50 protein-coding genes and 4 tRNA genes are annotated in these 47,844 nt (G+C 61.0%); 34 read left to right on the forward strand and 20 right to left on the reverse strand.

The features are described from left to right. Positions 1–180: 180 nt before the first annotated feature. Entirely contained in the window at positions 181–1,746 is a 1,566-nt protein-coding gene (murJ, locus tag Q1W40_RS09310; RefSeq protein ID WP_300711200.1) for a murein biosynthesis integral membrane protein MurJ, read from the forward strand. A gap of 19 nt (positions 1,747–1,765) precedes the next feature. Beyond that, complete coding sequence (locus tag Q1W40_RS09315) at positions 1,766–2,635, forward strand: tetratricopeptide repeat protein (protein ID WP_300711202.1); 870 nt, start codon at positions 1,766–1,768, stop codon at positions 2,633–2,635. Here Q1W40_RS09315 and purM read toward each other — a convergent pair whose 3' ends face one another. Beyond that, complete coding sequence (gene purM, locus Q1W40_RS09320) at positions 2,636–3,667, reverse strand: phosphoribosylformylglycinamidine cyclo-ligase (protein ID WP_300711204.1); 1,032 nt, start codon at positions 3,665–3,667, stop codon at positions 2,636–2,638. Between the two features lie 156 nt (positions 3,668–3,823). Here purM and Q1W40_RS09325 point away from each other — a divergent pair, with 156 nt between their 5' ends. The 8 genes from Q1W40_RS09325 (at position 3,824) to Q1W40_RS09360 (ending at position 10,452) form a co-directional block, all read left to right on the forward strand. After that, positions 3,824–4,915 carry an AI-2E family transporter gene (locus tag Q1W40_RS09325; protein WP_300711207.1) on the forward strand — a complete coding sequence of 364 codons (1,092 nt, stop codon included), beginning with the start codon at positions 3,824–3,826 and terminating at the stop codon, positions 4,913–4,915. Continuing rightward, positions 4,912–5,598: a DnaA regulatory inactivator Hda gene (gene hda / locus Q1W40_RS09330; RefSeq protein ID WP_300711209.1), complete on the forward strand. Its 687-nt coding sequence runs from the start codon at positions 4,912–4,914 to the stop codon at positions 5,596–5,598. The genes Q1W40_RS09325 and hda overlap by 4 nt, the downstream gene beginning before the upstream one ends. Beyond that, the gene (locus tag Q1W40_RS09335) at positions 5,595–6,263 is read left to right on the forward strand and encodes an HAD family phosphatase (RefSeq protein ID WP_300711211.1); all 669 of its coding nucleotides are present in this window, start codon (positions 5,595–5,597) and stop codon (positions 6,261–6,263) included. The genes hda and Q1W40_RS09335 overlap by 4 nt, the downstream gene beginning before the upstream one ends. Continuing rightward, entirely contained in the window at positions 6,260–7,819 is a 1,560-nt protein-coding gene (gene pcnB, locus Q1W40_RS09340; protein WP_300711213.1) for a polynucleotide adenylyltransferase PcnB, read from the forward strand. The genes Q1W40_RS09335 and pcnB overlap by 4 nt, the downstream gene beginning before the upstream one ends. Positions 7,820–7,829: 10 nt before the next feature. After that, complete coding sequence (gene folK, locus Q1W40_RS09345) at positions 7,830–8,318, forward strand: 2-amino-4-hydroxy-6-hydroxymethyldihydropteridine diphosphokinase (RefSeq protein ID WP_300711215.1); 489 nt, start codon at positions 7,830–7,832, stop codon at positions 8,316–8,318. Next, on the forward strand, positions 8,315–8,677 hold the full coding sequence (locus Q1W40_RS09350) for a DMT family protein (RefSeq protein ID WP_300711217.1): 363 nt from the start codon (positions 8,315–8,317) through the stop codon (positions 8,675–8,677). The genes folK and Q1W40_RS09350 overlap by 4 nt, the downstream gene beginning before the upstream one ends. A 92-nt stretch (positions 8,678–8,769) precedes the next feature. Next, positions 8,770–9,417 (forward strand): DUF47 domain-containing protein, encoded by a 648-nt coding sequence (locus Q1W40_RS09355; protein WP_300711219.1) that lies wholly within the window; start codon positions 8,770–8,772, stop codon positions 9,415–9,417. A gap of 21 nt (positions 9,418–9,438) precedes the next feature. Next, positions 9,439–10,452 carry an inorganic phosphate transporter gene (locus tag Q1W40_RS09360; RefSeq protein ID WP_300711221.1) on the forward strand — a complete coding sequence of 338 codons (1,014 nt, stop codon included), beginning with the start codon at positions 9,439–9,441 and terminating at the stop codon, positions 10,450–10,452. Between the two features lie 50 nt (positions 10,453–10,502). Here Q1W40_RS09360 and Q1W40_RS09365 read toward each other — a convergent pair whose 3' ends face one another. Continuing rightward, complete coding sequence (locus tag Q1W40_RS09365; RefSeq protein ID WP_300711223.1) at positions 10,503–10,949, reverse strand: hypothetical protein; 447 nt, start codon at positions 10,947–10,949, stop codon at positions 10,503–10,505. 8 nt (positions 10,950–10,957) lie between these two features. After that, complete coding sequence (locus Q1W40_RS09370; protein WP_300711225.1) at positions 10,958–11,479, reverse strand: GNAT family N-acetyltransferase; 522 nt, start codon at positions 11,477–11,479, stop codon at positions 10,958–10,960. 135 nt (positions 11,480–11,614) lie between these two features. Between Q1W40_RS09370 and rpsP the strand changes: the two genes are divergently transcribed. From rpsP to rplS, 4 genes are all read left to right on the forward strand, one after another. After that, the gene (gene rpsP, locus Q1W40_RS09375; protein WP_090045429.1) at positions 11,615–11,866 is read left to right on the forward strand and encodes a 30S ribosomal protein S16; all 252 of its coding nucleotides are present in this window, start codon (positions 11,615–11,617) and stop codon (positions 11,864–11,866) included. A 16-nt stretch (positions 11,867–11,882) separates the two neighbouring features. After that, on the forward strand, positions 11,883–12,500 hold the full coding sequence (gene rimM, locus Q1W40_RS09380; protein WP_108322999.1) for a ribosome maturation factor RimM: 618 nt from the start codon (positions 11,883–11,885) through the stop codon (positions 12,498–12,500). Between the two features lie 28 nt (positions 12,501–12,528). Beyond that, positions 12,529–13,281, forward strand: coding sequence for a tRNA (guanosine(37)-N1)-methyltransferase TrmD (gene trmD / locus Q1W40_RS09385; protein ID WP_300711232.1), 753 nt, complete (start codon positions 12,529–12,531; stop codon positions 13,279–13,281). Positions 13,282–13,401: 120 nt separating this feature from the next. Beyond that, on the forward strand, positions 13,402–13,785 hold the full coding sequence (gene rplS, locus Q1W40_RS09390; protein ID WP_300711234.1) for a 50S ribosomal protein L19: 384 nt from the start codon (positions 13,402–13,404) through the stop codon (positions 13,783–13,785). Positions 13,786–13,946: 161 nt separating this feature from the next. On the opposite strand, the gene Q1W40_RS09395 is transcribed toward rplS, so the two are convergent. Both Q1W40_RS09395 and orn read right to left on the reverse strand, forming a co-directional pair. Next, a complete protein-coding gene (locus Q1W40_RS09395; RefSeq protein ID WP_300711236.1) occupies positions 13,947–15,974 on the reverse strand; it encodes a DEAD/DEAH box helicase in 2,028 nt (675 codons plus the stop codon). A 265-nt stretch (positions 15,975–16,239) separates the two neighbouring features. Further along, positions 16,240–16,827, reverse strand: coding sequence for an oligoribonuclease (gene orn / locus Q1W40_RS09400; protein WP_300711237.1), 588 nt, complete (start codon positions 16,825–16,827; stop codon positions 16,240–16,242). Between the two features lie 87 nt (positions 16,828–16,914). Between orn and Q1W40_RS09405 the strand changes: the two genes are divergently transcribed. The 3 genes from Q1W40_RS09405 to rsgA are packed head-to-tail and all read left to right on the forward strand — an operon-like array spanning position 16,915 to position 19,453. Further along, entirely contained in the window at positions 16,915–18,174 is a 1,260-nt protein-coding gene (locus tag Q1W40_RS09405) for a M48 family metallopeptidase (protein ID WP_300711239.1), read from the forward strand. Further along, entirely contained in the window at positions 18,171–18,482 is a 312-nt protein-coding gene (locus Q1W40_RS09410; protein WP_300711241.1) for a 4a-hydroxytetrahydrobiopterin dehydratase, read from the forward strand. Before Q1W40_RS09405 ends, Q1W40_RS09410 begins: the two co-directional genes overlap by 4 nt. Then, complete coding sequence (gene rsgA / locus Q1W40_RS09415; RefSeq protein ID WP_300711243.1) at positions 18,479–19,453, forward strand: ribosome small subunit-dependent GTPase A; 975 nt, start codon at positions 18,479–18,481, stop codon at positions 19,451–19,453. Before Q1W40_RS09410 ends, rsgA begins: the two co-directional genes overlap by 4 nt. A gap of 12 nt (positions 19,454–19,465) precedes the next feature. Here the strand turns inward: rsgA and Q1W40_RS09420 are convergent, their stop codons facing one another. Together Q1W40_RS09420 and Q1W40_RS09425 are read right to left on the reverse strand one after the other, a co-directional pair. Further along, positions 19,466–20,428, reverse strand: coding sequence for a CobD/CbiB family protein (locus Q1W40_RS09420; RefSeq protein ID WP_300711244.1), 963 nt, complete (start codon positions 20,426–20,428; stop codon positions 19,466–19,468). Positions 20,429–20,436: 8 nt separating this feature from the next. Further along, complete coding sequence (locus tag Q1W40_RS09425; protein WP_300711246.1) at positions 20,437–21,162, reverse strand: CoA pyrophosphatase; 726 nt, start codon at positions 21,160–21,162, stop codon at positions 20,437–20,439. 79 nt (positions 21,163–21,241) lie between these two features. Between Q1W40_RS09425 and Q1W40_RS09430 the strand changes: the two genes are divergently transcribed. The 3 genes from Q1W40_RS09430 to Q1W40_RS09440 all read left to right on the forward strand — a co-directional run bounded on the left by Q1W40_RS09430 (position 21,242) and on the right by Q1W40_RS09440 (position 23,624). Continuing rightward, positions 21,242–21,982, forward strand: a complete 741-nt coding sequence (locus Q1W40_RS09430) for a MipA/OmpV family protein (RefSeq protein WP_300711248.1) — start codon at positions 21,242–21,244, stop codon at positions 21,980–21,982. A gap of 118 nt (positions 21,983–22,100) precedes the next feature. After that, positions 22,101–22,991 carry a hypothetical protein gene (locus Q1W40_RS09435; RefSeq protein ID WP_300711250.1) on the forward strand — a complete coding sequence of 297 codons (891 nt, stop codon included), beginning with the start codon at positions 22,101–22,103 and terminating at the stop codon, positions 22,989–22,991. A 150-nt stretch (positions 22,992–23,141) separates the two neighbouring features. Continuing rightward, positions 23,142–23,624 (forward strand): DUF4148 domain-containing protein, encoded by a 483-nt coding sequence (locus tag Q1W40_RS09440; protein WP_300711252.1) that lies wholly within the window; start codon positions 23,142–23,144, stop codon positions 23,622–23,624. Between the two features lie 103 nt (positions 23,625–23,727). Here Q1W40_RS09440 and Q1W40_RS09445 read toward each other — a convergent pair whose 3' ends face one another. The 7 genes from Q1W40_RS09445 to Q1W40_RS09475 all read right to left on the reverse strand — a co-directional run bounded on the left by Q1W40_RS09445 (position 23,728) and on the right by Q1W40_RS09475 (position 30,780). Continuing rightward, entirely contained in the window at positions 23,728–24,129 is a 402-nt protein-coding gene (locus Q1W40_RS09445; RefSeq protein ID WP_300711254.1) for a 5-fold beta-flower protein, read from the reverse strand. A gap of 96 nt (positions 24,130–24,225) precedes the next feature. Next, positions 24,226–24,301 (reverse strand) — tRNA-Thr (locus tag Q1W40_RS09450). 13 nt (positions 24,302–24,314) lie between these two features. Next, entirely contained in the window at positions 24,315–25,322 is a 1,008-nt protein-coding gene (locus tag Q1W40_RS09455; RefSeq protein ID WP_300711256.1) for a class 1 fructose-bisphosphatase, read from the reverse strand. A gap of 15 nt (positions 25,323–25,337) precedes the next feature. Then, positions 25,338–28,055 (reverse strand): aminopeptidase N, encoded by a 2,718-nt coding sequence (pepN, locus tag Q1W40_RS09460; protein WP_300711258.1) that lies wholly within the window; start codon positions 28,053–28,055, stop codon positions 25,338–25,340. Between the two features lie 33 nt (positions 28,056–28,088). After that, positions 28,089–29,193 (reverse strand): peptide chain release factor 2 gene (gene prfB / locus Q1W40_RS09465; RefSeq protein ID WP_300711260.1). Its coding sequence is split into 2 segments (ribosomal slippage): positions 28,089–29,111 and positions 29,113–29,193, totalling 1,104 coding nucleotides; the frame shifts between segments, so codons are not numbered across the junction. A 71-nt stretch (positions 29,194–29,264) separates the two neighbouring features. Next, a complete protein-coding gene (locus Q1W40_RS09470; RefSeq protein WP_300711262.1) occupies positions 29,265–29,795 on the reverse strand; it encodes a hypothetical protein in 531 nt (176 codons plus the stop codon). A gap of 67 nt (positions 29,796–29,862) precedes the next feature. Next, positions 29,863–30,780: an alpha/beta hydrolase gene (locus Q1W40_RS09475; protein ID WP_300711264.1), complete on the reverse strand. Its 918-nt coding sequence runs from the start codon at positions 30,778–30,780 to the stop codon at positions 29,863–29,865. 25 nt (positions 30,781–30,805) lie between these two features. Between Q1W40_RS09475 and Q1W40_RS09480 the strand changes: the two genes are divergently transcribed. The 4 genes from Q1W40_RS09480 to plsY all read left to right on the forward strand — a co-directional run bounded on the left by Q1W40_RS09480 (position 30,806) and on the right by plsY (position 34,869). Beyond that, complete coding sequence (locus tag Q1W40_RS09480) at positions 30,806–32,563, forward strand: AMP-binding protein (RefSeq protein WP_300711266.1); 1,758 nt, start codon at positions 30,806–30,808, stop codon at positions 32,561–32,563. Positions 32,564–32,647: 84 nt separating this feature from the next. Continuing rightward, positions 32,648–33,709, forward strand: a complete 1,062-nt coding sequence (locus Q1W40_RS09485) for an aldo/keto reductase (protein ID WP_300711268.1) — start codon at positions 32,648–32,650, stop codon at positions 33,707–33,709. Between the two features lie 9 nt (positions 33,710–33,718). Further along, entirely contained in the window at positions 33,719–34,210 is a 492-nt protein-coding gene (locus Q1W40_RS09490) for an aminoacyl-tRNA deacylase (protein ID WP_300711270.1), read from the forward strand. A 29-nt stretch (positions 34,211–34,239) separates the two neighbouring features. Beyond that, positions 34,240–34,869 carry a glycerol-3-phosphate 1-O-acyltransferase PlsY gene (gene plsY / locus Q1W40_RS09495; RefSeq protein WP_300711272.1) on the forward strand — a complete coding sequence of 210 codons (630 nt, stop codon included), beginning with the start codon at positions 34,240–34,242 and terminating at the stop codon, positions 34,867–34,869. A gap of 60 nt (positions 34,870–34,929) precedes the next feature. Here the strand turns inward: plsY and Q1W40_RS09500 are convergent, their stop codons facing one another. Beyond that, entirely contained in the window at positions 34,930–35,415 is a 486-nt protein-coding gene (locus Q1W40_RS09500) for a YajQ family cyclic di-GMP-binding protein (protein ID WP_300711274.1), read from the reverse strand. A gap of 40 nt (positions 35,416–35,455) precedes the next feature. Here Q1W40_RS09500 and murB point away from each other — a divergent pair, with 40 nt between their 5' ends. Next, complete coding sequence (gene murB, locus Q1W40_RS09505; RefSeq protein WP_300711276.1) at positions 35,456–36,508, forward strand: UDP-N-acetylmuramate dehydrogenase; 1,053 nt, start codon at positions 35,456–35,458, stop codon at positions 36,506–36,508. A gap of 179 nt (positions 36,509–36,687) precedes the next feature. Here the strand turns inward: murB and Q1W40_RS09510 are convergent, their stop codons facing one another. From Q1W40_RS09510 to Q1W40_RS09530, 5 genes are all read right to left on the reverse strand, one after another. Further along, complete coding sequence (locus Q1W40_RS09510; protein WP_300711278.1) at positions 36,688–37,404, reverse strand: hypothetical protein; 717 nt, start codon at positions 37,402–37,404, stop codon at positions 36,688–36,690. A gap of 236 nt (positions 37,405–37,640) precedes the next feature. After that, positions 37,641–38,981 (reverse strand): argininosuccinate synthase, encoded by a 1,341-nt coding sequence (gene argG / locus Q1W40_RS09515; protein WP_300711280.1) that lies wholly within the window; start codon positions 38,979–38,981, stop codon positions 37,641–37,643. A gap of 7 nt (positions 38,982–38,988) precedes the next feature. Next, the gene (locus tag Q1W40_RS09520) at positions 38,989–39,306 is read right to left on the reverse strand and encodes a pyrimidine/purine nucleoside phosphorylase (protein ID WP_300711282.1); all 318 of its coding nucleotides are present in this window, start codon (positions 39,304–39,306) and stop codon (positions 38,989–38,991) included. Between the two features lie 124 nt (positions 39,307–39,430). Further along, positions 39,431–40,072 (reverse strand): glycine zipper 2TM domain-containing protein, encoded by a 642-nt coding sequence (locus Q1W40_RS09525; RefSeq protein WP_300711284.1) that lies wholly within the window; start codon positions 40,070–40,072, stop codon positions 39,431–39,433. Positions 40,073–40,170: 98 nt separating this feature from the next. After that, positions 40,171–40,515: a Spx/MgsR family RNA polymerase-binding regulatory protein gene (locus Q1W40_RS09530; RefSeq protein WP_300711285.1), complete on the reverse strand. Its 345-nt coding sequence runs from the start codon at positions 40,513–40,515 to the stop codon at positions 40,171–40,173. A gap of 50 nt (positions 40,516–40,565) precedes the next feature. Between Q1W40_RS09530 and folC the strand changes: the two genes are divergently transcribed. From folC to Q1W40_RS09575, 9 genes are all read left to right on the forward strand, one after another. Then, on the forward strand, positions 40,566–41,855 hold the full coding sequence (gene folC / locus Q1W40_RS09535; protein ID WP_300711287.1) for a bifunctional tetrahydrofolate synthase/dihydrofolate synthase: 1,290 nt from the start codon (positions 40,566–40,568) through the stop codon (positions 41,853–41,855). Positions 41,856–41,864: 9 nt separating this feature from the next. Continuing rightward, positions 41,865–42,647, forward strand: coding sequence for an SPOR domain-containing protein (locus tag Q1W40_RS09540; RefSeq protein ID WP_300711289.1), 783 nt, complete (start codon positions 41,865–41,867; stop codon positions 42,645–42,647). A gap of 1 nt (position 42,648) precedes the next feature. Next, positions 42,649–43,143: a CvpA family protein gene (locus Q1W40_RS09545; protein ID WP_108322166.1), complete on the forward strand. Its 495-nt coding sequence runs from the start codon at positions 42,649–42,651 to the stop codon at positions 43,141–43,143. Between the two features lie 38 nt (positions 43,144–43,181). Beyond that, a complete protein-coding gene (purF, locus tag Q1W40_RS09550; protein ID WP_300711291.1) occupies positions 43,182–44,702 on the forward strand; it encodes an amidophosphoribosyltransferase in 1,521 nt (506 codons plus the stop codon). An 8-nt stretch (positions 44,703–44,710) separates the two neighbouring features. After that, positions 44,711–45,922, forward strand: a complete 1,212-nt coding sequence (locus Q1W40_RS09555) for an O-succinylhomoserine sulfhydrylase (RefSeq protein ID WP_300711293.1) — start codon at positions 44,711–44,713, stop codon at positions 45,920–45,922. A 43-nt stretch (positions 45,923–45,965) separates the two neighbouring features. Further along, positions 45,966–47,378 carry a glutamate--tRNA ligase gene (gltX, locus tag Q1W40_RS09560; protein ID WP_300711295.1) on the forward strand — a complete coding sequence of 471 codons (1,413 nt, stop codon included), beginning with the start codon at positions 45,966–45,968 and terminating at the stop codon, positions 47,376–47,378. Between the two features lie 74 nt (positions 47,379–47,452). Then, a tRNA-Ala gene (locus tag Q1W40_RS09565) sits at positions 47,453–47,528 on the forward strand. Between the two features lie 45 nt (positions 47,529–47,573). After that, positions 47,574–47,649: transfer RNA gene (locus Q1W40_RS09570), tRNA-Glu, on the forward strand. 56 nt (positions 47,650–47,705) lie between these two features. Next, positions 47,706–47,782: transfer RNA gene (locus Q1W40_RS09575), tRNA-Asp, on the forward strand. Positions 47,783–47,844: the final 62 nt, after the last annotated feature.

Genomic DNA, 47,844 nt, shown 5'->3' on the forward strand with positions numbered 1-47,844 from the left:
GCAAGACGGGGGTTCTTTTTCTTTGGCTTAGCTGATGCCATGATGATTTCCTTTGTGGTCTGAGGATGTTGTCGGCGAACCCAGCATTCTAGCAGAATGAATCGGCCCATTCTCCCCCTGCGGGCCAAGCGGCCATGACAGGGGCAAGAGGTGGCCCATCGGCCGCTACACTCCTAGCCTGTGAGCCTCCTACGTTCTGCCTCTGTCGTTTCCATTTTCACGCTGGCCTCCCGGGTGACGGGGCTGGTGCGCGAGCTGTTGATCGCCTCGGCCTTCGGGGCCAGCGCCCTGACCGACGCCTTCAATGTGGCCTTTCGCATTCCCAACCTGTTTCGCCGCTTGTTTGCGGAAGGCGCTTTCAGCCAGGCCTTTGTCCCGGTGCTGGCGGCCAACCGGGCCCAGCATGGCGATGAGGCGACCAAAGACGCGATCGACAGCGTGGCCACCGCGCTGGCTTGGTCGGTGCTGGCCTTGTCTGTGATTGGGGTGCTGGCCGCGCCTTGGCTGGTCTGGGCTTTGGCCAGCGGCTTGCAACAAGACCCCAAGGGCTACCAGTCGGCTGTGCAAATGACCCGCTGGATGTTTCCTTACATCGCCTTCATGTCGATGGTGGCGCTGTCCGCGGGCATTTTGAACACCTGGAAGCGCTTTGCCGTGCCTGCGGCCACGCCGGTGCTGCTCAATGTGAGCGTGATCGCGGCGGCCCTGGGTTTGTCGCCCTGGCTGGCTGCGCGCGGCATTGAAGCCGTTTATGCCTTGCCTGCAGGCGTCATGCTCGGCGGTGTTTTGCAGTTACTGGTGCAGATCCCGGCGCTCAAGCGATTGGGCTTGTTGCCGCGCATGGGCATCAGGCCATCGGCCATTCGACGGGCTTGGACCAATCCGGCCACCCGCAACATCTTGCGCCTGATGGCCCCGGCTTTGCTGGGCGTGGGCGTGGCCCAAATTTCTTTGCTCATCAACACCCAGATTGCCTCGCACCTGGCGCCCGGCAGTGTGAGCTGGCTCAGTTATGCGGACCGATTGATGGAGTTCCCCACCGCCATGTTGGGCGTGGCGCTGGGTGCGGTTTTGATGCCGCAGCTGGCGGCGGCCAAAGCCACGGGCGATGCAGACCGTTATGCCGCCATGCTCGACTGGGGCTTGCGCCTGGTCTTGCTGCTGGCCTTGCCCTGTGCGGCGGCACTGCTGGTGTTTTCCGAGCCCTTGGTGGCGGTGCTCTACCACTACGGGGCCTTCACCGACCGCGATGTGCAGCAAACCACCTTGTCGCTCACCGGCTACGGCATTGGCCTCATGGGTTTGGTGGCCATCAAGGTGCTGGCTCCGGGTTATTACGCCAGCCAGGACATCCGCACGCCGGTCAAGATCGCGGTGGTGGTGCTGGTGATCACCCAATTGTTCAACCTCTTGTTCGTGCCTTGGCTGCAGCATGCCGGGCTGGCTCTGTCCATTGGCTTGGGCGCCTTGGTCAATGCCCTGTGGTTGTTGATCGGCTTGCTGCGTCGAGGCAGTTACAAGCCCCAGCCGGGCTGGGCGCGGTTTGCTATGCAGGTGCTGGTGGCCACGGGCTTGCTGGCGGCCTTGTTGTGGGTGGCCGCGCACCAATTGCAATGGGTCAGTTTGCGCCAGACGCCCTGGCTGCGCATCGGCTGGATGGTGGTGGTCTTGCTGGCATCGGCCTTGTTGTACTTTGGCGCCTTGTGGGCCACAGGCGTGCGCCTGAAGGCCTTCCTCAAGCGTTGAAAAAGCGCAGGTCTGAGCCATGGATTTGAAATTTGAACCCGTCTCGCCGCTAGACTACTTTGCCAGCCTGGTGCAAAGCGATGAGCACTTTCCATTGCTGGAAGCGGCAGCCAGTTTGGCGCAAGACGAAGAGCCCGATCTGGATGTGCAGCATGTGCTGGACGACGTGGAGCGCTTGTTGAAAAAAGTCAAAGCCCGTTTGCCCGAGGATGCCGACGAGCTGACCCGACTGGCGATCCTGGCGCAGGTGTTTTACAAAGACATGGGTTTTGGCGTCAATGCCAATGATTTTTATGCGCCGGAGAACAGCTACTTGCAAGAGGTGCTGCGCACCCGCCGGGGCTTGCCCATTGCATTGGCGGTGATTTGGTTGGAGCTGGCGCAGGGCTTGGGCTTGCACGCGCAAGGCATTTCGTTTCCGGGACACTTTCTGGTCAAAGTTGCACTCGAAGGCGGTCTGGTGGTGCTGGACCCGCTGACCGGCGAGTCGCTCGGCTTGGACAACCTGGCCGAACGCCTGGGGCCTTACCGCGACGATGTGGACTGGGCTGCCGGCGCCGACCTGGACAGCGGCGAAACGCCTCTGGGCTTGTATTTGCAGGCGTGCCCGCCGCGCGACTTGTTGGCCCGCATGCTGCGCAATCTCAAAGAAGTGTTCCGTGCGCAAGAAGACTGGCCTCGCATGCTGGCGGTGCTGGACCGCTTGGTGGTGTTGCTTCCAGAAGTGTGGACCGAGCGGCGCGACCGCGGCTTGGTGCACGCCGAGCTGGGCCACATGCAGGATGCCTTGCACGACTTGCAGGTGTATTTGGGCGCCGAGCCATCGGCGCCCGATCAAGCGGCGCTGAAAGTCCGCTTGCGCGAACTGTCAGGCGACGCGCCCGCCTGATCAGGCCACGACGACCTGTTCGCCGCTGCCTTGGGCGGCAATCACACCGATGGTGTAAACCTGCTCACCCGCGGCACGCAAGGTGGCCGCGCAGCTTTCGGCTTCGGCCGCGTCAATCACCACCACCATGCCGATGCCGTTGTTGAAGGTGCGGTTCATCTCGATGTCGTCGATGCCGGCGGTTTTTTGCAGCCAGGCAAACAGCTCGGTCTGGGGCCAGCTGCCTTTTTGCAGGTGCGCGGCCAGGCCTTCGGGCAGCACGCGGGGGATGTTCTCCAGCAAGCCACCGCCGGTGATGTGGGCCAAAGCCTTGATGGGGTGAGCAGCCAATGCGGCCAGCACGTTCAGCACGTACAGGCGGGTAGGCTCCATCAGGGCTTGCTTGAAAGGCTTGCCGTCGAGTGTGGCGGGGGCTTCTGAGCCTGCGCGCTCGATGCACTTGCGCACCAGGCTGAAACCGTTGGAGTGCACGCCGCTGGACGCCAGGCCCAACACCACGTCGCCCGCCTTGACGTTTTGACCGGTGAGGATTTTGGTTTTTTCGACCGCGCCAACCGCAAAACCGGCCAAGTCGTATTCGCCAGCGGGGTACATGCCGGGCATCTCGGCGGTTTCGCCGCCGATCAAAGCGCAGCCCGACAATTCGCAGCCCTTGGCAATGCCACCCACCACGGCAGCAGCCGTGTCCACGTCCAGCTTGCCGCAGGCAAAGTAGTCGAGGAAGAACAGGGGCTCGGCGCCTTGCACCAGCACGTCGTTCACGCTCATGGCCACCAGGTCGATGCCCACGGTGTCGTGCATGTTCCATTCAAACGCCAGCTTGAGCTTGGTGCCCACGCCGTCGGTGCCGCTCACCAGCACGGGTTCTTTGTAGCGCTTGGGCACTTCAAACAGGGCTCCGAAGCCGCCGATGCCGGCCAGCACGCCTTCGCGCATGGTTTTCTTGGCCAGGGGCTTGATGCGCTCGACCAGCGCGTCGCCTGCAACGATGTCAACGCCGGCGTCTTTGTACGAAAGTGGGGTGTGGCTCATGGTTTCGGCCCTCAGAGGGCAAGTAAATGGGGTATGGGGGCCAATAAACGGGCTGGCAGACTAAAATCAAGGCTTATTTTAAGGGTTCACCCTGACGGTTCCCGATCCCCTTTCACAAAAGACGAGTCCCACTTGCAGCAACCTGTCCCATTTTTGATGTCCCGCTTGGCCGCATGGAGTGGCGTGGCCCTGTTGGCGGTGCTGATTTTCTGGCTCTTGGCCCCTGTGCTGGCCCCGTTTGTGGTGGCTGCAGTGCTGGCGTATGTGCTCAATCCTTTGGTGCTTAAGCTGGTGCGCGTGTCGGGCGGGCGTTTGCCCCACCTCCTGGCCGTGGTGCTGGTCGAAGGCCTGGCGCTGCTGGCCTTGCTGGGCATCGTGTTGCTGCTGGTGCCCATTCTGGTGCGCGAGTGGCCTTTGTTGCAGCAGCAAATCCCGCTGCTTTTTGACAAACTCGATGCATCGCTGACACCCTGGCTCGCGCAAATGGGCATTTCGGTGTCGCTGGACCTGAGCGAGCTGAAAAGCCAGCTGGTCGCGTACTTGAGTGCCAACCGCGAAGACTGGTGGGCGCCGCTGATGTCCTCGCTCAAGCTCGGTGGCAGCGCCGCGCTGGCCTTGGCCGGTTTTGTCGTGCTGGTGCCTGTGGCCTTGTTTTATTTGCTCAAGGATTGGTCAAGGCTGATGCATGCCACGGCCGATCTGGTGCCGCCTGCATGGCGCAGCGTGTTCGACGGTTTCATGGGCGAATGCGACACCGTCTTGGGCGAATACCTGCGCGGTCAGTTGCTGGTCATGCTGTGCCTGGCGGTGTATTACGCCTTGGGTTTGTGGCTGTTTGGCCTGGAGCTGGCGCTGCCCATTGGCATCTTCACGGGGCTGGCGGTGTTTGTGCCGTATTTGGGTTTTGGTGTGGGGCTGCTGTTGGCCTTGCTGGCGGGCTTGTTGCAATTGGCACCAGGTCAGGCCGTGCTCATGGTGGCGGTGGTGTACGGGCTGGGGCAGCTGATCGAAAGTTTCGTGCTCACCCCGCGCTTGGTGGGTGAGCGCATTGGTTTGCATCCTTTGGCGGTCATCTTGTCTTTGATGGCTTTTGGTCAGCTGATGGGCTTTGTGGGCGTGTTGATTGCCTTGCCTGCCAGCGCCGTTTTGCTGGTGGGGCTTCGCCGTTTGCGCTGCCAATACCTGCACAGCGATCTTTACCGGAACAGTGGCGCTGCCGATGATGAACAAGGGCCTGGCAAGGCATGAAGCAACTGGCTTTGGACATCGGCCTGGCTTCGTCCCCCACGCTGGATAATTTTTTTGCTGGCCCCAATGAGGCCGCCTTGAGTCATTTGCGTTTGTGGACGTCATCGAGCCATCGTTCACCTGTGCCCAGTTACCTCTGGGGCGAGGGCGGTTCGGGCAAAACCCATTTGCTGCATGCGGTGCACCACGCGCTCAAAGAGCAGGGTGCCCAAGTGGGTTGGCTCGATGCATACACCATGAACCCGCCTGAGTTCAACGACGATTGGGTGGCGGTGCTGATGGACGATGTGCACCTGTACAACGCCGAGCAGCAGCACACCGCATTCAACTGGTTTGTCAACGCGCTCACACCCCGAGTGGGCACACCGCGCTGGGTGCTGGCCGCAGGCGCCATGCCCCCGGCTGACCTCAAGTTGCGCGACGATCTGCGCACCCGCTTGGGTTGGGGTCATGTGTATGCCCTGCAGGTGCTCGATGAGCCTGAGCGCCGCGCTGTGTTGCGCCAGGCGGCCGATGCCCGGGGCCTGTTTTTGAGCGATGAAGTCATGTCCTACATGCTCAACCGCTTCTCGCGTGATCTGGGCAGCTTGATGCAGCTGCTCGACCACTTGGACCAATATGCTTTGCAAATGCAACGCGCCCTGACCATTCCTTTGGTGCGCGCGATGCTGGAGAACGAATGAAACTCGCGCTGTTCGATCTGGACCACACACTTTTGCCGATCGATTCGGACCACACCTGGGGCGTGTTCACCACCGAGCTGGGCTGGAACGATCCGGCCATGTTCAACCAACGCAACGACGAGTTCTATGCCCACTACCAAGCGGGCACGCTGGACATCCATGACTACGTGCGTTTTGCCACCCAGGCCGCGCGCGAGCGTGGAGCGGCCGAAGCGGCCCGCGCGCACGATCGCTACATGGACGAGGTGATTCGCCCGCGCATCACGCCCGAGGCGCTGGCGCTGGTACGATCGCACCAGCACGCTGGTGACACGGTCATGATCGTGACGGCTACCAACGAGTTTGTGACCCGCCCGATCGCCCAAGCCTTTGGCGTGAGCGAATTGATCGCGGTGGAGCTGGAACGCGACAGCACGGGCTGGATCACCGGCGAGATCCAAGGCACACCGTCGTTCCGTGAAGGCAAAGTCACCCGTGTGGCGCAGTGGCTGGCCCGCCAAGGCCTGGACTGGGACGATGTGGAGATGAGTTTTTACTCCGACTCCATGAACGACCTGCCGCTTTTGGAAAAAGCCCACCATCCGGTGGCAACGAACCCTGACGCTCGGTTGCGTCAGCTGGCCACAGAGCGTGGCTGGCGCATCCTCGAACTGTTTCAAGAATGATCAAGAAATTCATCACCAAGCTGCTGGGCAAACCGGCTGGCGGCAACAAGCCGAGTTTCGGCCGTCGCACCGAAGTGCCTGCATCGGTGCACCGCATCGACCCGAACCTGGTGGACGAACGCGCCATCAACGTGACACGCACCTTGCAGCAAGCGGGCTTTGAGGCCTACATCGTGGGCGGCGCCGTGCGCGATTTGTTGCTGGGCTTGCGCCCCAAAGACTTTGACGTGGCCACCGATGCGACGCCCGAGCAGGTCAAAGGCCTGTTTCGCCGCGCTTTCATCATTGGCCGTCGTTTTCGCATCGTGCACGTGGTGTATGGGCGAGGCCGTGACAACGAAGTGATCGAGGTCTCGACCTTCCGCGCCCATTTGGACAATGCGGCGGCCGAGCAGGTCAAGGGCAACGAGCGCACCAGCAAGCGCCAACTCGAAGGCATCCAGCATGCGGTGGATTCGAGTGGCCGTGTGCTGCGCGACAACGTTTGGGGCCCGCAAGACGAAGACGCAACGCGCCGTGACTTCACTGTCAACGCGATGTATTACGACCCTGAGACCCAGATCGTGGTGGACTACCACGGCGGCATTCAGGATGCCAAGAAACACACCTTGCGCATGATTGGCGACCCGGCCACGCGTTACCGCGAAGACCCGGTGCGCATCATCCGCGCTGTGCGCTTTGCGGCCAAGCTCAGCCACCTGGGTTTCAAGCTCGAATCCAAAACCGCCAAGCCCCTGGTCGAAGCGGCCACCTTGCTGGCCGATGTGCCGCAAAGCCGCTTGTTTGACGAAATGCTCAAGCTGCTGCAGACCGGTCACGCGCTGGCCTCCATTGCACAGCTCAAGCACTTGGGGCTGGCCAAAGGCATTTACCCACTGCTGGATGTGGTGGTCGAGCGTGCCGACAGCGATTTCGTGAAAGCCGCCTTGGCCGACACCGACCGCCGGGTGGGCGAGGGCAAGCCGGTGGCCCCCAGCTTCTTGTTGGCCTGTGTGCTGTGGGCCGATGTGCGTGACGGCTGGGCGGCACGCCTGGCGCGCAAGGAGCATCCGTATCCGGCCTTGCAGGACGCGATTGACGAGGTGTTCGACGCCCGCATTGGCGATGTGTCGGGCCGCGGCAAGCTGGCTGCCGACATGCGCGAGATCTGGATGATGCAGCCCCGGTTTGAAAAGCGCGTGGGTGCTACGCCCTTCAGCCTGGTGGAGCAGCCACGCTTTCGTGCTGGCTTTGATTTCTTGCGCCTGCGCGCCGATGCACAAGAAGTGGACGACACCCTGGCCGACTGGTGGCAAGAGTTCAGCATGGCCAGCGATTCGGAACGTGAAGACCTGGTGCAGGCCGCCAAGGCCGAGCAGCTGGCCAAGCCCCGCGTACGCCGTGCGCCCAAGCCACAAGGCGAGGGCGCTTCGCCCCGCGCTGCGGCTGTGAAGTCGGCGCCTGAATCCGATGCCGATGCGCCACCATCGGGTGATGACTCGGCGCCCAAAAAACGCCGCCGCCGCCGCCGCAAGCCCGGCAGCGGTGGTGAGCCCGGCGCGGCCAGCGCCGAATAAACGCGGCCGCATGCTGGCAGACCGTGAGCCTGTGACCGCCTACGTGGCCGTGGGCGCCAACCTCGGCGATGCGCGACAGACGGTGCTGGGCAGCCTGAGCGCCTTGGCCCGATTGCCCGGCACCGTGTGTTCGGGCCGCTCCCGCCTCTACCGCACCGCGCCTTTTGAGGCCCAGGGGCCTGACTTCATCAACGCGGTGGTGCGGCTCGAAACCCGTTTGAGCGCCCCTGAGTTGCTGGATGCCCTGCAGGGTCTTGAAAACCAGGCAGGACGCTTGCGGCCTTATCAGAACGCACCACGCACGCTGGATCTGGATGTGCTGTTGTATGGCCAGGCCTGCATGGACAGCCCTCGCCTGACCTTGCCGCACCCACGCATGTGGACCCGAGCTTTTGTGTTGTACCCCTTGGCCGATCTGGCCCCTGATCTGGTCACGCCCGCGCATTGGGCCAGTGTGGCGGGGCAAAGCATCGAGCCTTTGACGGAAAGCGTGCCATGACCTTTTTCACCAGCTTGCCCGTGGCCTTGCAGACGGTGTTGCTGCTGTTGACCAGCAATGTGTTCATGACCTTCGCCTGGTACGGCCACCTGCGCAACATGTCGGCCGCGCCTTGGTATGCGGCGGCTTTGGTGAGTTGGGGCATCGCCCTGTTCGAATACATGTTCCAAGTGCCCGCCAACCGCATTGGCCACACCGAGTTCAGTGTGGGGCAACTCAAAATCATGCAGGAGGTCATCACTTTGGCGGTGTTTGTGCCTTTTGCCGTGGTTTACCTGAAAGAGCCGTTCAAGCTGGACTACCTCTGGGCCGCCTTGTGCATGGTCGGCGCGGTTTACTTCATTTTCCGCAGCGCCTGACGTCTCCAGCCCTTGAGAGGGTGACAAACGGTTAAACTCGCCGCTGTCATGCGAATGTCATATTCGCTCTTTCAAGTCATCAGGAGTCCCCCATGCTGTTTGGCAAGTTGCTGCCCAAAGAAGGCAATTTCTTCGAACTCTTCAACCAACACGCTGAACGCACAGTCGAAGCGGCTCGGGCCTTTTCGAACTTGGTGGCCAATTACGGTGACATCCACCTGCGCGAAAAATACAACCGCGATGTGGACAACGCAGAGCACGCGGCAGACCGCGTGACCCAGGAAGTCAACCGCCTGATCCACACCACCTTCATCACCCCGATCGACCGTGAACAGATCCATGCCCTGATCAACCTGATGGACGATGTGGCCGACTTGATCCAGGATTCCGCTGAAACCATGGCGCTGTACGACGTGCGCCACATGACCGAGGAGATCACCCGCCTGACCGACCTGTCCGTGCGCTGCTGCGAACGCGTGCAGGACGCTGTCAAATTGCTGGCCCGCATCGGCGAGCCTGCTGTGGCCGAGTCCGCGCTCAAGACCTGCGAAGAAATCGACCGTCTGGAGTCGGATGCCGACCGCGTGATGCGCAGCGCCATGAGCAAGCTGTTCCGTGACGAGCCCGATGTGCGCGAGATCATCAAGCTCAAGGCCATCTACGAACTGCTGGAAACCATCACCGACAAGTGTGAAGACGTGGCCAACCAGATCGAGGGCATCGTCCTCGAAAACTCCTGATCCGAACCGGGAATCCTGAATATGGAAACCGTACAAGCCGCCTTGTGGGTGGTGATCTTGCTGGTCGCCCTGGCGCTCATTTTTGACTTCATGAACGGGTTTCATGATGCGGCCAACTCGATCGCGACCGTGGTCTCCACGGGGGTGCTCAAACCCACCCAGGCGGTGGTGTTTGCCGCGTTCTTCAACTTTGTGGCCATTTTCATCTTCCACCTGAGTGTGGCGGCCACCGTTGGCAAGGGCATTGTTCAGCCCGGGGTGGTGGACACCCATGTGGTGTTTGGTGCTCTGGTGGGTGCCATCACCTGGAACGTGATCACCTGGTACTACGGTATCCCCAGCAGTTCTTCGCATGCGCTCATCGGTGGCATCGTGGGCGCCGTCATCGCCAAGTCGGGTGCTGGTTCTCTGGTGTCGTCGGGCATCATCAAGACTGTGTCTTTCATCTTTGTGTCACCAGTCCTCGGATTCCTGTTGGGCTCCATGATGATGGTGCTTGTGGCGCATATCTGTCGTCGAGTGCGCCCTTCCAAAGTGGACAAATGGTTTCGCCGTTTGCAGTTGGTGTCTGCCGGCGCATACAGTTTGGGTCACGGTGGCAACGATGCGCAAAAAACCATCGGCATCATCTGGATGATGTTGATTGCTACAGGTTATGCCGCTGTCGGCGACAAAGCACCGCCAACCTGGACCGTGATCAGTTGCTACGCAGCCATTGGCCTGGGCACCATGTTCGGTGGCTGGCGCATCGTCAAGACCATGGGGCAGAAAATCACCAAGCTCAAGCCAGTTGGTGGTTTCTGTGCTGAGACCGGTGGTGCCATGACCTTGTTCCTGGCCACTGCCCTGGGCATTCCCGTGTCGACCACCCATACCATCACGGGTGCCATCGTGGGTGTTGGCTCTACCCAACGCGCCAGCGCCGTGCGCTGGGGGGTGGCTGGCAACATTGTGTGGGCCTGGGTTCTCACAATTCCCGCCAGTGCTTTTGTCGCTGCGATCGCTTACTGGGTCAGCTTTCAGGTGTTTGACTGATGGCTTTGCGTGCTGCATGAAAAAGCCGGACACTGTCCGGCTTTTTTGATTCACTGGCTGATCAGTCTGGCTTGTTCGATCTGGTATTCGAAGTACATCTGAAAGCTGAAAGCCAGGCTGGACATCAAGACCGCCGTGCCGATCAGCAAGGAGGTGGCGACGCCAAAAACCGTCAACCAGTTGGTTTGTCCGGCGACCTCGTCGGCAGCACCTTGCGGGTTGAATTTGGCGTTCCACTTTTCCACGGGCATCAAGCCGTAGACGATGGCCGTGAGGGCGCAGCCTGCGATGGTGAAGCCCAAACACGGGATCAACACCCAGCTCAATTGGTCGTCCAGGCCAAAGGCCTGCACGCGTTGAATGCCATACATGCCCAGTGCCGTTGGCACCGGCAAGAGCCAGCCCAGCATGTCGCCCAAGCCCTTGAGGTAAAAGCGGTGCAAGCCCAAGGGGCCGCCCCAAAAAGTGAGCCAAGTGGCCAGTGTTTTGTTTTTCATGGGGTCGATTATTGAGCAGGCGTGCTGTCGCCTGCGCCCAAAGGCTTTTCCATCATCACCACATCCAGCCAGCGGTCGAATTTCCAGCCGCAAGATGTGAGGGTACCCACCGGTGTGAAGCCCACTGAGCGGTGCACACCAATCGAGGCTGCATTGGCAGAGTCGCCGATCACCGCCAGGAACTTGCGAACACCAGCCCTTTCGGCCTGGGCGCACAACTCGGTCAACAAAGCCTTGCCCAGCCCTTTGTGGGTGGCATCGACGGCCATGTAAATGGAGTCTTCAGCCGAAAAGCGGTAAGCCGGGCGGGGCTTGAACCAGTTGCAATATGCAAAGCCCAGCACCTGTCCTGCGTCCTCCACCACCAGGTAAGGCAGGCCCTTGGCCAGCACATCGGCACGCCTGGCGCTCATGTCGGCCTCTGAGGGGGGATCGATCTCGAAAGTGCCCGTACCCGTGAGCACATGGTGCCGGTAAATGGCTGTGATGGCCGCGATATCTTCGTCCCGGCTGCGTCGGATCAAGGGCATTGGTGCTCCCGTTGTATAATGGTGGGCTTTTCAGTGTGTCACTGGCCGGGTGGCCAGTTGCGTGTCTCAAACGCTGGAAGAAAACGGGTGTCTCGGCAATTGTTCCGAAGTCACCCAACCACCCAAGGATAAATCATGGTTGTTATTCGTCTGAACCGCGGCGGCTCTAAAGCACGTCCTTTCTTCAACATCGTCGTCGCCGACAAGCGCGTGCGTCGTGATGGTCGCTTCCTCGAGCGCATCGGTTTTTACAACCCCACAGCCAAAGGCGGCGAAGAAGGTCTGCGCATTGCCCAAGACCGCTTGACCTACTGGAAGGGTGTGGGCGCCCAGGCTTCCCCCACCGTGGAACGCCTGATCCGTCAAGCCGGCAAAGCCGCAGCCTGATCGGCTGATGTCGGCCATGCGTCCACCCTTGGAGACAGCGGCACTGCCCGCTGACGCCATCGAGGTCGGGCGCATTGCCGATGCCTGGGGCATCAAAGGCTGGTTCAAGGTCTTGCCCCACAGCGCCTCGCCCGAGGCGCTTTTTTCTTCCAAGCGCTGGTTTTTGTTGCCGCCCGATCGGCCCATGAAACCCAAGCGCCCCACGGAAGCTGCAGCCGCCAAGTCTGACGCCGCTGCATGGACCGAGCCCTTGCTCTTGCGCATCAAAGAGTCCAAAGACCATTCCAGCACGCTTGTGGCCACCGCCCACGACATCGACGACCGCAATGCCGCCGAGGCCTTGCGTGGCGCCCGGATTTTTGTCCCCCGTTCCAGCTTTCCCACCGCAGCCGAGGGCGAGTACTACTGGGTAGACCTGATGGGCCTGCAGGTGGTCAACCGTGAAGGCGTGTCACTTGGTGAGGTGCGTGACCTCATGTCCACGGGTCCGCAAACCGTGCTCGTGATCGAAGCCGCACCCGAAGCCGAAGGCGGCAAACCCGTCGAGCGCATGATTCCTTTCGTCAGCGCGTTTGTCGACGGTGTCGATCTGCCTGGCAAACGCATCACCGTTGACTGGCAGCCCGACTACTGATCGGCCCCGGCCGTGGAGGGCCACATCCATGCGCTTTGACATCATCACGCTGTTCCCGGAACTGTTTGCGCCGCTGCTCACCAGCGGCATCACTCGCCGCGCCTACGAAGGCGGGCTGGTCGATGTGCGCCTGTGGAACCCCCGTGACCACGCCGAGGGCAATTACCGCCGCGTGGACGACCGTTCTTTTGGCGGCGGCCCAGGCATGGTCATGCTGGCCGAGCCCCTGTTCAAAACGCTCAGCGCCATCCGCGCCGACCGCAACGAGGCCGACCCTGCGCCCTTGGTGCTGTTCTCGCCCATCGGGCAGGCGCTGAACCACAACGCGGTGGCCAACTGGTCGCAAAGCGCTGGTGCGGTTTTGTTGTGTGGTCGCTACGAAGGCGTGGACCAGCGTTTCATTGACCAATACGTCGATGTGCAAATCAGTTTGGGCGACTTTGTCCTGTCCGGTGGGGAGATCGCCGCCATGGCCTTGCTCGATGCCGTCGCCCGTTTGCAGCCTGGCGTCCTGAACGACGAAGGCAGCCACCAGCTCGACAGTTTCAACCCAGCGCTCGACGGCCTGCTGGACAGCCCGCACTTCACCCGCCCCGAGGTCTGGCAGGGCCATGCCGTGCCACCCGAGTTGATGTCCGGGCACCATGCCCACATCGAGCGCTGGCGACGCGAACAAAGCTTGCGCTTGACCGCCGAGCACCGCCCCGAGTTGCTCGACCAAGCGCGAGCCCAAGGCCGCCTGAGCCGTCAGGACGAGGCCTTTTTGCAAAAAAAGCTATAATTAAGGGCTTTTCGATCCTCTACCCGCCGCGATCTGGCTCCAGTTGTGCACATGATGCCCAGCGCTTACAGCACAGAACGCCCCTTGTGTAGCGAGGCATGATCGGACGGAGTTCAAAAAATGAATTTGATTCAAACTCTTGAGCAGGAAGAAATTGCCCGTTTGGGTAAAGTGATTCCTGAATTTGCCCCCGGCGACACCGTGATCGTGAGCGTGAATGTGGTTGAAGGTAACCGCAAACGTGTCCAGGCTTACGAAGGCGTCGTGATTGCCAAGCGCAATCGTGGTCTGAACAGCGGCTTCACAGTGCGCAAGATCTCCAGCGGCGAAGGTGTGGAACGTACGTTCCAAACCTACAGCCCTTTGATCGCCAGCATCGAAGTCAAGCGTCGTGGTGATGTTCGCCGCGCCAAGCTGTACTACCTGCGTGACCGCAGCGGCAAGTCGGCACGTATCAAGGAAAAGTTGCCTCAGCGCAAAGCAGCCCCAGTGGCCGCTGCGTAAAGCCTTTTTCCGAGGTAGAAAAAACCGCCCGGGTTCGCCCGTGGCGGTTTTTTTACGCCTGTTCACATCGGCGCAGCCCCAAGAAAAAAGGCCTTGCCGGGTGAGGGCAAGGCCTTTAAGCGTGCAGGGCGCGAGGGCCCTGATGGCTGTTGGTGGCTTGATCAGCCGCGTGTGACTTTCAGCACGCGGGTGCCGCCACGCTTGCCGTCACCACCACCTGCGCCGCCGGCATTGTGGGGCTTGAAGTTACCAGCACCAAATTGCTTGGGGCCACGGGCGAACTTGTCACCTGCTGCGCCACGAGGTGCTGCTGCGCGGGGCGCGTTGCGGCTGTCGCCACGGTCTTCCCAGCGGCCGCCTTGACGGCCTTCACCGCGTGCGTCCTGGCGCGGTGCACCACGGTTTTCGCGGTCCCAAGGGTGCGCAGGTGCGGCACCACGTTGTTCGAAGCGATCGCCACCACGGTTGTTGTCAAAGCGGGCATCGCCACCGCGGCCATCTTTGCGCGGGTCAAAGCGGGGCTCTGCACGCTGTTCAAAGCGAGGCTGCTCATCGCGGAAATTGCCACGTGGGGCGCGGTTGTCAAAACCACCTTCGCGGTTGCCGAAATCACGGCCACCACCGCCGCCGCCGCCCGAGCGGCCACGGAAGCCACCGCTGGCGTTGGCATAGTTGCGATCACCACCAAAACGGTCACCGCCACGGCCACCCATGGGCTTGCGTGCCTCAGGCATGCGTGCTTTGGGCTCCATGCCCGGAATCACTTCGGCCTTGAAAGGCTGGCGTGTGTAGGCTTCAATGTCACCGATCTTGCGGCGGTCACGCATTTCTGCAAAGGTGACAGCCAAGCCGTCGCGGCCTGCGCGGCCAGTACGGCCAATGCGGTGGGTGTAGTCCTCGGCCTTCATCGGCAAGCCGAAGTTGAAGACGTGGGTGATGGTGGGCACGTCAATGCCGCGAGCGGCCACGTCGGTGGCGACCAGAATCTGGACTTGGCCATTGCGCAACGCCATCAGGCGGCGGTTGCGCATGCCCTGGCTCAAAGCGCCGTGCAGGGCCACAGCCGAGAAGCCGTCTTGCTGCAAGTCGGCGGCCAGGCCGTCACACTCGATTTGGGTGCTGGAGAACACGATGGCTTGGTCGATCGTGGCGTCACGCAACCAGTGGTCGAGCATCTGGCGCTTGTGTTGGGCGTTGTCGGCCCAGAACAGCACCTGCTTGATGTTGTTGTGCTTTTCCTGTGGGTTGTCGATCTGGATTTTCTGGACCGAAGAACCACCGTCGTGCATCACGCGCATGGCCAGTTGCTGAATGCGCGGCGCAAAGGTGGCGCTGAACATCATGGTCTGGCGGCGCTGGCTGGTCATGTCGTTGATGTCGGCCAGGTCGTCCGAGAAGCCCAGGTCGAGCATGCGGTCGGCTTCGTCCACCACCAAAAACTGCACTTGGTCCAGCTTGATTTGCATGGAGCGTTGCAGGTCGAGCAAACGGCCAGGTGTGGCCACGACCAGGTTGGCGTTTTGCAGCTTGGCAATTTGCAGCTGGTAAGGAATGCCACCGACCACGTTGGCCACGCGCAGACCACGGGTGTGCTTGACCAGCTCGATCGCGTCATGTGCGACCTGTTGGGCCAATTCACGGGTGGGGCACAGGATCAGGGCGCCGGGCGTCGGTGCCTTGAAGTTGCGTGGGTTGGTGGGGTCTTTGCGCTTGGCGCGCTTGGGTGCTGGCTCGCCTTTGGCGGCTGCATCGGCGCAAGCTTGTTCAAACTCGGCGCGTTCGATGGCTTCTTGTTCGGCCATTTGGGCGATCAAGGTGTGCAACACGGGCAGCAAGAAGGCGGCGGTTTTGCCGCTGCCGGTCTGGCTGGAGACCATCAGGTCGCTGTAGCCGTTGGACAGGCCGTCTTTCGAGCCGCCCGCAGTGGGCAATGCCAAAGGGATGGCGCGCAATTGCACGGCGGTAGGCTGTGTGTAGCCCAGGTCGGCCACGGCTTGCACCAGTTCAGGCGCCAGGCCCAGTTCGACGAAGCCGTTGGGCACGTCGGCCACGACTTCTTCGGCGGCAACGGCTTCAGAGGTGAGGGTGGCGTCTGCGGCCAATTCGGTTGCAGGGGCCAGGTCGGTGGAGATGGCCATGTTTTCGGCAGGCGACAAGTCGTCCTGCACTGTGTTCAAAGTGTCAGTCATGTGTATCTATAAAACTCGCACGGAACAACGGCCGTCAACAGAAAAAGCTGTTGCATTGGGCCGCAGGCACCGCAAGGTTGAAAAAACATCAACCATCAAACGGTGCTCGCGAGTGGCGCTGGGCGTGGAGCCTGGCCGCTGTGAGTGACCCTATCGTTGGGTCAAGGCATGAAGGGAGATGTAGGAAACGCTGCACATGTTGCGCAGCGAGCCCACGATTATGACACGGATCGAAAAAAAGCGCTAGGGTTTTCCCTGAAAAACTTCAAAGCCGGATGAAATGCTCGCGGTAATGCGCCAATTCGTCGATGGATTCGTGCACATCGGCCAAGGCGGTGTGCTTTTGCTGCTTCTTGAAAGACGAATACACCTCGGGCTTCCAGCGGCGTGACAGCTCCTTGAGTGTGCTCACGTCCAGGTTGCGGTAGTGAAAGAACGCTTCCAGCTTGGGCATGAACTTCACCAAAAAGCGGCGGTCTTGGCTGATGGTGTTGCCGCACAGGGGTGATGCGCCTTTGGGCAGGTATTTTTTCAAAAAAGCGATGATCTGCTCTTCGGCATCGGCTTCGCTGGTGGTCGAGGCCTTGACCTTGTCGATCAGCCCGCTCTTGCCATGCGTGCCTTTGTTCCAAGCGTCCATCTTGCCCAGCAGCTCGTCGCTTTGGTGGATCACCAACACAGGGCCTTCAATGCGTGGCGACAGGTGAGGGCCGGTGACGATCACGGCGATCTCCAGCAGGCGTTCTTTTTCGGGGTCCAGGCCCGTCATTTCGCAATCGATCCAGACCAGGTTCTGGTCAGACTTGGCCAAGTCGGCCACTTCGGGGGCGGTGGTGGTGTTCACTTCAGACATGCGCTGATTGTCGCCGAAGCCGATGACCATGTCGGACCTGAAGGTGCCGACCTGCAAGGGGGAAGGGGCGGCTCCTACAATACCCGCATGAATCCTTCTCTTTCTTTGACGGTGACCCTGGTGGTGGCCTTGTTGGCGCATGTGGCGCTCAAGTCCTGGCTCAACGCGCGCCAAGTGCGGCACGTGTCGCGTCACCGCGCGGCGGTGCCCGCAGCCTATGCCGACACTGTCTCGCTGGCCGATCACCACAAGGCCGCCGACTACACCCTGGCCAAAGCCAAGCTCTCGCAAATCGACATCGCGCTCGACGCCGCTGTTTTGTTGGGCTGGACCTTGTTGGGCGGACTCGATGCGCTGAACCAAGTGCTGCTGGGCTGGATGGGGCCTGGCATCGGGCAGCAAATCGCGCTGGTGCTGGCCTTCTCTTTGGTGGGGGGCTTGATCGGCTTGCCCTTGTCGCTGGTGCAAACCTTTGGCGTGGAACAACGCTTTGGCTTCAACAAGATCACGCCCGCTTTGTGGCTGGCCGACATGGCCAAAGGCCTGCTCCTGGGCTTGGTGCTGGGCGTGCCTTTGCTGTGGCTCATGCTTTGGCTGATGCAGGCTGGCGGCAGCCTGTGGTGGCTGTGGGCCTGGGCAGCCTTGGTGGGCTGGCAGTTGTTTTTGATGGCGATCGCCCCCAATGTGATCATGCCGCTGTTCAACAAATTCACCCCGCTCGAAGACGAATCCCTCAAGGCCCGTGTGCAGTCCCTCATGCAACGCGCAGGCTTCACGGCCAAGGGCTTTTTTGTCATGGACGGCAGCCGCCGCTCGGCGCACTCCAATGCCTTCTTCACCGGCTTTGGGGCCAGCAAGCGCGTGGTGTTTTTCGACACGCTGCTCAAGCAACTGAGCCCCGCCGAGATGGAAGCCGTGCTCGCGCACGAGCTGGGCCACTTCAAGCACAAGCACATCCTCAAGATGATGCTCACCAGTTTTGCGCTCACCTTGGCCGGTCTGGCCCTGCTGGGTTGGCTCATGCAGCAAGTTTGGTTCTACACGGGCTTGGGCGTCATGCCCAGCCTGACGGACAGCAACAACGCCTTGGCGCTGGTGCTCTTCATGCTGGTCACGCCGGTGTTCACCTTGTTCGTGGCGCCCGTGTCGTCTTGGCGCTCGCGTCAGCAAGAGTTTGAGGCCGATGCCTATGCAGTCTCGCAAACGCCTGGCCAAGACCTGTCGTCGGCTTTGCTCAAGCTGTATCAGGACAATGCTTCAACGCTCACGCCCGATCCGCTGTATGTGAAGTTCTATTACTCGCACCCGCCCGCCAGTGAGCGGCTGGCACGGATGGGCGCCGCATGAGCACCGCTGCGCTGCGCGCCTTCACGCCTACCGAAGTGGTCATGGCGCTGGGCCAGGTGCCTGGTTGGCGCTTGCAGGGCGATGGCGATGCCGTGGTGATCGAAAAGACATTCGAGTTTGCAGAGCACACGCAGGCCCTGTTGTTCGTCAACAGCGTGGGCTGGTTGTCCGAAAAGCTCAACCACCACCCGGAAGTGGTGCTGAACCATCGCCGCTGCGTGGTCCGCTGGTGCACGCACGATGTGCGGGGCCTGAGCCGTCTCGACTTTGAGGCCGCCCGTCAAACAGACGGTTTGTTGCCCGCATGAGCAAGTTCAACAAACAACGCCCCGCCCCAGCCGACGCGGCCGTGCTCGAACCCGGCCTGGTGGTGGCCACCTATGGGCGGCACTGCCTGGTGGAAACGCCTGAAGGCCGCCGCCTGATTTGCCATCCTCGTGGCAAGAAAAACCAGGTCGTGGTGGGCGACCAGGTGCTCTGGCAAATCGCTGGCGATGAAGGCAGCATTGAAAAATTGCAAGAGCGCCGCAACCTGTTTTACCGGCAGGACGAAATCCGCACCAAGTCCTTCGCGTCCAATCTGGACCGTGTGCTGATCTTGATCGCGGCCGACCCGGAGTATTCTGAAAGCCAGCTCTCCCGTGCTTTGGTGGCCGCCGAGGCCGAACGCATCACGCCCGTCATTGCGCTCAACAAAAGCGATTTGGCCGTGCCGTTTACGCAGGCCTGGGAGCGGCTGGCCCCATACCGCGCCATGGGCTATGCCGTGGTGCCCGTGAGTTTGAACCCGCGCTCGGCAGTGGCCGACGACGGCGTGGCTGCTTTGTGCGAGCACCTCTCGGGCCACACCACCTTGGTGTTGGGCCCATCGGGCAGCGGCAAGAGCACCTTGATCAACCGCCTGGTGCCCGATGCGCAGGTCGAAACCGGTGAAATTTCGCAGGCCCTCAACTCGGGCAAGCACACCACCACCAGCACCCGCTGGTATTGGGTGCCCAGCTTGGACACCAGCGCAGGCCAACGAAGCGCCCTGATCGATTCACCGGGCTTTCAGGAGTTTGGCCTGCACCACATCGAGCCGACCCGCCTGGCCGATTGCATGCCCGATTTGCGCAAGTATCTGGGGGGCTGCAAGTTCTACAACTGCACCCATTTGCACGAGCCCGGCTGCGCTGTGCTGGCGCAGGTCGAGAGCGAACACAGCGCAGGCACCATCAGTGCCCGCCGCCACCGCATTTATGCGCAGTTGTTTGACGAGTTGAGCCAGCAGCGCTGGTGAAGCAGCGGGCGCTCAGCCCACCAGCTTGGCCATGGTCAGCAAGGCCACCAGCACCAACCACATGATCACGGTGCGCCACACCAGCCCCACCACTTGGGCAAAGTGCGCCAATTCGGGCGTGCGCCCTGGCGTGCTGCTGCCGCCCGCGGTGTCGTCGCCGTCGGGCTCATTGGCCCCTTGCAAAGCCGCTCCACCCAGGCGGATGTTGATCGCGCCGGCCGTGGCGGCCAGGATCACCCCATCGTTGTCGTCTGGGAAGTTCTGCGCATGGTTGCGCCAGCCGTCCATCGCGTCTTCAAAGCTGCCCACAATCGCAAAGCCCAAAGCCGTCATGCGCGAAGGCAGCCAATCGACGGTCTTCCACGCGCTGATGGCCACGTCCTGCAGCACGGGGCTGGTGACCGAGCCATCGGTGGTTTCTTGCAACCAGCGTTGGCGTGCAAAGTCGGTCAGGCGATACACCACGGCGCCCAGCGGCCCCAGGCCAATGATGGACAAAACGGCGTACCAAAAGAACACGCCAAACACATGGCGGTGGGCCGCGATCACGGAATACTCAATGGCGTGGCGCACGATCTCGCTGCGCGGAATTTGACCCACTTGCACTTGTTGCCAAGCGGCCAGCAGTTCGCGGGCCTTGGCTTCGTCTCCGTCGTCCAGCGCTTCGCGGATGGCCGTGAAGTGGTGGCTGAACTGTCGAAACCCCAGCGTCACATACAACAGCGCCACGTTCCACAGCACTGCAAACACCCAGCCCAAACCCCATTCGAGCACCCAATGCACCAGCATGGCCAGCAGGGCCGGGCTCACGATGGTGATGCCCCAAGTCACCCAGGCCTGGTTGCGCACACCGGCGTCAAAAGTGCGTGCCACCCAGGCCGTCCAGTTGCCGATCCACTGGTAGATCAGGTTCTGTGGCAGCAAAGGGCGGGCTTGTTCAAGCACCAGCGCCAAAAGAAGAGAAAAGAAACTCATGGCTCAAATCATCCCGCGGGGTGGGCTATCAAAAAACGATAGAGGTTGCGCAGCATCGCTGCCGTCGCCCCCCAAATATAGCGTTCAACCAAGGCCTGCTCACCATCGGCGGCGATGCGGCTTTCCTGGTAAGGCATGGAAAACCACTGCCGCTGCGCCCCTTGCCACATCATGCTGTGGTGGCGGTGGTGTGCAGGGTTCATCAAAAAGGCCAGAGGCACTTCGAACACATCGTCCACCTCATCGGGGTTGGGCTGCAGCGCCATGTCAGGCGAGACCAAGCCAATCACCGGCGTCACCCAAAACGCGCTGCCGGTGATGTAGAGCGGCAACTGGCCAATCACCTGCACATGGCGCGGGTCAAGGCCGACTTCTTCTTGCGCTTCACGCAAAGCCGTGGCTTGCACATCGGCATCTTCGGCGTCGACCTTGCCGCCTGGAAAGGCAATTTGTCCCGAATGGGTCGACAAGTGCGCTGTGCGCTGTGTCAACAATATGGTGGGCTCGGACGCCGCCGGGCCTCGCATGACAATCGGCACCAGCACCGCCGCCTTTGCGGGTGCACGGCTCGAGAACTGTGGCTCGCGCACCACCTCGGGGGTCCACACCGGTGCTTGCGCAAAACGCGCTCGCAAGGCATCGGGCTGCATGTGCGCCCAAGGGACGGCGGGCAAATCATGGTCAACCCGTTCAATGGGGACCGTGCGGGGATCGATGGACAAAGGTTGGGTCACAGCGGTATTTATACCCGACCGCAGCGGCGCCTCGCAGAGGGCCAGGCCATGCGGCACAATTCATTGAAGGAGAAACACCATGCGCATGAAACACACATTCGGAATTTTGTTGGCGGCTGGATCGGTCGCGCAGGCGCAGTCGGCCTTTCCTGACCACTTTGTTGGCGATGCGGGCGGTATGCTGGTGGCCAGCCAGCCGGTGGTGCAGGGCGCCCGCGGTACCGTCACGGCCATGCCCTATGTCTATGGCGATTACGGCCGTTTTTATGCGCGTGTGGACACCTTCGGCATCAAAGCGCTGCCCATGGGGGAGGGGCATCTGGAGTTGGCGGCCCGCGTGAGCACAGAGGGCTTCAAGGCCCACAAAACCGACTTCAGCACCGCCGGTGACCGCTCGGCGCCCGTGCCGGTGGGGCTGGGCACTTTTCAGCGCACCGCCATGGGCGGCGTGTTCGCCTATGTCTTTCACGACGCCACCTCAGGCGGCCAACTGCTGGAGCTGACCTGGGCGGGCAAACTGGCCCTGGGCCAGGCCACCTTGTACCCCCAGCTGGGCCTGGAGCACCGCAGCGCGGCCTATGTGCAGCACTTGTATGGCGTGACAGCTGCGCAATCCTCTGCGGGCCTGCTGGTTTATCAAGCCGGTGCATCCACGGTGCCTGTGCTGTCTTTGCACGCCACGGTGCCCTTGCAAGGGCCTTGGGCTTTGCAGTTGCTGGGGCGCTACCGCGCTTGGGACAGCGCCGTGCGCAACAGCCCCTTGGTCGACCGGTCTGGCCAGGCCACGGCTTATGCCGCCCTGACCTACACCTGGAAGTGACATCTGCGTTTTCATGATGGCCCCAGAGCATGGGCTCTGGGCTCAAGCCGCCGTAAAATGAGACACGTTGCATTTTTTAGCAGCGCTATGGTTTCTTTTTATTCGTATAGGTTTACTCATGAAGCGTGATTACTTCTCTCAAGCCCCCCGTTCTGACCGCCGTTTTGGCGAACAACGCAGCGGCACCTGCATGGCCCTCATCGACGGCCGATTCCTGATCTGGATGGCCCAGCAAGGCGCCCTGGGTGCTACTGGCGAATCGGTCAACCGCCAAGGCCTGCTCAGCTTGCTGTCGCAAGCGCTGGCGCACTCGGCGCTGGACGTCGACCTCAAACGCATTTACTGGTACAGCGACCGCTCCGATGGTCTGGTCATCGACGACCAGATCGTGCGGCTGGTACAAGCCCACGACGCCGACGGCGGCGCGTCGCTGCTGCGCTCTTTGGGCCACGACCTCAAACAGCTGGCCGAGCACCATGCTTGCGACCACGTGCTGGTGGCCAGCGACGATGAACGCTTTTTGGCTACCATCGACGAAGCCCAGCTCAGCGGCCTGAGCGTGCACCTGCTGGCCGACGAATCGGCCCGCAACATGCCCCAAATGGTCCGCACCGATCCGGGTTGGGCCCGTCTGCTGGCCCAAGCCGACCGCCGCGTGGTGGTCAATTCGCAAGCCTTGGCCGACATGCTGCAAGGCAAGATCCCCACCGGCATGGGTCTGGCGGTGGAAGACGTCGAAGAGCTGCGCAAATCCATGCAAGAAGTCGTCAGCGCCTGGTGGGACGAAGAGCCCGAAGACCTGCGTGAAGACCTCAAGGACGCCCTGCAAATCAGCCGAGGCATTCCGCAAGAAGTGGACCGCCAACTGCTGCTGCGCATGCGCCAGCGCCTGGCCCGCGCCCTGAGCCTGCCCGAAAAGAAAATGCTGCGCGAAACCCTGCGCAACGTGGTCACTGGCCCTGCGGTGCCTGCGGCATTTGAAGGCTTGCCGCCCGACACCGACGAATGATCAGGCGCTGATCGCTTGTTCCAAAGCCGCTCAGGTGAGCGGCTTTTTTCATGGGTGCGGTGCTGCGCTTTGTGTGCGCCAAGCCACTGTCTGCAAGAATGCTGCTTGATAAATTGGGCTTCCATTTTTAAATCCAAAAAGGAAGCCCCCATGCGTCACTCCAAAATCATGGCCCCGATCCTCATGAGTTTTTTGACCGCCTTGTTCTCCAACGCATTCGCGCAAGATGCTGCAGGCGGTAAAACACGCGAGCAGGTCAAGAACGAGTTGAAAGAAGCCCAGCGCACCGGCAACATGCCTTGCGGCGACGAGAGCGGTCGCACCTTGCGCGAAGCCAATCCCTCGCGCTACCCCTCAGCGCCAGGCACCCCAGGCAAAACACGCGAACAAGTCAAAGCCGAGCTGGAAGAGGCCAAGCGAACGGGCGATGTGATGTGTGCCAATGAATCGGGCCTCAAAGAGCGCGAAGTCAACCCCGGGCGTTACCCGGCCAAACCTTCAGGCCCGACCAAAACCCGCGCACAAGTCAAGGCCGAGCTGGAAGAAGCCAAGCGCTTGGGCAATATCCCGGCAGACGGTGAGACCGGCATGACCATGCGCGAGAAGTACCCCAACCGCTATCCCGCCAAGTGAGGCATCGCATCGGACGCGAAGTCCGGTGCATGTCTTCAAGCCGCCTTCTTGGTGTTAGCCATGTCGGCGGCTGTGTGGTGCATTCGGCATCCCAATGCGCCGCTCACATGAAGAAATAAAAGTACACGATCATCTGCATGCGCCGCAGGCCATCGGCGCGGCCGATCTGACGGCCCGATGCGTCATAAATCCGCTCGCCATCGAGCCGCCCCATCAGCGAGCCCGAGGCGCTGTACAGCCGCTCGCCATCGATGCGCCCCAGCTGCCTGCCCGATGCGTCGTAAACCCGGTCCCCGTCGATGCGACCCAATTGCCGCCCTGAGGCGTCGTAAATCCGCTCGCCATCCACACGCCCGATCTGATGCCCTGATGCGCTGTAAAACCGCTCGGCATCGACCCGGCCCAACTGCCTGCCGCTGCTGTCGTACATGCGCTGGGCCATGGCGTTGCCCAGGCCAAAAGTCAAGAGCAGCAGGGCGGCGAAAAGTCGGATGGGTTTGGGCATGGTCAATGTTCGAATTTGCGAGAACGTTTCTCTGATCACGCGGAAGCAGAAAATAAAAAAGGGTCAGCAGACTTTGATCTGCTGACCCTGATGTTTTGGTGCCGGAGAGATGAATCGAACACCCGACCTTCTCATTACGAATGAGCTGCTCTACCGACTGAGCTACACCGGCTAACCTTCGAAAATTATACCTTCGCGTGGTAGCTGGTCACGCGTTCGACTTCGTTCTTGGAGCCGAGCATGACGCTCACGCGTTCATGCAACTGGCTCGGTTGCAGGTCGAGGATGCGGGTCTTGCCGTTGGTGGAGGCGCCACCAGCTTGTTCGATCAGCCAGCTCATGGGGTTGGCTTCGTACATCAGGCGCAGCTTGCCGGCTTTTTGGGGTTCGCGCTTGTCCCAGGGGTACATGAAGACGCCGCCACGGGTCAGGATGCGGTGCACGTCGGCGACCATGCTGGCGATCCAGCGCATGTTGAAGTCTTTGCCGCGTGGGCCTTCTTTGCCTTGCAGGCATTCGTCGATGTAGCGGCGCACGGGCTCGTCCCAGTGGCGCATATTGCTCATGTTGATGGCGAACTCTTTGGTGTCGGCGGGCACTTGCACGTTCTCTTGCGTGAGCACAAAAGAGCCTTGTTCGCGGTCCAGGGTGAACATGCTCACACCATCGCCCACGGTGAGCACCAGGGTGGTCTGCGGGCCGTACACGCAGTAGCCTGCGGCCACTTGCTGGTGGCCCGGTTGCAGGAAGTCCTGCTCGGTCACGCCCTGGTCACCCTCAGGCTTTTTGAGCACGCTGAAGATGGTGCCGATGCTGACGTTGACGTCGATGTTGGACGAGCCGTCGAGGGGATCGAACAACAAGAGGTATTCGCCTTGTGGGTAGCGGTTGGGCACCAGGTAGATGCTGTCCATCTCTTCAGAGGCCATGGCCGCGAGGTGACCGCCCCATTCGTTGGCTTCCAGCAGCACTTCGTTGGCGATGATGTCGAGCTTTTTCTGGACTTCGCCTTGCACGTTTTCGCTTTCAGCGCTGCCCAGCACACCGCCCAGGGCGCCTTTGTTCACGGCGTGGCTGATGCTTTTGCAGGCGCGGGCCACCACTTCGAGCAGCAGGCGCAGGTCGGCCGGGATGTGGCCTTTGTCGCGTTGCTGTTCCACCAGGTAGCGGGAGAGGGAGATTTTGCTGCTCATGTTCGTTCCTTAGGTTCAGGTGCTGCTCAGGGCGCGGCTGATCACTTCACGCACATCATTGGAGAGGTCGGCCTTGGCGGCCACGCGTTCGATGGCGACCTTGGCCGCGCTGCGGTAGGGCTCGGCCAGGCGGCTCCAGCGGTCCATGGCGCGGGCCAGGCGGGCGGCCACTTGCGGGTTGATGGCGTCGAGCGCCAGCACCTGCTCGCTCCAGTACACATAGCCTGCGGCATCAGTGCGGTGGAAGGCTGCGGGGTTGGCGTTGCAGTAGCTGAAGATCAGGCTGCGGGCGCGGTTGGGGTTGCGCAGGCTGAAGTCGGCATGATGCATGAGCTGGCGCACACGCGGCAGCACGTCGCCTGCGCGGTCGGGCGCACCGGCTTGCAGGGCAAACCATTTGTCGATGACCAGGGCTTCGTGCTGGAAGAGTTTGTGGAACAGCGCCAGCGCGTCGTTGGCCAGAGCATGGCCGCTGACCACCAGGGCCGACAGCGCGTTGAAGCGGTCGGTCATGTTGCTGGCGTCCTTGAACTGCTGGTACACGCGGCCGGGTGTCACATCGTCACCGGTCTGCACGGCAGCGATGCACAGCATGCCCATGGCCAGACCAGCCAGGGCGCGGCGGCCGCTGGACAGGGCATCGGGCGAGTAAGCGCCGTTGTTCTTGTGGGCGTCCCAGGCCCATTGCCAGTCGGCTTGCAAGGCGGTGGCCAGTTGCAGGCGCATGGCTTCGCGCAGCGTGTGCACGCGTTGCGGGTCCACCACGCTCAGTTGGTCTGCGATGTAGTTCTCGGACGGCAGGGTGAGTGCCAGGTCCTTGAAGGCCGCATCCAGACCAGGGTGGCGCAGCACATTGCGCAAGGCAGTGAGCAGCTCGTCGGACAGTACGGGGCCAGCGGCATCGGCTTGGGCCAGGGCTTGCGCCGCGCTTTGCAGCATGAGGCGCTGACCGGCTTCCCATTGGTTGAAGGGGTCGCTGTCGTGGGCCAGCAGGCACAACAAGTCGGCGGTGCTCAGGCCATCTTGGAGCACCACCGGGGCGCTGAAACCGCGCAGCAGCGAAGGCACGGGTTCGCTGTCGATGTTGACGAAGGTGTAGCTGGCGCTGGCTTCGGTCAGGACCAGGGTTTGCTGTGGCAAGGCGTCGGCGCTGCCTGTCTGTTGCAAGGGCAGGGCCTGGCCATCGCGCGACAGCAGGCCCAGCGTGACCGGAATCACGAAGGGCTGCTTGCTGGCCTGGTCGGGTGTGGCGGGGCAGGTCTGGCTGAGCGTGAGGGTGTAGCTGCGCTCGGCCGCGTTGTAGACGCCACGCGCTTGCAGGCGCGGCGTGCCCGCCTGGCTGTACCAGCGCTTGAACTGGCTCAGGTGCTCGGCCAGGGCGGTGCCGGGGTTGGCGTCTGCAATGGCTTGGGCAAAGTCGTCGCAGGTCACGGCCTGGCCATCGTGGCGTGCAAAGTACAGCTTCATGCCCTTGGCGAAACCGCTGCGGCCTTGCAGGTCGTCAGGCGTGGCCACCAGGGTCTGCATCATGCGAACGACTTCAGAGCCTTTTTCGTAGATGGTGACGGTGTAGAAGTTGTTGATTTCCACATAGCTGTCTGGGCGCACGGGGTGGGCCATGGGCCCTGCGTCTTCGGCAAACTGCACGGTGCGCAGCACGCGCACGTCTTCGATGCGTTTGACGGCGCGGGCGCTGGCCTCGCCCGCCATGTCCTGGCTGAACTCCTGGTCGCGGAAGACCGTGAGGCCTTCTTTCAGCGAGAGCTGGAACCAGTCGCGGCAGGTGATGCGGTTGCCGGTCCAGTTGTGGAAGTACTCGTGGCCAACGACGGATTCGATGTTGCCGAAATCCATGTCGGTGGCGGTGGCCGGGTTCGCCAACACGTATTTGGTGTTGAAGATGTTCAGGCCCTTGTTTTCCATCGCGCCCATGTTGAAGTCGCTGGTGGCGACGATCATGAAGCGTTCCAGGTCCAGCGGCAGGCCAAAGCGGGCTTCGTCCCAGGCCACGCTGGCCATGAGCGAGTTCATCGCGTGTTCGGTCTTGTCCAGGTCACCCGGGCGCACAAACACTTGCAGCAAGTGTTCAGTGCCACTGCGGCTCGTGATGCGCTGCTCGCGCGCGACCAGTTGGCCCGCGACGAGGGCGAACAGGTAGCAAGGCTTTTTGTGTGGATCGACCCACTTGGCAAAATGTCTCGGACCGTTGGGGCCGTCTTCCAGTGCACCTTGCTCAACCAGGTTGCCGTTACTCAGCAGCACCGGGTATTTGGCCTTGTCGGCACGCAGCGTGACGGTGTAGCTGGCCATCACGTCCGGGCGGTCCAGGAAGTAGGTGATGCGGCGGAAACCCTCGGCCTCGCACTGGGTGAAGAACGTGCCCTGGCTCACGTACAGGCCCATCAGCTGGGTGTTCTTCTCGGGGTTGCAGGTGGTGAAGATTTCCAGATCGAAAGCGTCATGGCCTTCGGGCAGATTCTCCAACACGAGCACGTTGCCGTCCATCTTGAACGAGGTGCCGCCGCCGTTGACCAGCACACGGGCCAGGTTCAGCTCTTCACCGTCCAGACGCAGCGCTTGGGCCGCCACGTCGGGGTTGCGGCGCAGGCGCATTTTGTTCAGGACGCGGGTTTTGGCCGGGTCCAGATCAAAGGTCAGATCGACGGTGTCGATCCAGAAAGCCGGGGCAGCATAAGCCTCCCGGTGAATCGCGGTGGGTTGTCCTTCACGCATCACTAACTCCGTTTTGCTTGAGGTCTGACCGGGTCAGAGGCCTTGTTTCAGTGAGGCTTCGATGAACGCATCGAGGTCGCCATCGAGCACCTTTTGGGTGGCCGAGATTTCGACGTTGGTGCGCAAATCCTTGATGCGGCTGTTGTCCAGCACATAGCTGCGGATCTGGTGACCCCAGCCCACATCGGTCTTGGTGTCTTCCAGCTTTTGCTGCTCTTCCAGGCGCTTGCGCATTTCGAAGTCGTACAGGCGCGAGCGCAGGCGTTGCCAAGCCACATCGCGGTTGCTGTGCTGGCTTCGGCCGTCTTGGCACTGCACCACGATGCCCGTGGGGATGTGTGTCAAGCGCACGGCCGAGTCGGTCTTGTTGATGTGCTGACCGCCCGCGCCGCTGGCACGGAAGGTGTCGGTGCGCACGTCAGACGGGTTGATGTTGATCTCGATCGAGTCGTCGATCTCGGGGTACACAAACAACGAGGCAAACGAGGTGTGGCGGCCGCCTGACGAGTCAAACGGGCTCTTGCGCACAAGGCGGTGCACGCCGGTTTCGGTGCGCAGCAAGCCAAACGCGTATTCGCCTTCGATCTTGATGGTCGCGCCCTTGATGCCTGCGGTGTCGCCCGGCGTTTCGTCTTCCACGGTGGCCTTGAAGCCTTTGCGTTCGGCGTACTTGATGTACTGGCGCAGCAACATGCTGGCCCAATCGCAGGCTTCGGTCCCGCCTGCTCCGGCTTGGATATCCACAAAGCAGTTGAGCGGGTCGGCCTCGTGGCGGAACATGCGGCGGAATTCGAGGTCTTCCACGAGCTTGGCCAGTTTGGCGGCTTCGGCTTCGATGGTTTGCAGACCTGCATCGTCGCCTTCTTCCTTGCTCATCTCGAAGAGCTCAAGGTTGTCGGCCAATTCGCTCGTCAGGTTGGTGATGGTGACCACCACGCCGTCGAGGGCTTTTTTCTCTTTGCCCAGTTCCTGGGCTTTTTTCGGGTCGTTCCAGACCGAGGGATCTTCGAGCGATGCGTTGACGGTTCTCAGCCGTTCAGATTTGGCATCGTAGTCAAAGATACCCCCGTAACTCGTGGGTACGAGCGGTCAGGTCTGTGAGGGATGCGCCGATTTGGTTGATGTGTTCTGCGTCCATGGGGAAAGTGTCCGGTTCGGTAAACCGGGCATTTTCTCATGACTTGGCCCTTGGGCCGGCCGAACAAGGGCTTAAAAACTGCGACCGTAAGAGAACATCAGGCCAGCTGTCCCCAGCACCTTGACTTGCACCGAGTCGTGTTCGGTCAATCGGTAGCCAATCGAGGGGATGATGGCTGGGGAGAAACCGTTGTGGTTGAGGGGGACCTTGTTTTCGTATTTGCCCACATAGCCGTACAAGATGCCAGCGGTGACCTTCACAAACAAGTGGGGGTTGCCCAACAGGTTGTTGAATTGTTGGCCTGCGTACACATAAGTGGAAGGCTGGCCAAAGGAATTGCTGAACAAGGCGACACCGCAAAAGCGGTTGCCGGGCAATTGCTCGTCCACGGCCACCAGCACCACAGGTTTGTGTTCGGGGTTGTGGGTCCAGTGGTGGGTGTAGGGAGAGAACACCACCTCGCCCCGGTGAGTGGGCTCGGGCGCACCGTCGACGGACAAAAACGATGGGCAGTAATGCTCGGATGGGCTCGCTTGGGCCGTGGTACAGGCCATCAGACTGGCCAAGGCCGTGCTGAGCAATGCAATGGTGAAATGACGCACAGAAAAATCCCTGACTATTTTGGGTATCGACAGGGGATTTTAGAGGGCTTGTGTAAAGGTAAAGAATTCAAATGGTCAGAAATTGTTCCAGTGTTTGGGCCAATGTCTCGGGTTGGTCGTGCTGCAGCATGTGGCCTGCGTTGTCGATGCGGGCGATCTGGACCTCTGGTACCGACTTCAGACGTTCGTGGTATTCGTCCAGTGTGTATTTGCCCTTCCACCACAGGCCCAGCGAGTCGTCGGTGGCTTCCACGGCCAGCACGGGGCAACCGATGCGGCTGTAGGTCGCCAGCGTTTCTTCTACGTGGTAAAGGTAAGGGTTGATCACCTTGTGCGCGGCATCGCCCAGGATGCGCCACTGCCCGTCTGCTCCGGCTTGGGCCCAATGCTGGGCCAACCAGTCGGCTTTGACTTGCGACAGGCGAGGATTGGTTTTCATCAGGCGTGCGGCCACACCGCCTGCGTTGGCATAGGTCTTGAGGTCTTTGTCGCCCTGGCGCGTGGCTTTGAGCTCGTCCAGCCATTGCGCCATGCGACCGGGGGCTTGGGCAGGGCGGGTGGCGGGCATGCCAAAGCCTTCGATGTTGACCAAGCGGCGGATGCGTTCGGGGCGGGCGCCCGCGTACATCATGACCACATTGCCGCCCATGCTGTGGCCCACCAGGTCGATGGTTTGAGCGGGGTAGAGCGTGTCCAGCAGCGCGTCCAGATCGGCCAGGTAGTCGGGGAACCAGTAGCTGTCGGTCGCGGGTGCTTCGGTCAGGCCGTAGCCGCGCCAGTCAAAGGCGATGATGGGCCTTTGCTGCACAAAGGCTTCGCTCAAGGCATCGATCATAAACTGGTAAGAAGCGGCCACATCCATCCAGCCGTGGGCCAGCACCAAAGGTGTGGTGCCGGGTTCAGGAGTGCCCCACTGTCGCACGTGGTACTGGCAGCCGCGCAGCGGCACCCAGGAGCTGATGGAGGGGCGTAAAACTTGGTACATACTTTCAATCATAAGGAGACAAGCCATGACACGCAGTCACACCGATGACCGCCACCAAAAGGTGCCAGACCGTTACAGCGCCATTCACCAAGGCTTTGGCTGGAAAGTGCCCAAGCGCTTCAACATGGCGCAGGCTTGTTGCGGCCAATGGGCTGCACAAGCGGCCACGGCGCGGCGCGTGGCGATCCGCGAACATGTCGCAGGCCAAGGCTTGGGGCGCCGTTGGACTTTTGGCCAATTGCAAAGCGCGGCCAACCGCTTGAGCCAGGTCTTGCGTGCGCAAGGTGTGCGGCGCGGGGACCGCGTGGCGATTGTCATGCCTCAGCGTTTCGAGACCGCCGTGGCCTACATGGCGGTGCTGCAAATGGGCGCGGTGGCCATGCCGCTGTCCATGTTGTTTGGGCCCGAGGCGCTGTCTTTTCGCATCAACGACAGCCAGGCCCGGGTGGCGGTGTGCGACGAATCCACCATCGAAGCCCTGAAACTTGCGCGGCCCGATTGCCCGGGTTTGCAGTGCCTGATCGGTGTGGGCGATGCAGCCGCTGTCGCCGATCTGGACTACGCCAAGGTATGTGCGGCCCGCGCCGCCACCTTCAAGTCGGTGGCCACTTTGGCCGAAGAAGCTGCCGTGTTGATCTACACCAGCGGCACCACCGGCAACCCCAAGGGGGCGCTGATCCCGCACCGGGCTTTGATCGGCAACCTGACGGGTTTTGTTTGCAGCCAGAACTGGTTGGGGTTTGACCCCGATCGGCCCGGCAGCCAGTCGACGGCGGTGTTTTGGTCGCCAGCCGACTGGGCCTGGACCGGCGGCCTGATGGACGCCTTGTTGCCCAGCCTGTATTTTGGTCGCCCCATCGTGGCGTTCAACGGGCGCTTTTCGCCCGAGGCGGCGTTTGAAATTTTGCAAAGCCATGGCGTGACCCACACCTTTTTGTTCCCCACCGCGCTCAAGGCCATGATGAAGGCCGTGCCCGATGCCAAGGCGCGTTACCGCCTCAAGCTGCAGGCCATCATGAGCGCGGGCGAGGCTGTGGGCGATGCGGTGTTTGATTACTGTCAAAAGCAATTGGGCGTCACGGTCAATGAGATGTTCGGCCAGACCGAGATCAATTACGTGGTGGGCAATTGCGCCCGCTTGTGGCCCGCACGACCCGGCAGCATGGGCAAGGGCTACCCCGGTCACCAGGTCGCCGTCATCGACGAGGCTGGCCAGCTGTGCCCGGCAGGCACGCCCGGCGAAGTGGCGGTCAACCGATTCGATGTGCACGGCCATCCTGATCCAGTGTTCTTTTTGGGCTACTGGAACAACGACAAAGCCACCACGGCCAAGTACACCGGCGACTGGTGCCGTACGGGCGACATGGCCGTGGCGGACGAAGACGGCTACCTTTGGTACCAGGGCCGCACCGACGACATGTTCAAGGCGGCGGGTTACCGGATTGGCCCCGGCGAGATTGAAAACTGCCTGGTCAAGCACGCGGCGGTGGCCAACGCCGCCGTGGTGCCCAAGCCCGACGCCGAGCGTGGAGCCCTGGTCAAGGCCTATGTGGTGATGTCGCCCGATTGCTTGGCCCAAAGGCCTTCAGGTGATGGCCAAGCCGCTTTCGATGACGCCGTCCGCGCCCAGCTGCAAGCCCATGTGCGCGGGTTGCTGGCGCCGTATGAATACCCCAAGGAGATCGAGTTCATCGACCAGCTGCCCATGACCACCACCGGCAAGGTGCAGCGGCGTGTGCTGCGCTTGCAAGAGGAGGCGAGAGCTTCGGCGACAAAAGCCTGAGCGCGCCCGTGACAAAATAAGACCGAACAAGACAAGCCCGAGTGCGGCTTGTCGCACCCCATTGCCATACCGACAGGAAACACCATGAAACTCGTTCAACTCGGTCAATCCGATTTGCAAGTCACCCCCATCTGCCTGGGCACCATGACCTTTGGTCAGCAAGTCAATGAGGCCGATTCGCACGCCATCCTCGACCGCTCGCTCGAAGCGGGCATCAACTTCATCGACACCGCCGAGATGTACGCCGTGCCTGCTTCGGCCGACACCTGTGGCGCGACAGAAACCTACATCGGCAACTGGTTTGCCAAGAACCCCGGTGCTCGCCAGAAGCTGGTGCTGGCCACCAAGGTCGCAGGTCCCTCGCGCGGCATGCCCTGGATCCGCGAAGGCTCGGGCATGACCGGCCAAGACATCTTGAACTCTTGCGACGCCAGCTTGCGCCGCCTGCAGACCGACGTGATCGACCTGTACCAGATCCACTGGCCCGAGCGTCATGTGCCGGTGTTTGGCATGACGTATTTCGATCCGGCCAAGGACAAATCGGTGACCTCGATCCACGAGCAGCTCGAAGCCCTGTCCAAGCTGGTCAAGGCGGGCAAGGTGCGCTACATCGGCCTGTCGAATGAAACCCCTTATGGCGTGCACGAGTTTGTGCGCTTGGCCGAGCAACACGGCCTGCCCCGCGTGGCCACGGTGCAAAACCCTTACTGCCTGGTCAGCCGCACGTATGACAACGGTCTGGACGAGACCTGCTATCGACTGAATGTGTCCATGCTGGCTTATTCGCCGCTGGGCTTTGGTCTGCTCACGGGCAAATACGACAACGATGATTTGAAAGGCCCGCTGGTGCCCGACGGTGGCCGCATTGCCCGTTACGACTCGATGCGCAAACAGCGCTGGGGCCGCCCCGAGGCGCTGGTGGCCGCCCGCCGCTACAACCAGCTGGCACGCGACAACGGCATGACGCCCACCCAGATGGCGCTGGCGTTTTGCTACCACCGCTGGAGCGTGGCCAGCACCATCATCGGCGTGACTTCGTTGGCGCAGCTGAACGAAGACCTGGCTGCGTGGAGCACACAGCTGACGCCCGAGGTCTTGAAGGCCATTGACGACATCCGCTGGGAAATGCGCGACCCGGCTCTGTAATTTCGGGCAATGGCCAAGAAAGACAAAGTCAGCGAAACCCCGGCCACGGCGCTCTTGCGCCAGCACGGGGTGAGCTTCACCGAACACCCTTACGAGTACCTGGAGCACGGCGGTGCCCAGCACAGCGCGCAGGTGCTGGGCATGGACCCGTTCAGCGTGGTCAAGACCCTGATCATGCAAGACCAGGACGCCAAACCGCTGGTGGTGCTGATGCACGGCAACCGCAAGGTGTCCACCAAAAACCTGGCGCGGCAAGTGGGGCTCAAGTCGATTGAGCCGTGTGCGCCCGAAGTGGCCAACCGCCACAGCGGTTATCTGGTGGGGGGCACTTCGCCCTTTGCCACGCGCCGGGCCATGCCGGTGTACATCGAGGAAAGCATCCTGGCTTTGCCGCGCATTTGCATCAATGGCGGTCGGCGTGGCTATCTGGTGGGCATTGACCCGCAAGTGTGTGTGCAGTTGCTGGGTGCCCAGCCGGTCAACTGCGCACTGGCAGAATGACGCCAGTTCAAAAACAAGGGAGATGAGTGATGACGTTGTGGATTCAAGTGGGTGCGGTGCTGGCCGCTTATCTGGTGGGCTCGCTCAGTTTTGCAGTGATCGTCAGCCAGTTGATGGGTCTGAACGACCCGCGCAGCTATGGCAGCAAGAACCCCGGCGCGACCAATGTGCTGCGCTCGGGCAGCAAAAAAGCGGCCATCCTGACCTTGTTGCTGGATGCCTTCAAGGGCTGGTTGCCTGTGGCGCTGGTGTTGGCGTTTGGGCAGCCTTATGGCTTGGGCGCGGGCGTGGCCGCCTTGGCAGGTCTAGCGGCTTTTCTGGGGCACCTGTACCCGGTGTTCTTTGGCTTCAAGGGCGGCAAAGGCGTGGCCACCGCCGTGGGTGTGCTGGTGGGCGTGAACGGTTTCTTGGCGCTGGCCACGGTGGGCACCTTTGCCATCGTGGTGTATTTCAGCCGTTATGTGTCGCTGGCGTCCATGGTGGCCGCGGTGTTTGCGCCGGTGTTTTATGTGTTTGGTGACGGCGTGGCTTGGCAAGCGGCAGGTGCCGAGGTGCTGTGCCTGTCCGTCATGGCGCTGCTCTTGGTGTGGCGCCACCGTGAGAACATCAACCGCCTGCTGGCGGGCACCGAGTCGAAATTGGGCGCAAAAAAAGCCTGACGCATCAGGCTTGGATCTGAAAACGGCGGTCTGCGCGGAGCAGCACCGCCGTTTTTTTTATCAGTCGCGGAAGTTGTCGAACGACAGGGGCAGCTCGGTCATGTCCTTGCGCAGCAGGGCCATGGCCGCTTGCAGGTCGTCGCGCTTGGCACCGGTCACGCGCACCGCATCGCCCTGGATGGACGCTTGCACCTTGATCTTGCTGTCCTTGATCAGTCGGGTGATCTTCTTGGCGTCTTCGGTCTCGATGCCGTTTTTCACCTTGATCACTTGCTTGACCTTGTCGCCGCCGATTTTTTCGACCTTGCCAATGTCTAGAAAGCGCACGTCCACATTGCGCTTGGTCAGCTTGTTGCGCAGGATGTCTTCGACCTGCGTGAGTTGGAAGTCGGCATCGCCGAACATCGTGATCTCTTTGTCCTTGAGTTCGAGGGCGGCCGAGGTGCCTTTGAAGTCAAAACGGGTGCCGATTTCTTTGGAAGAAGTGTCAACGGCGTTGCGCACTTCGACCATATTGGGTTCGCAAACGGTATCAAACGAGGGCATGGTGGGAAAAATCAAAGGTTGAGAATGAGACAATTCTCCCATGAACTTGGAGAAAAACGTCCCCCTGCAGCCGTACAACACGTTCGGCATTGCCGCCAAGGCCCAAGCTTTGGTGCGTGTGCGCTCAGAGGACGACTTGCGCGCCGTGCTGGCCGACCCCCAACTGGCCACTTTGCCGCGCCAGGTGTTGGGCGGCGGCAGCAACATCGTTTTGACCGGCGACGTCAAAGCCTTGGTGCTCAAGGTGGAGGTGCCGGGCCTGCGCTTGGCCAGCGAGACGGATAAGCATTGGATCATCGAAGCAGGGGCCGGTGTGGCCTGGCACGACCTGGTGGCCTGGACGCTGGACAACGGTTACCCAGGCCTTGAAAACATGGCCCTGATTCCCGGCACCGTGGGCGCATCGCCCGTGCAAAACATCGGTGCTTACGGGGTGGAGCTGCAAGACCGCTTTGACTCGCTCGACGCCATGGACATGCTGACGGGCGAGTTGTTCAGCTTGAACGCGGCGCAGTGCGGCTTCAGTTACCGCGACTCGGTCTTCAAACACGCTTCAGGCGGCCCTGAGGGTTTGGGACTGGCGGGCAGGGCGGTCATTTTGCGGGTGCGCTTTGCACTGCCCAAGCGCTGGAAGCCCGAGCTGGGTTATCTGGACCTCGAACGCAAGATGGCCGAGACGGGCATCCACAACCCCGACGCTCGGCAGATTTTTGACTGGGTGGTGGCGATCCGCCGCGCCAAACTGCCCGACCCGGCCGTGATCGGCAATGCTGGCAGTTTCTTCAAGAACCCGAGCGTGACGCCTGAGCAATGCGCCGACATCATCGCCCGCGAGCCCAAAGTGGTGCATTACCCCATGCCCGACGGCAGCATCAAGTTGGCCGCAGGCTGGCTGATCGACGCCTGCGGCTGGAAAGGCAAGACGGTGGGCCACGCCGGGGTGTACGAAAAACAGGCGCTGGTGCTGGTTAATCGGGGTGGGCGCGAAAACCCCTGCACCGGCGGCGAGGTGATGACGCTGGCCAAGGCCATTCAGACCAGTGTGTACGAGCGCTTTGGGATTCGTCTGGAGCCTGAGCCCGTAGTCATTTGAACTTTCTGTCCGTGGTTTTGGTCCGCACCGGGTTGTGGCCTGAGCGGTCAGCCTCATAACTCGCTTCGCTCGCCAAATCGGCCGATCCGCTCAGGCCACAACCCAGCGCTACGCTGAGGTTGAATTCAGCAGACCGGTTTTGAGCTTGACATACCAAAACAGGTGTAGGAGTCTGTAGATCAGTTTTTTCGACCGATCAATACCAAACCATCCGTCTTTCCACTGTTCAAGGCAATGACTGAGAGGGTGCTTGGCGTTGTGGTTTTGTCCAACACGGCGATGCCGCTGAGCGAAACGCCGTTGCCAAGAATGCACGTGCCAGTTCCTGTTGCGGTCACATTCACGATGGCTTTACCCGATGCTCTTGGCGTTGCTTTGCCTGTGGTGGTGCATCCGTTGTCCACAATCGTGAAGCTCCCATTGGCGGCGATGGTGAGGGTCATGTTCGCTATCGCATAACGAGCGGTTCGGCCGGACAGTGTGTAGTTGCCAGCGATTTCTGCTGCCGTGACGCCTTGGTCGTAATAGGGGTTGTACGCCAGGTTGATCGTGCTGCCGTTGTTGCTGGTCGCTTGAATGCGCTGTTTTTGCGTGACTGTGCCGGTGTAAGTGCCTGTACCAACGCTGTTGGAGCTGAAAACAAATTCGGAGCCCGATGCTGAAAATGACGTGCCGTTTCCTGTGGCAGTTCCTGCAATGGCACTCACAAGTGTGTTGCCGAACGTTGCGCCACCCCAAGCCTCGCCGTTTTCAAGTATGGCGACTGTGACATTGGCACCCGTTGAGGACGGACCTTGCCACAAGCCTTCGGCGGTGTTGTGATTGTCTTCGCCACCGCATGCGAACAAGAGGGCCAGTGTGCAGCTTGCGAGGCTGATTTTGAATTTTGTATCCATGGGCTTTTCCGTCTATGAGTCTGTGTTGTGAAATGTATGCGTGGCGATTGCTTCGATCCATGCAGCCATTCCAACTGATAAAAACTGTACGGAAGATGAGCGGGATCCTCTGTGTGTTGCCGCCCATGATCAGCAATTCTGGCCCTTGGGCTTCGGCAAAAAAGTGCGTCACTTCACAAAGCGCTGGCAATAAAAAAACGGCCCGAAGGCCGTTTTTCATTGCGGGCAACAAAGCATCACTTCTTACCGTTGCCATCCAACTTGTAGATGTGCGGACCTTCGCCCACCGACAATAAACCGGTGTGGGCGTAGATGCCCAGTTTGGCGCGGGTGTCGGTGATGTCGAGGTTGCGCATGGTCAGCTGGCCGATGCGGTCGAGCGGACTGAACGGCGCGTCTTCCACCTTTTCCATGCTCAAACGCTCGGGCGCGTAAGTGAGGTTGGGGCTGTCGGTGTTGAGGATGCTGTAGTCGTTGCCACGGCGCAGTTCCAGCGTCACGGTGCCGGTCACGGCGCGGGCCACCCAGCGTTGGGCGGTTTCGCGCAGCATGATGGACTGCGGGTCGAACCAGCGGCCTTGGTACAACAAGCGGCCCAAGCGCAGGCCGTTGATGCGGTACTGCTCGATGGTGTCTTCGTTGTGGATGCCGGTGACCAGGCGCTCGTAGGCGATGTGCAGCAGCGCCATGCCGGGGGCTTCGTAGATGCCGCGGCTCTTGGCTTCGATGATGCGGTTTTCGATCTGGTCGCTCATGCCCAGGCCGTGGCGGCCACCGATCTCGTTGGCCTTGAGGATCAGGTCAACCGGACTGGCGAAGGTCTCGCCGTTGAGCGCCACGGGCTGGCCTTCTTCGAAGCGCACCGTCACGGTTTCGCGCTTGACCACCACCTCGTCCTTCCAGAAGGCCACACCCATGATCGGGTTGACGATCGAGATGCCGCTGTTCAGGTGTTCGAGGTCCTTCGCCTCGTGCGTGGCACCGAGCATGTTGCTGTCGGTGCTGTAGGCCTTTTCGGCGCTCATCTTGTAGCCGAAGCCGTTGGCGGTCATGAAGGCGCTCATCTCGGCGCGGCCACCCAGCTCGTCGATGAACAGCTGGTCCAGCCAGGGCTTGTAGATCTTCAGGCTCGGGTTGGTCAGCAGGCCGTAGCGGTAAAAGCGCTCGATGTCGTTGCCCTTGAAGGTGCTGCCGTCGCCCCAGATGTTGACGTCGTCTTCCTTCATGGCGGCCACCAGCATGGTGCCGGTCACGGCGCGGCCCAGCGGGGTGGTGTTGAAGTAGGTGATGCCGCCGGTGCTGATGTGGAAGGCGCCGCACTGGATGGCGGCAATGCCTTCGTGTGCCAGCTGGGTGCGGCAGTCGACCAGACGGGCTTTTTCGGCGCCGTATTCCATCGCCTTGCGGGGAATCTCGTTGTAGTCGGCTTCGTCAGGCTGGCCCAGGTTGGCGGTGTAGGCGTAGGGCAGGGCGCCCTTTTGCTTCATCCACAGCAGGGCGGCGGAAGTGTCCAGGCCGCCCGAGAAGGCGATACCGACTTTTTGCCCTTTGGGCAGGTTTTGCAGGATGGTGCTCATGGCGGGTTCAACCGAAGTGGCAGATGTAGTGGTAAGGCTCGGTCACGCGGATCTCGAACTTGGAGTTGCCGGGGATGCTGAACTCTTCGCCCGCGCTGGACTTGACCCATTCGGTGCTGCCGTCGAGCTTGTATTCGCAAGAGCCGCCCACGCATTCCATGATTTCAGGAGCGCCGGTGTTGAAGGTCAAGGTGGCGGGCAGGATCACGCCCACCGACAGCTTGGTGCCGTCGGCCAGTGTCAGGCCGTGGCTGACGCATTTGCCGTCAAAGTAAACATTGGCTTGGGTGTTGACGGAGACGCCGTCGATTTTTTCGGTGGTCATGGTGTGTTTTGTAGAACGGAACGGGTCTGCAAATGAAACAGGGGCCTGATGCGGCCCCTGCTCAGCGGGTCAAACGATCAACCCGTGATTTTAGGTCAGATGAGGCAAGCCTCGTTCTGAGTGCTCAACGCCAGTGGCGATGGCCTCCACCGTAATACCCGCCGCCCCAGCCCCAGCCGAAATTGAGGTTGGTGTAAATCGGTGGGTAGCTTCGGTAGACGGGCGCAGGCATGTAGACCACGGACGGCTGGGTGACCACGGTCTGGGGGGCTGTCACCATGACCGGTGCCTGGGTGGTGGCCTGTGCTGTGCCCACCGGGGTGACTTGCAGCTGGATGGTCGGGCCAGGGTCTTGTGGCAGTTGCACGGTGTGTTGTTTGCCCGCGTATTCATAGACCACGTTGTAGCCCACCAAACGGTTTTCCATGAAGTTATGGGTGGTGCAGGTGGTTTGGTTCTGCACTTGGGTGCCGGGGTTTTCGATCCGGTCGCCCATGATGGAGCCGCCCACCACACCGACCATGGTGGCCAAGGCCTGGCCCGAGCCGCCGCCGATCTGGCTGCCCACTGCACCGCCAGCGATGGCGCCCATCAGGGCGCCCGCGCCCGATGTGGGGTTTTGCACTGCCACAGGGGTTTGGCTGCAGGTTTGGCGCGGTACGGCCACTTGCTGGTAAACGGCGGTGCGCGAAATCACCTGACCGACTTCCTGAGCCTGTGCCAGACTGGCTGTGGCCAGCAAAAGGGTGGTTGCCAATGTTTTCATGGTGCATCTCTCCGTCAAATGACTGGTGGCGAGTTTAGCGGGCGCTGGTCGCTTGTGCGTTGCTGGCAAGTAAAGTTGTGGCAAGGCCAGTTCAGGCCTCAGGCAGGCCATTGCTCGGGTGTGAACCCGACGGTGATTTGCCCTGAGGGCCAGGCGATCACGGGGCGCTTGATGGTGCTTGCGTGCTCTTGCATGACGGCCTTGGCGCTGGCGGCATCGGTCACGCTGGCTTGCACGGCGGCGTCGAGCTTGCGCCAGGTGGTGCCTTTGCGGTTGAGCACGGTTTCCCAGCCGCAAGCGGCCACCCAGGCGTCCAGCGCAGCGGCAGGCACGCCTTGTTTTTTGAAGTCGTGGAATGTGGCGTTCAGCCCCTGATCGCTGAGCCAGGTGCGGGCTTTTTTGACGCTGTCGCAGTTGGGAATGCCGTAAACAATGAGGTCCATAGGTCTTGGTGAGGAATGAAAATCCGGAGAGTGGGCGACAATCGCCGCCTATGAAGACTCTACAGGAATGGCTCGACTGGTGCGAGCAACTACACCCCGTGGCCATCGACATGGGCCTGGACCGTGTGAAAGCCGTGGCCGAGCGCATGGCTTTGCGCTTTGACTGCCCCGTCATCACCGTGGCCGGCACCAATGGCAAAGGGTCGACCTGCGCGATGCTGGAAGCCATCTTGTTGGAGGCGGGTTACCGCACGGGGGTGTACACCTCGCCGCACCTGGTGCATTTTGAAGAGCGCTGCCGTGTGCATGGCGAGTCGGCCAGCGCCGAGCAGTTTGCACAGGCTTTTGCCGCCGTCGAGGCGGTACGGGGCGATGTGAGCCTGACCTATTTCGAGTTCAGCACCCTGGCCATCTTGCACTTGATGGCCCACTCGAATCTGGACGTGGCCATTTTGGAAGTGGGTTTGGGCGGCCGTTTGGACGCGGTCAACATCATTGACGCCGACTGCGCCGTGATCACCAGCATCGACATCGACCACACCGCCATTTTGGGCAAGGACCGCGAAAGCATCGGCTTTGAAAAAGCCGGCATCATGCGCGCCGGCCGTCCGGTCATCGTGAGCGACCCGGTGCCACCGCAAAGCGTGATCGACCATGCCGCGGCCATCGGGGCAGACCTTTGGCGTTTTGGCCAAGACTTCAACTTTTCGGGTGACAAACAGCAGTGGGCCTGGGCAGGGCGGGGGCGCCGCTATGCCGGGATGGCCTATCCTGCCTTGCGAGGGGCCAACCAGTTGGTCAATGCCTCGGGCGTGTTGGCGGCGCTGGACGCTTTGCGCCCCCGCATTCCAGTGACGGCGCAGGCGGTGCGCAATGGTTTGGCCATGGTCGAGTTGCCTGGACGCTTTCAGATCATCCCGGGTGAGCCGGTTTTGGTCTTGGATGTGGCGCACAACCCGCATTCGGTGGCGGCTTTGGCCGCGAACCTGGATGCCATGGGCTTTTACCCAACCACCCACGCAGTGCTGGGTGCCATGGCCGACAAGGACTTGCTGCCCATGCTGCAGCGGGTCAATCCCTTGATCGACCGCTGGTATTTCACCGATTTGCCTGTACCCAGGGCAGCCAAAGCGGTCGATTTGCAGAAGGCTTGGACCGCGCAAAACACCCGCAAGGATGTGGCGTCGAGCGTACATCCGGACCCGATGTCCGCCCTGCAAGCGGCCATCGAAGCCGCAAGCCCGACTGATAGAATCGTCGTCTTTGGCTCGTTCTACACCGTGGGCGGCGTGCTGCAAAACGGCATCCCGCGCCTGCAAGCCAAACACCTCAGCCCCTGAGCACCCGTCATGGCCTTTTTCAAGTTCCGTTTTCCTGGTCGCAACGCTTCTGCCGAAGCCCTTGCGTCGGGTCCCAATGAAAACATCGAAGTCGTGCGTCGACGTGCGCGTTACCGCTTGATCGGTGCTGTGGTGTTGGTCTTGATCGCAGTGGTGGGTTTTCCGTTGGTGTTTGACACGCAGCCTCGCCCTGTGGCTGTGGACACGCCCATCGTGATCCCGGATCGGCAGACTGTTGCGCCTCTGACGGCACCAGCGCCTGTGACCGCAAGTCAAATGCCTGCCAAGCCCTGGAAGATTGCGCCTGAGACCTTGTCGACTCAGGCAGGCTTGGACCCCAGCGAACAGGTGGAACCCCCTTCGGCACCCGTGGTAGCGCCTGTCGTCAAATCAGAGCCGACCGAAAAGCCCAAAGAAAAACAAGCGGACAAGCCCAAAGAAAAGACCGAGGCAGCAGTGGCCAAGTCTGACAAAACCGATGCCGAGGCGAAATCCAAAAGCAAATCCAAAGACGATGGCGACAAGGCCAAGGCTCTGCTGGAAGGCAAGTCGGCCACTGCTGAGCGTTTGATCATTCAGGTGGGCGCTTTCAGCGATGCTGCCAAGTTGCGCGAAGTCCGTCAAAAGTTGGAAAAGGGTGGCTTTAAGACCTACACCCAGGTGGTCGATGGCAAAGACGGAAAGACCACAACGCGTGTGCGTGTGGGCCCCTATGACAGCCGTGATGAAGCGGATAAAGCCGCCGTGCGCATACGCAAACTTGACTTGTCTGCGGCCATCTTGAAGCTTTGAGATGACGATAGACATCACCGATTGGGCATTGCTGGGGGTCTTGTTCGCCTCCATGTTGGTGGGGATGTGGCGTGGCCTGGTTTATGAAGTGCTGTCGTTGGCCGGTTGGGTGGCCGCCTTCTTTTTGGCGCAGTGGCTGGCGACAGACGCGGTTGCCTGGATTCCTTTTGTACAAAACGCGGCACCCTCTGTCCAGTATGCAGCAGGTTACGCGGTCGTCTTTGTGGGCAGTTTGTTTGTCTCGGCGTTGTTGTCGTGGCTGATCAAGAAAGTCATTGAATCGGTGGGTCTGCGGCCTGTGGACCGTGCCTTGGGGGGCATGTTTGGCCTGGCCCGTGGCGTTGTTCTTTTGCTGGCACTGACGGTGGTGTTGCAGCTGACCGGCTTGTCATCTGGTGATTGGTGGCAAAGCGCTAAAGGACCGGTTTGGCTGGACATGACGATCCAGGGCCTCAAGCCCCTGATGCCCGAAGCCATGGCGAAGTTTTTACCCTGATTTGAGTCGGGTCGATTAAATTTATAACGGAAATAGCTATGTGTGGAATTGTTGGCGTTGCAAGCAGCGCACCGGTCAATCAGCTGATTTATGACGCCTTGCTGCTTTTGCAGCACCGGGGTCAGGATGCGGCGGGGATCGTCACGCAACTCGATCGCAAGTTCTTCATGCACAAGGCCAAAGGCATGGTGCGTGATGTGTTCCGCACCCGCAACATGCGTGCGCTGCCTGGCAATTGCGGCTTGGGCCAGGTGCGTTACCCGACAGCAGGCAATGCCTTCAGCGAAGAAGAAGCGCAGCCTTTTTATGTGAACGCCCCGTTTGGCTTGGTGTTGGTGCACAACGGCAACCTGACCAACGCTCACGCCTTGAAGGCCGAGTTGTTCTCCAACGACCACCGCCACATCAACACCGAGAGCGACTCCGAGGTTTTGCTCAACGTGCTGGCGCACGAGCTGGAAAAAACCACGCGGGGCTTGCCGCTCAAACCGCAGGACGTGTTTGAAGCCGTGCGTGGCGTGAACCGCCGTGTCAAAGGCTCTTATGCCGTGATCGCGCTGATCGCGGGGCATGGTTTGCTGGCTTTTCGCGATCCGCACGGCATTCGCCCGCTGTGCATGGGCCGCAGTGCGGATGGCACCATCATGCTGGCCAGTGAGTCGGTCGCTTTGGACGGCACGATGCACCAGTTCGAGCGCGATGTGGCGCCGGGTGAAGCCATATTTGTGGACCTGCAAGGTCAGTTGCACAGCCAGATGTGTGCAGACAAAGCGCAGCTGAGCCCCTGCATTTTTGAATACGTGTACCTGGCCCGTCCTGATTCGACCATGGACGGCATCTCGGTCTACCAGGCCCGTTTGAATTTGGGCGAGACCCTGGCCAAACGCGTGATCTCGACAGTGCCCCCAAGTGACATCGATGTGGTGATCCCGATCCCTGAGTCCAGCCGCCCCAGCGCCACGCAATTGGCGCATTTGCTGGGCATCCCTTACCGCGAGGGTTTTGTCAAAAACCGTTACGTGGGCCGCACTTTCATCATGCCGGGCCAGTCGGTGCGCAAGAAGTCGGTGCGCCAAAAGCTCAACGTGATCGTGAGCGAATTCAAGGGCCGCAACGTGCTGCTGGTGGACGACTCCATCGTGCGCGGCACCACCAGCCGCGAGATCGTGCAAATGGCGCGAGACGCTGGCGCCAACAAGGTCTACATGGCCAGCGCTGCGCCACCGGTGCGTTACCCCAACGTCTACGGCATCGACATGCCTACGGCAGAAGAGTTGGTGGCGCACGGTCGCAGCATTGAAGAAATTCGCCAGATCATTGGTTGCGATGCGCTGATTTACCAGGACGTTGACGCCATGAAAACGGCGGTGGCGCAGGCCCGCGTGTCAGGTGTGGGCGCGGGTGCTTTGTCTGCGTTCGACGCATCGTGCTTTGACGGCGTTTATGTGACGGGCGATATCTCGGCCGATGACATCAGCCGCTTGAACGAATCCCGCCCGCAAGCGGAAGAGGGCGCTGAAGACAATTCGCGTTTGGCTTTGCCCAATGCCAGTGAGTGAGGTGAAACATGGTTGAACGTTCGCAATTTGACGATTTGCACCTTGAAACTCTGGCGGTGCGTGCCGCCGTGCCGCCCAGCCAATACGGCGAAAATTCCGAAGCCCTGTACCTGACCAGCGGCTATGTGCAGCCCTCAGCCGAAGCCTCGGCACGTCGATTTGCGGGCGAAGAAGACGGCTACACCTATGGTCGCTCGGGCAACCCGACGGTCAGCAGTTTTGAGATGCGTCTGGCGGCGCTCGAGGGCAGTGAGGCCTGTTTGGCCACTTCGTCGGGCATGTCGGCCGTGATGCTGATGCTGTTCAGCTTGCTCAAATCGGGCGACCACGTGGTCTATTCGCAGTCGATGTTCGGCTCGACCATCAAGTTGATCGGCTCCGAGTTCGCGCGCTTTGGCGTGGAGTCGACCACTGTGCCGCAGACCGATCTGGCCGCCTGGAAGGCCGCGATCCGCCCCAACACCAAAATCCTGTTTGCAGAGACGCCGACCAATCCACTGACCGAGGTCTGTGACATTGCCGCATTGGCCGACATCGCGCACAACGCCGGTGCCTTGCTGGCCGTGGACAACTGCTTTGCCACGCCCATCTTGCAGCGACCCATCGCCATGGGCGCCGACATCGTCATGCACTCGGGCACCAAGTACCTCGATGGCCAAGGCCGTGTGATGGCCGGTGCTTTGTGCGCGAGCGACAAGATGGTCAAGGAAAAGTTCTTGCCCGTGATGAAAAACGGCGGCATGGTGCTGTCGCCTTTCAACGCCTGGGTGGTGCTCAAGGGGCTGGAAACGCTGGACATCCGCATGCGTGCGCAAAGCGCGCGGGCGCACGAGCTGGCGCTGTGGTTGCAAAACCACCCTGCTGTGGCACGTGTGTATTACCCCGGTCTTGAGAGCCATCCGCAGCACGCTTTGTCGATGCAGCAGATGTCCGGCATGGGCGGTGCGGTCTTGTCTTTTGACGTGAAAGCGGGTGACCCGCCAACGGCCCGCGCCCGTGCGTTCCATGTGCTCGACAGTTTGAAAACGCTGTCGCTGTGCACCAATCTGGGTGACACCAAAACCTTGCTCACGCACCCGGCCAGCACATCGCACGGCAAGCTCAGCGAAGACCAGCGCCAAGCGGCGGGTATCACGCAAGGCCTGATCCGTGTGGCGGTGGGCCTGGAGCATCTGGCCGACATGCAGGCCGATCTGGCCCGAGGCCTCGAAACCCTTTGATGTTGATTCAGGGCCCCGATGGGGCCCTTTTTGAGTTGAAACCATGACGAAAATCCGCACACGCATCGCCCCGTCTCCCACGGGGTTTCTGCATTTGGGCACTGCCCGCACCGCTTTGTATTCCTGGGCCTACGCCCGCCACCACGGTGGTGAGTTTGTGCTGCGCATCGAAGACACCGACGTGGCCCGTTCCACACAGGACTCGGTGGACCAGATTCTGGAGTCCATGCACTGGCTGGGCCTGAATTACGACGAAGGCCCGATTTACCAAATGCAGCGCCTGGACCGCTATCAGGCCGTGATCGACCAAATGCTGGCCGCAGGTACGGCCTACCGCTGCTACTGCACGCCCGAAGACCTGGAGGCCATGAAAGCTGCTCAGGAAGCGCGTGGCGAAAAGCGCTTGTATGACCGCACCTGGCGTCCCGCGCCGGGCAAGGTCTTGCCGCCCATTCCTGCGGGCGTCAAGCCGGTGATCCGTTTTGCCAACCCGGTGGACGGCGTGGTGACTTGGGATGACCTGGTCAAAGGCCCCATCAGCATCAGCAACACCGAGATCGACGATCTGATCATCCAGCGTGCGCCTGAAGAGGGCGCACCAGCGGGCGCCTTGGGTGTGCCCACCTACAACTTTGCGGTGGTGGTCGACGATTGGGACATGGCCATCAGCCATGTGTTCCGGGGCGATGAGCACATCAACAACACGCCCTGGCAGATCAACATGTACCGCGCATTGGGCGCTGCCTTGCCGCAGTTCGGTCATCTGCCCGTTATTTTGGGCGATGACGGTCAGAAACTGTCCAAACGCCGTGGCGCGGTGGCGGTGTCCAACTACGATGAAGCCGGTTACCTGCCTGAAGCCATGAACAATTACCTGGCCCGCCTGGGCTGGAGCCATGGCGACGATGAGTTGTTCAGCCTCGATCAGATGGTGCAGTGGTTCGACGGCACGCATTTGTCCAAGAGCCCCGCGCAGTGGGACGCGACCAAGCTGGCGTGGGTCAATGCCCAACACCTCAAGGCCATGGACGATGCCGTGCTGGCAGTCAAAGTTCAACCCTTCTTGGCCAAGCTCGGTGTGACAGCCGATGAACGCCTGACCGCTATTTGTGGTTTGTTCAAAGACCGTTGCGACACCTTGGTGGTGTTGGCCAAGTGGGTCAGCGCCTTCTATACAGATGTGGTGCCCCACTCCGAAGAAAAAGCCCAGCATGTGACCGAGGCGGTCAAACCTGCGCTCGCCTTGTTGTCTGAAAAGCTGGCGGTCTGCGCTTGGGACAAGGCCTCGATCTCTGCTGCGATCAAGGAAGTCTTGACGGCAACGGGCCTCAAAATGCCCCAGATCGCCATGCCGGTGCGGGTTCTGGTGATGGGCACCTCTCAGACACCATCGCTGGACGCTGTACTTTCTTTGAGTAAACGCGAAAAAATTCTCGCCAGTTTGCAAAACGCGTAAAAACCTGTCTATAATTCAAGTCTCGACACCAACGAGGCATAACGAAAAGCAGCAATGCAAAACGTTGTACCGAAGGGGGTATAGCTCAGCTGGGAGAGCGCTTGCATGGCATGCAAGAGGTCAGCGGTTCGATCCCGCTTACCTCCACCAAAGTGTCGAAAATGAGTTGAAGTAATTCAAATCAGTCCAGGTTATGACCCTATCGTCTAGAGGCCTAGGACATCACCCTTTCACGGTGAGTACCGGGGTTCGAATCCCCGTAGGGTCGCCAAGTTTTGTAGCACTTGGTCAGTTGCACAAGCAGCCTGACAAAAGTTACAGCTACCAGGAGTGGTAGTTCAGTTGGTTAGAATACCGGCCTGTCACGCCGGGGGTCGCGGGTTCGAGTCCCGTCCACTCCGCCAAAACGAGAAAGCCTTCTAAGTCGTTGATTTAGAAGGCTTTTTTTCTGCTCTATCGGTAGAGT

Source organism: Limnohabitans sp., assembly GCF_030158565.1.
Lineage (GTDB): Bacteria > Pseudomonadota > Gammaproteobacteria > Burkholderiales > Burkholderiaceae_C > Limnohabitans_A.

Coding starts and splice junctions, on each gene's coding strand:
- Q1W40_RS09315 (WP_300711202.1), top strand. CDS start 1,766: ATGGATTTGAAATTTGAACCCGTCTCGCCGCTAGACTACTTTGCCAGC.
- purM (WP_300711204.1), bottom strand. CDS start 3,667: ATGAGCCACACCCCACTTTCGTACAAAGACGCCGGCGTTGACATCGTT.
- Q1W40_RS09325 (WP_300711207.1), top strand. CDS start 3,824: ATGTCCCGCTTGGCCGCATGGAGTGGCGTGGCCCTGTTGGCGGTGCTG.
- hda (WP_300711209.1), top strand. CDS start 4,912: ATGAAGCAACTGGCTTTGGACATCGGCCTGGCTTCGTCCCCCACGCTG.
- Q1W40_RS09335 (WP_300711211.1), top strand. CDS start 5,595: ATGAAACTCGCGCTGTTCGATCTGGACCACACACTTTTGCCGATCGAT.
- pcnB (WP_300711213.1), top strand. CDS start 6,260: ATGATCAAGAAATTCATCACCAAGCTGCTGGGCAAACCGGCTGGCGGC.
- folK (WP_300711215.1), top strand. CDS start 7,830: ATGCTGGCAGACCGTGAGCCTGTGACCGCCTACGTGGCCGTGGGCGCC.
- Q1W40_RS09350 (WP_300711217.1), top strand. CDS start 8,315: ATGACCTTTTTCACCAGCTTGCCCGTGGCCTTGCAGACGGTGTTGCTG.
- Q1W40_RS09355 (WP_300711219.1), top strand. CDS start 8,770: ATGCTGTTTGGCAAGTTGCTGCCCAAAGAAGGCAATTTCTTCGAACTC.
- Q1W40_RS09360 (WP_300711221.1), top strand. CDS start 9,439: ATGGAAACCGTACAAGCCGCCTTGTGGGTGGTGATCTTGCTGGTCGCC.
- Q1W40_RS09365 (WP_300711223.1), bottom strand. CDS start 10,949: ATGAAAAACAAAACACTGGCCACTTGGCTCACTTTTTGGGGCGGCCCC.
- Q1W40_RS09370 (WP_300711225.1), bottom strand. CDS start 11,479: ATGCCCTTGATCCGACGCAGCCGGGACGAAGATATCGCGGCCATCACA.
- rpsP (WP_090045429.1), top strand. CDS start 11,615: ATGGTTGTTATTCGTCTGAACCGCGGCGGCTCTAAAGCACGTCCTTTC.
- rimM (WP_108322999.1), top strand. CDS start 11,883: ATGCGTCCACCCTTGGAGACAGCGGCACTGCCCGCTGACGCCATCGAG.
- trmD (WP_300711232.1), top strand. CDS start 12,529: ATGCGCTTTGACATCATCACGCTGTTCCCGGAACTGTTTGCGCCGCTG.
- rplS (WP_300711234.1), top strand. CDS start 13,402: ATGAATTTGATTCAAACTCTTGAGCAGGAAGAAATTGCCCGTTTGGGT.
- Q1W40_RS09395 (WP_300711236.1), bottom strand. CDS start 15,974: ATGACTGACACTTTGAACACAGTGCAGGACGACTTGTCGCCTGCCGAA.
- orn (WP_300711237.1), bottom strand. CDS start 16,827: ATGTCTGAAGTGAACACCACCACCGCCCCCGAAGTGGCCGACTTGGCC.
- Q1W40_RS09405 (WP_300711239.1), top strand. CDS start 16,915: ATGAATCCTTCTCTTTCTTTGACGGTGACCCTGGTGGTGGCCTTGTTG.
- Q1W40_RS09410 (WP_300711241.1), top strand. CDS start 18,171: ATGAGCACCGCTGCGCTGCGCGCCTTCACGCCTACCGAAGTGGTCATG.
- rsgA (WP_300711243.1), top strand. CDS start 18,479: ATGAGCAAGTTCAACAAACAACGCCCCGCCCCAGCCGACGCGGCCGTG.
- Q1W40_RS09420 (WP_300711244.1), bottom strand. CDS start 20,428: ATGAGTTTCTTTTCTCTTCTTTTGGCGCTGGTGCTTGAACAAGCCCGC.
- Q1W40_RS09430 (WP_300711248.1), top strand. CDS start 21,242: ATGCGCATGAAACACACATTCGGAATTTTGTTGGCGGCTGGATCGGTC.
- Q1W40_RS09435 (WP_300711250.1), top strand. CDS start 22,101: ATGAAGCGTGATTACTTCTCTCAAGCCCCCCGTTCTGACCGCCGTTTT.
- Q1W40_RS09440 (WP_300711252.1), top strand. CDS start 23,142: ATGCGTCACTCCAAAATCATGGCCCCGATCCTCATGAGTTTTTTGACC.
- Q1W40_RS09445 (WP_300711254.1), bottom strand. CDS start 24,129: ATGCCCAAACCCATCCGACTTTTCGCCGCCCTGCTGCTCTTGACTTTT.
- Q1W40_RS09455 (WP_300711256.1), bottom strand. CDS start 25,322: ATGAGCAGCAAAATCTCCCTCTCCCGCTACCTGGTGGAACAGCAACGC.
- pepN (WP_300711258.1), bottom strand. CDS start 28,055: ATGCGTGAAGGACAACCCACCGCGATTCACCGGGAGGCTTATGCTGCC.
- Q1W40_RS09475 (WP_300711264.1), bottom strand. CDS start 30,780: ATGTACCAAGTTTTACGCCCCTCCATCAGCTCCTGGGTGCCGCTGCGC.
- Q1W40_RS09480 (WP_300711266.1), top strand. CDS start 30,806: ATGACACGCAGTCACACCGATGACCGCCACCAAAAGGTGCCAGACCGT.
- Q1W40_RS09485 (WP_300711268.1), top strand. CDS start 32,648: ATGAAACTCGTTCAACTCGGTCAATCCGATTTGCAAGTCACCCCCATC.
- Q1W40_RS09490 (WP_300711270.1), top strand. CDS start 33,719: ATGGCCAAGAAAGACAAAGTCAGCGAAACCCCGGCCACGGCGCTCTTG.
- plsY (WP_300711272.1), top strand. CDS start 34,240: ATGACGTTGTGGATTCAAGTGGGTGCGGTGCTGGCCGCTTATCTGGTG.
- Q1W40_RS09500 (WP_300711274.1), bottom strand. CDS start 35,415: ATGCCCTCGTTTGATACCGTTTGCGAACCCAATATGGTCGAAGTGCGC.
- murB (WP_300711276.1), top strand. CDS start 35,456: ATGAACTTGGAGAAAAACGTCCCCCTGCAGCCGTACAACACGTTCGGC.
- Q1W40_RS09510 (WP_300711278.1), bottom strand. CDS start 37,404: ATGGATACAAAATTCAAAATCAGCCTCGCAAGCTGCACACTGGCCCTC.
- argG (WP_300711280.1), bottom strand. CDS start 38,981: ATGAGCACCATCCTGCAAAACCTGCCCAAAGGGCAAAAAGTCGGTATC.
- Q1W40_RS09520 (WP_300711282.1), bottom strand. CDS start 39,306: ATGACCACCGAAAAAATCGACGGCGTCTCCGTCAACACCCAAGCCAAT.
- Q1W40_RS09525 (WP_300711284.1), bottom strand. CDS start 40,072: ATGAAAACATTGGCAACCACCCTTTTGCTGGCCACAGCCAGTCTGGCA.
- Q1W40_RS09530 (WP_300711285.1), bottom strand. CDS start 40,515: ATGGACCTCATTGTTTACGGCATTCCCAACTGCGACAGCGTCAAAAAA.
- folC (WP_300711287.1), top strand. CDS start 40,566: ATGAAGACTCTACAGGAATGGCTCGACTGGTGCGAGCAACTACACCCC.
- Q1W40_RS09540 (WP_300711289.1), top strand. CDS start 41,865: ATGGCCTTTTTCAAGTTCCGTTTTCCTGGTCGCAACGCTTCTGCCGAA.
- Q1W40_RS09545 (WP_108322166.1), top strand. CDS start 42,649: ATGACGATAGACATCACCGATTGGGCATTGCTGGGGGTCTTGTTCGCC.
- purF (WP_300711291.1), top strand. CDS start 43,182: ATGTGTGGAATTGTTGGCGTTGCAAGCAGCGCACCGGTCAATCAGCTG.
- Q1W40_RS09555 (WP_300711293.1), top strand. CDS start 44,711: ATGGTTGAACGTTCGCAATTTGACGATTTGCACCTTGAAACTCTGGCG.
- gltX (WP_300711295.1), top strand. CDS start 45,966: ATGACGAAAATCCGCACACGCATCGCCCCGTCTCCCACGGGGTTTCTG.